Genomic DNA, 57,149 nt, shown 5'->3' with positions numbered 1-57,149 from the left:
TTAAATTATTTAAGGGCTTAGGGGATTTGCCCGACCACCCGCCTTTGCCCTTGGCCCATGTCGTGCGAGAATGCGCCCTCTTTAATTGTTTCCTTCTCGATGGTTAATCACGCGTCTATGACTGCACACCTAATCGATGGCAAGGCGATCGCCGCCAGCCTGCGCCAGCAGATCGCTCAACGTGTCGTGGAGCGTCGCCAGCAAGGCCTGCGTACGCCGGGCCTGGCGGTGATCCTGGTCGGCACCGACCCCGCCTCCCAAGTCTATGTCTCGCACAAGCGCAAGGACTGCGAAGAGGTCGGCTTCATTTCGCAGGCGTTCGACCTGCCCAGCGAAACCACGCAGCAGGCCCTGACCGAGCTGATCGACCGCCTCAATGACGATCCGGCCGTCGACGGTATCCTGCTGCAGTTGCCGCTGCCGGCGCACCTGGACGCCTCGCTGCTGCTCGAGCGCATCCGCCCGGACAAGGACGTGGATGGCTTCCACCCGTACAACATCGGTCGTCTGGCCCAGCGCATCCCGCTGCTGCGCCCGTGCACACCGAAGGGCATCATGACCCTGCTGGAAAGCACCGGCCAGGACCTGTACGGCATGAACGCGGTCATCGTCGGCGCGTCCAACATCGTTGGTCGCCCGATGGCCATGGAGCTGCTGCTGGCCGGCTGCACCGTGACCGTCTGCCACCGCTTCACCAAGGACCTCGCCGGCCATGTCGGCCGCGCCGACCTGGTGGTAGTGGCCGCCGGCAAGCCTGGCCTGGTCAAGGGTGAATGGATCAAGGAAGGTGCCATCGTTATCGACGTGGGCATCAACCGCCAGGAAGACGGCAAGCTGGTCGGCGACGTGGTCTACGAGACCGCCCTGCCGCGCGCCGGCTGGATCACGCCGGTGCCGGGCGGCGTCGGGCCGATGACCCGCGCATGCCTGCTGGAGAACACGCTGTATGCGGCGGAAGAGCTGCACAAGTAATACCGCGTGATATGAAAACGGCACCTCTGGCAGGTGCCGTTTTTTTTGCCCGTGATCAATGCATTGGCTTCACCGGCCTCTTCGCGGGTGAACCCGCTCCCACAGGTTGCGCGCCGTCCCAGAAGATGGCGATATCTCTGTGGGAGCGGGTTTACCCGCGAAGAAGCCGGCGCGTTACTCAGCCGATCACTTCCTGGCCGCCTCCCACGACTTCAGCAGTTCGTTGTAGCTGACTGTCTCGCCCTTGGGCTTTTCGTTGGCCAGTTTCGGTTTCGGCGCCCCAGGCTGGTCGAACCAGTATTGGGCATCCTTCTCCGGGTTCAGCTTCGGTGCACAGGTGGCCTGGGCGTTGGACCGCTGCAAGCGCTCCATCATCCGGTCCTGATCGCGGGCCAGGCCGTCCAGCGCTTCCTGCGGGGTCTTCTCGCCACTGGCCACTTCGGCGATGTGGCTCCACCACAGCTGCGCCAACCGCGGGTAGTCCGGCACGTTGGTGCCGGTCGGTGTCCACTGTACCCGTGCCGGGCTGCGGTAGAACTCCACCAGCCCGCCCAGCTTGGGCGCCAGCTCGGTCATGGCCTGGGAGTTGATGTCCGATTCGCGAATCGGCGTGAGGCCGACGATGGTCTTTTTCAGCGACACGGTCTTGGAGGTGACGAACTGGGCATACAGCCACGCAGCCAGGCGTTGCTTCTCGGGGGTGGACTTGAAGAAGGTCCACGAACCGGTGTCCTGGTAGCCCAGCTTCATCCCCTCCTCCCAGTACGGCCCCTTCGGTGAAGGCGCCATGCGCCACTTCGGCGTGCCGTCGGCATTCACCACCGGCAGACCGGGCTTGGTCATGTCGGCGGTAAACGCGGTGTACCAGAAGATCTGCTGGGCGATGTTGCCCTGGGCCGGCACCGGGCCGGCTTCGGAGAAGGTCATGCCCTGGGCTTCCTTGGGCGCATAGGCACGCATCCAGTCCACGTATTTCTGCGTGGCATACACGGCAGCCGGGCCGTTGGTGTCGCCGCCACGGGTCACGCTGGACCCCACCGGGTGGCAGTCCTCCACGCGAATGCCCCATTCGTCCACCGGCAGACCATTAGGCAAACCTTTGTCGCCGCCACCCGCCATGGAGAACCAGGCATCGGTGAAGCGCCAGCCCAGTGACGGGTCTTTCTTGCCGTAGTCCATGTGGCCATAGACGCGTTTACCGTCGATTTCCTTGACGTCTTCGGTAAAGAACCTGGCAATGTCCTCGTAGGCTGACCAGTTCACCGGCACACCAAGTTCGTAGCCGTATTTTTCCTTGAACCTGGCCTTCAGTTCGGGCCGCTCGAACCAGTCGGCACGGAACCAGTAGAGGTTGGCGAACTGCTGGTCCGGCAGTTGGTAGACCTTGCCATCCGGCGCGGTGGTGAAGGAAATGCCGATGAAGTCCTTCAGGTCCAGGGTCGGCGAGGTGTAGTCCTTGCCTTCGTTGGCCATCAGGTCGGTGATCGATTCCACCTTGCCGTAGCGAAAGTGCGTACCGATCAGGTCGGAGTCGTTGACCCAGCCGTCATAGATGTTCTTGTCCGACTGCATCTGTGTCTGCAGCTTTTCCACCACGTCGCCTTCCTGCAGCAGGTCGTGGGTCAGCTGTATACCGGTGATCTCGCTGAAGGCCTTGGCCAGCACCTTGGACTCGTATTCATGGGTGGTGATGGTTTCCGACACCACGTTGATCTTCATGCCACGGAACGGTTCGGCAGCCTTGATGAACCACTTCAACTCGGCCAACTGCTGTTCAGGGGTAAGGGTCGAAGGCTTGAACTCACTGCCGAGCCACTTTCTTGCCGCATCCTCGTACTGGTCGGCCCAGGCTGTGCCCTGCACGCTGGCCAGTACCAGCAACGCGGCCAGGGTCAAATGTCGCCTGTTGTACTTGTTGTCGAACATTGTGATCTCCCGTTTCAGTTATCCCACAGGGCCGCTCGCTCAGCCCCAGCGCAGCACCACCACCAGCCACGCCAGCGAAAGCAGCGAGGCCACCCACAATGGCCACTCGCTGACGCCAACCACCAGCAAATGCAGGTAGGCGCTGGCCAGCAGGCCGATGAACAAACGGTCGCCACGGCTGGTGACCAGCGGCAGGAAGCCGCGTCGCTCCACGCAGGGGCGGCGCAGTTCGAGCAGGGTCATGCCCAGCAGCAGCACGCCGACGGCGGCGAAGAACAGCGCCGTCGGCAAGGTCCAGGCCATCCACTCCATGCCTTGCCCTCCTCACACCCGGCCCAGGGCGAAGCCCTTGGCCACATGGTTGCGCACGAACCAGATCACCAGCATGCCCGGCAAGATGGTCAGTACCCCCGCCGCCGCCAGTACCCCCCAATCTATGCCCGAGGCAGACACGGTACGGGTCATCACCGCGGCGATCGGCTTGGCATTCACCGAGGTGAGGGTGCGCGCCAGCAGCAGCTCCACCCAGGAGAACATGAAACAGAAAAACGCCGTCACGCCGATGCCGGAGCCAATCAGCGGAATGAAGATCTTCACGAAGAAGCGTGGGAAGCTGTAGCCGTCGATATAGGCCGTTTCGTCGATCTCCTTCGGCACACCAGACATGAACCCCTCGAGGATCCACACTGCCAGCGGCACGTTGAACAGGCAGTGGGCCAGGGCCACGGCGATATGGGTATCGAACAGGCCGATCGACGAATACAGCTGGAAGAACGGCAGCAGGAACACCGCCGGTGGCGCCATGCGGTTGGTCAGCAGCCAAAAGAACAGGTGCCGGTCACCGAGGAAGCGGTAACGCGAGAAGGCATATGCCGCTGGCAGCGCCACCAGCAGCGAAATCAGCGTGTTCAGGCACACGTAGTACAGCGAATTGATGTAGCCGCTGTACCAGCTGGCATCGGTGAAGATCACCCGGTAGTTGTCGAGGGTGAACGCCTGTGGCCACAGGGTCAGGCCGCCGAGTATCTCGGTGTTGCTCTTGAACGACATGTTCAGCAGCCAGTAGATCGGCACCAGCAGGAAGAAGAAGTACAGCAGCAGGGCCAGCGATTTGCGCGTGCTCATGGCCTAGTCCTTGTCGGCATGGGTCATGGCTGTGTAGAACAGCCAGGAAACCAGCAGGATGATCAGGAAGTACACCAGCGAGAACGCCGCCGCCGGGCCCAGGTCGAACTGCCCCACGGCCATGCGCGTGAGGGTCTGGCTGAGGAAGGTGGTGGCATTGCCGGGCCCGCCACCGGTCAGCACGAAGGGCTCGGTGTAGATCATGAAGCTGTCCATGAAGCGCAGCATCACCGCGATCAGCAGCACGTTCTTCAGCTTGGGCAACTGGATATGGCGAAACACCGCCCAGCCCGAGGCACGGTCGATGCGAGCGGCCTGGTAGTACACGTCGGGGATGGCGCGCAGCCCCGAGTAACAGAGCAACGCCACCAGCGATGTCCAGTGCCACACGTCCATCACCAGCACGGTCAGCCAAGCGTCGAACGGGTCGCCAGCGTAGTTGTAGCTGACCCCGAGCTTGGCCAGGGTGGCGCCGAGCAGGCCGATGTCGGCCCGGCCGAAAATCTGCCAGATGGTGCCGACCACGTTCCAAGGGATCAGCAACGGGATGGCCATGACGATCAGGCACACCGAGGCCATGCGCCCCTTGGTCGGCATGGTCAGGGCAATGGCGATGCCCAGCGGGATCTCGATCAGTAGCACGCAGGCGGAATAGATGAACTGACGCAGCAGCGCATCGTGCAGCGCCGGGTCGCGCAGCACCTGACGGTACCAGTCGGCGCCGACGAAGTAGCGGTTGGACTGGTCGAAGATGTCCTGCACCGAGTAGTTGACCACCGTCATCATCGGCACCACCGCACTGAATGCCACCAGCAGGAACACCGGCAGCACCAGCCACCAGGCCTTGTTGTTCGGCACCTTGTTCATGGCCCGGCCTCCAGCAGCACATCGTCGAGGTACAGCATCAGCCACTGCGCCGGCAGGCTGACCCAGGCCTGGGCCACCGGCAGCGGACGGTCCTCGCCCAGGCGCGCCTTGAGCGCGACACCTCCCAGCTCGAGGGTGACGATGCGGTAGGTGCCCAGGTCCTCGACGTCCAGCACCCGTGCCGGGTAGGCATCATCGAACGGGCTCTCCCACAGCTGCACGAATTCCGGGCGGATGCCCAGCTGCAGGCGACCACCGCCTGTGACCGCCAGGCGCTCTCGCAGGTGCTCTCGCATTTGCCCGGGCAGCACCAGGTGAATATCGCCGAACGCCACCCCGTCCGCTTCGGCGCGCACCTCGATCAGGTTCATCCCCGGGCTGCCGATGAAGTAACCGACGAAGGTATGCCGCGGCCGCTCGAACAGTTCGCGCGGGGTGCCGAACTGGACGATGCGCCCGCCGTGCATCACCGCGATCTTGTCGGCGAACGTCGAGGCCTCCAACTGGTCGTGGGTGACGTAGATCATGGTGATGTTGAACTGCTCGTGGATCTGCTTGAGCTTGCGCCGCAGCTTCCACTTCAGGTGCGGGTCGATCACCGTCAGCGGCTCGTCGAACAGGATCGCCGACACGTCATCGCGCACCAGGCCACGGCCCATGGAGACCTTCTGCTTTTCGTCGGCACTGAGGTTGCGCGCCTTCTTGCGCAGCACGGCCGACAGGTCGAGCACCTCGGCAATCTCTTCCACCCGGGCCTGCACCCGGGCTTCGTCCAACCCTTGGTTGCGCAAGGGAAACGCCAGGTTGTCGAACACCGTCATGGTGTCGTAAACCACCGGGAACTGGAACACCTGGGCAATGTTGCGCGCCTGCGGTGACAGCTGGTTGACCGGCTTGCCGTCGAACAGCACCTCGCCGTGGGAAGGAGTCAGCAGCCCGGAGATGATGTTGAGCAAGGTCGACTTGCCGCAGCCCGACGGCCCGAGCAAGGCGTAGGCACCGCCCTGCTCCCACACATGCTCCAGCGCGTGCAGGGCATAGTCCGCCTCGCTGGCGGGCTGGCGGCTGTAGCTGTGCGCCAGTTGGCGCAGGCGGATCTCGGCCATCAACCTCTCCTTGCCTGGCGCAGCCCCGGGGCCTGCACTAGCGCCCCGGTACTGTCGAACACGAACAGCTTGTGGGTGGGGATGAACACGCGGATCGGCGTGTCCACCTGGTATTCGTGTACCCCTGGCAGGTGCAGGATCATGCGCCAGTGTTCGTTGCGTACATGCAGGAAGGTCTCTGAACCACTGATCTCGGCCAGTTCCACCAGCACCGACAATTCCAGGTCGTCGTCGTGCGCCGGCACCAGGCTGATGTGGCTGGGCCGCACGCCAAAGCGGTAGTCACCCTCGGCAAGCGGCTGCAAGTCGGCGTTGCGGGCGAAGTGCACGGCCTGGGCCAGGCACACGTCGTTGCCGCTGATACGGCCAGGCACCAGGTTGATCGGCGGCTCGGAAAACAGCTCGGCAGCCAGCACGCTGCCCGGGCGCTGGTAGACCTCGGCGGTAGGCCCGCTCTGGACGATACGGCCCTCATGCACCAGGGTGGTGGTGCCGCCCAGAGCCAGCGCCTCGTTGGGCTCGGTGGTGGCATACACGGCAATGCAGTGGCGCGCCGCGAACAGCTCGCGCAGCTCCTGACGCAGGCCCTCGCGCAGCTTGTAGTCGAGGTTGACCAGCGGCTCGTCGAACAGGATCAGCGAGGCATCCTTGACCAGCGCCCGGGCCATTGCCGTGCGTTGCTGCTGGCCACCGGACAGCTCCAGCGGCAGGCGCTGCAGGTAGGCTTCGATGCGCAGCATCTCGGCGGTTTCCTGCACCCGTCGGCGAATCTGGGGCTCGTCCATGCGTGCCTGGCGCAGCGGTGACGCAATGTTCTCGTACACGCTGAGGGTCGGGTAATTGATGAACTGCTGATACACCATCGACACATTGCGTTGGCGCACCGGCACGCCAGTCACGTCCTGGCCATCCATCAGCACCCGCCCCCGGTCCGGGCGATCGAGCCCGGCCATCAGCCGCATCAGGCTGGTCTTGCCGGCCAGGGTGCGGCCCAGCAGCACGTTGAACGAGCCGGGTTCGAAACGCAGTGAGGCATCGACGATCCAGGCCTGGTTGTCGACGCTGCGGCTGACCTGTTCCAGCACCAGGGACATGGCGTGGCCTTCTTGTGGTTTTTGTCTGCCGGGCACAGCCAGTTTCGTGCCAGATGCGCCGCAACCGTCTGGCCCGGGGCCTGGCCGGCAACACCGGTCAATCGCAGGTTCACAACTGAACACAAGCACTGAACAACTGAACACTTGCCGGTTTGACATTGAACAACCGTGCACGACACTGAACAGCGGTCGGCCCCATGACAACAATCACACAGGACAGGCCCATGGCCGCATCCGCTTCGCCCCATGCCCAACTGATCCAGGCCTCCTGGGCCCGCTGCCGCGACCACGGCCTGCAACCCCAGCACGCCCCGGACTTCGACTGCCTGACCCGCGCCGAGCTGAGCGCCCTGCTGGAGCGGCGCCAGGCCCTGCTGCGCCTGACCCGCGAAGCGGTGCTGCCGCAATATGCCCACCTGCTGGGCAATGCCAGCTACCTGGTGATGCTGGCCGATGCCAGCGGCTGCCTGCTCGACAGCTGGGGCTCGCGGCGGTTCATCGAGCCGCGCCAGCTGCATGGTTTCAGCGCCGGGGCCCACTGGCACGAGCGCGGTGTCGGCACCAATGCGCTGGGCACCGCGCTGGTCTGCGCCGAGGCGATCCACGTGGGCCAGGACGAGCACTTCCTGCGCCAGAACCGCTATATGTCCAGCGCCGCCGCGCCGCTGTTCGACGCCGAACGGCAGCTGGTCGGGGTGCTCGATGTGGCCAGCGACGGCTACCTGCCCGCCAGCCAGACCTTGGGCCTGGTACGCATGATGGGCCAGAGCCTGGAGAACCGCCTGATCCTCGCCGAGCATGCCGACCAGCATGCGCAATTGATCTTCAACAGCGCCTCCGACAACCTCGACAGCCCCTGGGCCGGCCTGCTGGTGTTCGATGAGCAGGGGCAGGTGCTGGCCGCCAATCACCGGGCCGACACCCTGCTCGGGGGCAACCCGCTGCAGCAGAACATCGAGCAACTGTTCCAGTTGCCCCTGCAACAACTGCTCAGCCATCCCCGGCAACAGCCCTTCGCCCTGCAAGCCACCGGGCGCAACCGCTTTCATTGCCAGTGGCAGCCGCCGCGCGAGGCCCCCGGCCGCCCCGCCGCCATCAGCGCCGAACCACGCCTGGAGAAGGCCCTGGCGCAGGCCGGCCTGCTGCTGGAAAAGGACATCCCCGTGCTGGTGCAGGGCGAAACCGGCGTAGGCAAGGAGGTATTCGTCGATACCCTGCACCGGGCCAGCAGCCGCGCCAGCCAGCCGCTCATAGCCGTCAACTGCGCGGCGATCCCCGCAGAGCTGGTTGAGTCGGAGCTGTTCGGCTACGACAAGGGCGCGTTCACCGGCGCCCATCAGAAGGGCAACCCGGGGCTAATTCGCAAGGCCCACCACGGCATCCTGTTCCTCGACGAAATTGGCGACATGCCGTTGCCCACCCAGGCCCGCCTGCTGCGCGTGCTGCAGACGCGCAGTATCCAGCCATTGGGCAGCGGCAAACCGGTGGCGGTGGATATTCGCGTGGTGTCGGCGAGCAACCGCGACCTGGCCGAAGAAGTGCGCGCCGGGCGCTTTCGCCAGGACCTGTATTACCGCATCGCCGGGCTGGCAGTGGTTTTGCCGCCGCTGCGCGAGCGCAATGACCGCCGGCAGCTGATCGAGCAGGTGCATGCGCGCTACCGTGACCCCGGGCAGCCTGCGCGGCTGCCTGCGGCCATTATCGAGCTGCTAGACCGGCACCCCTGGCCGGGGAATATGCGTGAACTGGTGAGTGTGCTGCAGGTGGCGCTGGCCTTGGCGGGTAATGAGCCGGTTGGCCTGGAACACCTGCCTGCGGGTTTTCTCGCCGAGGCGCAGGTACCTGTGCCTGAGCCTGTGCCGATTGCGACCGAAGAGGCGGACCTGCGCGAGCTGGTGGAACAAGCCAATGGCAACCTCTCGGCGGTGGCGCGCGGGCTCGGGATCAGCCGCACCACGCTGTACAAGCGGCTGCGTGAGCGATGATTGCCCTGGCCTGTACTGGCCCCATCGCCGGCAAGCCAGCTCTCATAGAACTGCACATAACTCATTGAATTAGCAGGGACCCTGTGGGAGCGGCTTTAGCCGCGAACACCGGCGCAGCCGGTGCCATGCACCGCGTTGGATGCTTCGCGGCTAAAGCCGCTCCCACAGGGTACGAGGATCGCTTGCGAATTCAGTTATCTGTGCGACAGTGCGGCCCAAAGGGCTGGGCTATCTCCTGCAGCGCCGCTCTCAAGGCCTGTGATATCCCTGTGGGAGCCGGCTTGCCGGCGATAGGGCCGGCCCAGCCACAGCCGATTCGGCTGCCAGCGCAGCGAAATCAGCCAAAGCCGCTGCCGCCACAGCCCATTACAGCCAGCTTTGCCTCCCCACCCGCCGCACAATGAAACCAGAGCCCACTCTGGAAGCGTCGACCGCAGGGAGACCCCTCATGACCCGTTATATCGATGTGCAAGACCTGGCCCGCCTGGTCAACCGCAAAGGCCTGCCCACGTGCCTGCTGGAAATGGCCGAGTACATCCGCCAGGACTACCTGCGCTGGCCCGCCTTCGAAAAATGCGCCCGGGTGGCCAACCATTCAGCGGACGGCGTGATCGAGCTGATGCCAATCTCGGACGCCTGCCGCTACGCCTTCAAGTACGTCAACGGCCATCCGAAGAATACTCGCCATGGCCTGCTCACGGTGATGGCCTTTGGCGCCCTGGCCAGCGTCGATACCGGTGCACCGTTGCTGCTCAGCGAAATGACCCTGACCACCGCCATTCGCACCGCCGCCACCTCGGCCCTGGCCGCCCGCTACCTGGCGCGCGAAGACAGCCGCAGCATGGCATTGATCGGCAATGGCTCGCAGAGCGAGTTCCAGGCCATCGCCTTCAATGCCCTGCTGGGCATCGATGAAATCCGCCTGTATGACATCGACCCGGCTGCCTCGGCCAAGCTGGTCGCCAACCTGGCCAACCGCCCCGGCCTCAAGCTGAGCATCGCCAGCTCCGTGGCCGAAGCGGTGCGCGGGGCCGATATCGTCACCACGGTAACCGCCGACAAGGCCTGCGCCACCATCCTCACCCCGGAGATGATCGAGCCGGGCATGCACCTGAATGCCGTGGGTGGTGACTGCCCGGGCAAGACCGAGCTGCATCGGGCGATTGTGGAGCGGGCCCGGGTGATCGTCGAGTACGAACCGCAAAGCCGGGTGGAAGGCGAGATCCAGCAGATGCCTGCAGACTCGCCAGTGACCGAGTTCTGGCGTGTGGTCGCCGGGGAAGCCAAGGGGCGTGAGCACGGCGAACAGGTGACGCTGTTCGACTCGGTGGGGTTTGCTCTGGAGGATTACTCGGCATTGCGCTATGTGCTGGACACGGCGCAGGCACTGGATATCGGCAAAGACATCGGGCTGGTGCCGGTGCTGGAGGATCCGAAGGATTTGTATGGGTTGTTGCAGCCGCGGGTGGTGGAGTTGCGGGCAGTAAACAAGGCTAACTCCGTCTGTGCCTGATAGACCTTGGGGCTGCTGCGCAGCCCTTTCGCGACACAAGGCCGCTCCCACAAAAGTCCGCCGCCATTTCGAACGGTTGCGCGATCCCTGTGGGAGCGGCCTTGTGTCGCGATGGGCCGCGCAGCGGGGACTGTCAGTTTTTTTGTGTTCGGGCCGGTAATGGCCTGCCGCCAGGCAGGCCCTGATTTTCACCAGGTTGGCCTGATGAACCGATCTCCGTACAGAATCGCAAATTGATTCATCGCGCTTTTCCAATCATGGGCCGGTTTTCCCCAATTGGCTGTTATGTTGCGCAATCCCAGCCAAATCAGTTTGGTCGCTGCGTCATCATTCGGGAAATGCCCGCGAGTCTTGATGACCTTGCGTAGTTGGGCGTTGATGCTCTCGATGGCGTTGGTAGTGTAAATCACCTTCCTGATGGCCGGAGGGAAGACGAAAAATGGAATCACTCGATCCCAGGCGCGTCTCCAGGCAGCCACCACCGTTGGATATTTCTCGCCCCACGGCCCGCTTTCAAATTCATCGAGTGCTTGCTCAGCCGCTTCAGCATTGATGGCTTGGTAAATCGGCTTCAGCTCCTTGGCCAGAGCCCGCCGCTTGTCCCAGGCCGCGAAGTCGAGGCTGTTGCGGATCAGGTGCACGATGCACGTCTGCAGCGTCGTCTCTGGAAACACGGCGCTGAGGGCCTCTGGCATGCCTTTGAGACCATCGGTCACAGCAATCAGCACATCTTCGACACCACGCGTCTTGAGATCGTTAAAGACCTTCATCCAGAACTTCGCACCCTCGGTGTTCTCGATCCAGATGCCCAAGATATCGCGCGTCCCGTCGGGTAGAACGCCCAGTGCCAGGTAAATGGCCTTGTTGCGCACCAGGCCTTCTTCGCGAATCTTCACCCGCAGCGCATCGAAGAAAATGACCGGGTACATCGGCTCCAGTGGTCGCTGTTGCCACGCGCCAATCTCCTCCATGACCTCATCTGTCACAGAGCTGATGAAATCGGGCGAAACGTCGGTTCCATACTGCTCGGACAGAAAGGCTCGGATCTCTCTGACCGTCATGCCTCGGGCGTACATGGCGATGATCTTGTCATCGAAGCCGGTGTACCGCCGCTCGTGCTTAGGGATCAGAATGGGTGCAAAGCTGCCGTCTCGATCTCGGGGAATTTCCAAACGAAGAGGGCCATCGCCGGTCAAAACCGTCTTGCCACTCTTACCGTTACGCTGGTTGGTTTCATCCTCTGGGCGCTGCGCGCCCGGCGGATAACCCAGGTGGTGGCCGAGCTCGGCATGCAGAGCTCGCTCAATCAGGGCCTTTTTGAACGCCGCAGAGGCATCCTCGATAGCTTCTGCGGTCATCAAACCCTCACCGAACTGCTCCAGCAGCTCTTTGGGGATTTTGGGCAGGTCACGCAGGGGTTTCTTTTTGGTTGGCATACATGCACCTCTTACTCATGTTATGCCCGAACACAAAATTTCTGACACCCTCCGCAGCGGCCCCCTTTACCGCCTAACCTGTCCCATGCCCTCTTCTGAAAGAAGCCCAAGCGCATGGACACCAAGGACGCCAACGCCCCCCCCCTCGACCGCATCGACGAAGCGATCATCGACATCCTGCGCCATGACGGCCGCATCACTTTCGAAAAACTCTCCAGCCTCGTCCACCTCACCCCGCGCCCCTGCCTGGAGCGTGTACGCAAGCTGGAGCGCCGTGGCGTGATCCGCGGCTACGGGGCGATCATCGACCTGCAGAAGGTCGCGCCCGGGGTGTCGCTGCTGGTGCTGGTCGCCCTGTCCAACCAAAGCGGGCGGGCCGCGCAGAAGGCCTTCGAAGCCACCCTGCGCAACTGCCCGGAAGTGCACGAGTGCCAGCTGATCAGCGGCCACTTCGACTACAGCCTGCGCCTGCGTTGCCACGACATGGAACACTACCGGCTGCTCAGCGAAAGCTGGATGAACGACGACGCCCTGCACATCGACAAGCTGGTGGCGCACCCGGTGCTGGCCGAGGTCAAGCCAATGGCCCGCTGACGCGGCATCAAGGGTCACGCCATTGTTCCGGCTGCCGGTAGGCCTGCGCCCAGGCTTGCACCGCACTGGCCGGCATCGGCCGGGCGATGCAGTAACCCTGTGCCAGTTCGCAGCCCAGGCCCATCAGCACGCGGCCGTGCTCGACGCTCTCCAGCCCTTCGGCAATCACCTCGCGGCCAAACGCCCGGGCCAGGCCGATCACCGCTTCGGTCAGCGCCAGGTCGTCCTGGTCATGCAGGATGTCGCGCACAAATGACTGATCGATCTTGATCGTCTGTGTCGGCAAGCGCTTCAGGTAGCTCAGCGACGAATAGCCAGTGCCAAAGTCGTCCAGGGAGAAGCGCACACCCAGTGCGCGGCAGGCATCGAGACAGCAGCTGACATGCTGCAGGTTATCGATGGCCACCGACTCGACGATTTCCAGGTCCAGCCGCGCCGGGTCCACCTCCGGGTGCGCCGCCAGCAACTGCTGCAGGCGCTCGACAAAGTCACCACGCTGCAAATGCCGCGCGGCGATGTTCACGCTCAGTGACCAGGGCTGCCCCTGACGTTGCCATGCCTGCAACTGGTTCAGCGCCTGGTCGAGCACCCATTCGCCGATTTCCACGATCAGGTCGGTCTGCTCCACCGCCGGCAGGAAATCACCAGGCGGCACCAGCCCGCGGCCTGGCCGCTGCCAGCGCAGCAAGCCCTCGAAGCCCAGCACCTGGCCGCTGCGCAGGTTGACCTTGGGCTGGTAATACAGGCACAGCTCGCCGTTGTGCAGGGCCCGGCGCACCCGCGCCACGGTCTGGTGGGTAGCCTTGAGTTCCTGTTCCTGTGTCACGTCGAACAGGTGATAGCGGTTGCGCCCACGCTGCTTGGCCACATACATGGCCTGGTCGGCATGGCGCACCAAGGTGTCGGCGTCTTCGTCGTCCTGCGGGTACAGGGTCACGCCGATACTGGCGCTGAGCGACAGGCGCTGCTCGCGTACCACATAAGGCGCCGCCAGTGCCCGCAGCACCCGGCGCAGCGCAGCATGCAACTGGCGGTCTTCGACGTTGCGCAGGATCAGCACGAATTCGTCCCCCGACAACCGGGCCACTGCGTCGCCATCGCGCAGGATGTGCTTCAGGCGCCGCGCCACCTCGACCAACAGCAGGTCGCCCATGGCATGCCCGTAGCCGTCGTTGACTGCCTTGAAGCCATCCAGGTCGAGCATGCACACAGCCAGCGGAATGTCTTCACGGCGCGAGTAGGCCAGGGCCTGGTTCAGCAGGTCGGACAGGTAAGCGCGGTTGGGCAGGCCGGTTAGCACGTCATGGCCCACACGCCATTGCAAGGTATGCAGCAGCTGGCGCTTCTCGGTGACGTCGAAACGGATCGACACGTACTTGCGCACCTCTCCGGTGAGCGGGTCGACCAGTGGCACCATGGTGCTGTCGACCCAGTACAGCGAGCCGTCCCTGGCGCGGTTGCAGATCTCGCCCTTCCACACCCGGCCGGCGGCCAGCGCCCGCCACATGCCGACGAAGAACTCCGGCTCGTGCAGGCCGGAGTTGAGGATGCGGTGGTTGGCGCCCAGCAGCTCCTCGCGGCTGTAGCCCGAGATGCTGCAGAACTGCTGGTTGACGTAAGTGATGGTTCCACGCAGGTCGGTTTCGGAAAAGATCGCAGCCGCGTCAACGGCTGCACGATAGTTGTCATCCATAAAGCATCCTGCCTTAACGGTTGAAGCGCTCCACAAGAGCACGCAATCCGGCGCACACCTCTTCCAGTTCGGCGCCGCGAGAGGCTGCGGCGTTGGCGCTGTGTGCGCTGTGCTGGGCTATGCCGGCCACACCATTGATCTGCCTCGAGACGTCTTCGGCGACGGCCGCCTGCTGCTGCGAAGCCGTAGCCATCTGCTGGCTCATGTCACTGATGCGCTGCACCGCATCACGAATGCCACGCAACGCCTGCCGCGCTTCCTGCACCTGGGCAACGCCCTGCTCGGCACCGTCGATGCCCTGGCTGGCAATCGCCACGGCCTCCTCTGCGCCACTGCGCAGAGCATCGATGATAGCCTGGATGTGCAGTGTCGACTGCCGGGTCTTGTCGGCCAGTGCCCGCACTTCATCGGCGACCACGGCGAAGCCACGGCCTTGCTCGCCGGCACGGGCCGCCTCGATGGCGGCATTTAGCGCCAGCAGGTTGGTCTGCTCGGCGATGCCGCGGATCATCCCGGTGGCTTCGGCGATTGCACCGGTCTGACCAGCCAGGTGGCTGACCGCCTGGTTGATCTGGGCCACGGTACCGGCCAAGGTGCGGATTGCAGCTCCGCTGGCGTCGGCCACCAGGCTGCCCTGCTCGGCCAGCAGGTGCGCAGTGTGGGCTTCGGCAGCAGTCAGTTGCACATGGTTGGCAACCTCACCGATGGAAGCGGCCATCTGGTTCATGGCAGTGGCGCTCAGGTCGGTTTCCGCACGCTGCTCCAGCAATGCCGCCTCGGTGCTGCGCGACAACGCCCCGGCATCATGTGCAGCCACGGCCATCTGGGCCGCCAAGTCACTTAACCGGGTCAGCGCGGTTTTCAGCCGCGCCTCCTCGCTGATCAGCATCAATTGCAGTTGTCCGCCAGCACCGGGCAGGTCGCTGTAGGTCAAGGCGGCGATCGGGTCGGCGAAGGTGCCGTCTGCGCCCTGCACTATGCGCTCCATCTGCCGCCCAACGGCATTGCGTGCCAACAGGCCATAGGCCAGGAACAGCCCCAGGGTCAGCCCCTGCGCGACCAGGCCGGGCCACAGATTGTTGGCCCCCAAAGCCAGCCCCCCGCCCACGAGCGGTACGGCCAGGTCACGCGCCAGCATGGTCGCGCGCCGTGACCAGGGCAACACAGCCTGACCGTTGCGCATGCGCGCATACAGGGCCTCGGCACGGGCCACCTGCTCACGCGTCGGGCACACCCGTACCGATTCATAGCCCACCACCCGCCCGGCTTCGAGAATAGGCGTGACGTAGGCGTTGACCCAATAGTAATCACCGTTGCGGCAGCGGTTCTTGACGATGCCCATCCAGCTCTTGCCGGCCTTCAGGTAATTCCACATCAACTGGTACACCGCCGGCGGCATGTCCGGGTGGCGTACCAGGTTGTGTGGGCTGCCGATCAGCTCTGCCTCGCTGTAACCGCTGATGGCGGCGAATTCGGGGTTGCAGTAGGTGATCAGGCTGCTGGTGTCGGTAGCAGAAATCAATCGCTGATCGGGGGGAAAACGTTGCTCTACCGGGGTGACCGGAAGGTTGAGACGCACTATGAGACTCCATTCATTCAAACGCCGGGAGCCTGCTTGCGAGGCGATTATCAGGATGAACCCCTGCAATCGACCCTTTGGTGACTTCCCGGTCGGGCGCGGATTCTACGAGGTCAGCCAAGGAATGCAAATAAACCTTACGAATCATAGCGTTATCGAAAATATCGAGGTCGGCATGGCGCTTGGCAAGCTGATTGCAATGTTGCACGAGGCACTGGCCAAAGCCTGATCTGATTCATGTGCGCACGCGGTTCCCCGCTGCGATTCACCTGTGAACGGCCGCACTGCGGCTCGACCCAACCAGATGCACCGAATTAGAGCCAGAGACGCTGGATTGCCCCACAACTGGTCAGACCGGTAAGGCCAAAAATCCTTGCAATGTCGGATTTTTCGCGCTTTCATGGCTTCGCGCTGAACAAACCGGTAAGACCACAATAATTAAGTCCTGCGCTCTTTCGCCCCGTGCGGCTACCGAAGCAAGGACACCGATCAGAGATCCCTCCCATGCTCAAATGGTGCTCGCGTTCGATCTTCCTTCAAGTCGTGCTCGGCCTTGCCCTCGGCATCGCCTGCGGTCTCAGCTTCCCCGACCTTTCCCTGCAACTCAAACCCCTTGGCGACGGCTTCATCAAGCTGATCAAGATGCTCATCGGCCTGATCGTGTTCTGCGTGGTGGTCAGCGGTATCTCGGGCGCCGGCGACCTGAAAAAAGTCGGGCGCATCGGCCTGAAGTCGGTGATCTACTTCGAGATACTGACCACCCTGGCGCTGGTGATCGGCCTGGTGTTCGCCTTCACCAGCGGCATCGGCAGCGGCGCCAACATCCACCTGGACCAACTGTCCAGCGCCGACGCCAGCAGCCTGGCCGAGCGCGGCCAGCACATCCACGGCGCCACGGCGTTCTTCATGGACCTGATCCCCACCTCGGTGATCGGCGCCTTTGCCGACAACAACATCCTCCAGGTGCTGCTGTTCTCGGTACTGTTCGGCAGCGCGCTGAACCTGGTGGGTGACTCGGCAGCCGGCATCTCGCGGCTGATCAACGAACTGAGCCACGTGATCTTCCGCATCATGGGCATGATCGTGCGCCTGGCACCGATCGGCGTGTTCGGTGCCATCGCCTTCACCACCAGCAAGTACGGCCTGGAATCGCTGCAGCACCTGGGCGGGCTGGTGGCGCTGTTCTACCTGACCTGTGCCGGCTTTGTACTGATCGTGCTGGGCACGGTCATGCGCCTGTCGGGGCTGAAGCTGCTGCCGCTGATCAAGTACCTGCGTGAAGAACTGACCATCGTGCTGGGCACCGCCTCGTCCGACGCCGTACTGCCACAGATCATGCGCAAGCTCGAGCACCTGGGCATCGGCAGCTCCACCGTCGGCCTGGTGATCCCCACCGGTTATTCGTTCAACCTCGATGGCTTCTCCATCTACCTGACCCTGGCCATCGTGTTCATCGCCAACGCCACCGGCACGCCACTGGCAATGACCGACCTGCTGACCATCCTGCTGGTATCGCTGGTGACTTCCAAGGGCGCTCACGGCATCCCAGGCTCGGCGCTGGTCATCCTCGCCGCTACCCTGACCGCCGTGCCGGCGATCCCGGTGGTCGGCCTGGTACTGGTACTGGCGGTGGACTGGTTCATGGGCATCGGCCGAGCGCTGACCAACCTGATCGGCAACTGCGTGGCCACCGTGGCCATCGCACGCTGGGAGAAGGACATCGACCTGGAACGTGCGCACAACGTGCTCGACGGCAAGCCCGGTTTCGCCCCCACCCCACGCAAGCAGCCCAACCCCCATCAACAGGAATTTTGAGCGAACGTGGCCGGCACTGACGCCGGCCCTTCCAGGAGCGAACCGTGATCAGCTCATCTACCGTCGTCAACTCAGTGGTGGAAAAACTGCGCCAGGCCCTGGCCCGAGGCCAATGGCGTACCGGCGACATGCTGCCAGGCCAGCGCGAACTGGCCGAACAACTGGGCATCAGCCGCCCCAGCCTGCGCGAAGCGGTGACCGTGCTGGAAACCCTGGGCCTGGTGCGTTCGCTGCCAGGCAAGGGTGTGCTGGTACTGGATGTCGACGCCGCCACCCAGGAACCGGGCCTGGACACCAGCGCCGCAGCCAGCCTGGCCGACGTGCTGGAGCTGCGCTACACCCTTGAGCCTTTCATCGTCGGCCTGGTGGCACAGTCGGCCAACAGTCAGGACATCGGCCAGCTGCGCCTTACCCTGATGGACATGCGTGAAGCGCTGGAGGCCGATGACAGCGAAGCCGGAGTCAGGGCCTACATCGCCTTCCATGAAGCGCTGTTCGCCCTGACCACCAACCCGATCTTCCAGAGCGTGGTGCAACAGACCGGCAATGCCCTCAAGCAGAGCGCCGACATGCTGCGCAATTCGCCAGAGCACCTGGCCGCGCGGCTGAAGGAAAACGAAGCGGTGGTGCGCGCCATACGTGAGCGCAGCAGCGCCCAGGCCAGTGCCCAGATGCGCCAGCACATCCTGGCCGAAGGGTTGCGCATGGGCATCCCGTTGAACATCCCGGACGAACACCCGCATCCATGACCCCAGGAGAGCGACCATGAACGCCGCCCCTCACTTGCCGGCCCTGCTCGCGGCCGGCGAAACCCGCCTGTCGGCCGAGCAGATCTACCCGCGGCTGTTCGATGCCATCCTCGAACAGCGCCTGCCACCTGGCAGCCTGTTGCCCGAACAGGCGCTGGGCCATGCCTTTGGTGTCAGCCGTACAGTGATCCGCCGTGTGCTCGGGCGCCTGTCCGACCAGCAGGTGGTGGTGCAGCGCCCCAGCCACACTGCGCATCTGGCCGTGCCCGACCCGGAGCAGGCACGCCAGGTGCTCAGCGCCCGGCGCCTGGCCGAAACCACGCTGATCACCCTGGCCGCGCAACGCGCCCGGCCGGTACAGGTTCGCCAGCTGCGGCAACTGGTGGAGCGCGAGCGCCAGCACCATGAAAACGGCGAGCGTTGTGCGGCGATCCGCCTGGGCGGCGAGTTTCACCTGAAACTGGCGCAGGTGGCCGCCAATGCGCCACTGGCACGGTTCCTCAACGGCCTGGTGCCGATGACCTCGCTGATCATCGCCCGCTACGAGTCGCCATGCTGCGACCACTGCGCGTGGGAGGAACATGCGGCGATCATCGATGCCGTGGAGCATGGCGATGCCGAGGCGGCGCTGGGCCTGATGCACAAGCACCTCGACCGCCTGGAAGAAAAGCTCGATCTGGAATGACCCACGCTCTTTCTGGTGAACGCGGTCCCTGTGGGAGCGGCCTTGTGTCGCGAAAGGGCCGCTCCCACAGGGACCGCGTTCACGCAGAAATCTGCGTTGATCCTGAACCGCCGATAGGCTGCACGGCAGCCCTTCACTCCCCACCCTATACTCCGAGAACCACCCCAGCCTCTATCAGGGAGGCGGTTGCGTGAGCACTCGAGCCCTCCTGCTACTGTGCCTGCTGCTGGCCTTGGCCGGTTGCGCAGGCAAGCCCCCACCTGTCCCGCCGCCACCGGTGGTGCTCACCACCGCCACCTGGCAACGCATCGACCAGGAACTGATCGAAGCCTCGGTCGGCGCCGGCAGCTCGGCCAACGACTATGCACGCCGTTCCATGCGGGTGTGGAAGGAACAGGTACAGCAGCGTACCGAAAGCGACTTCATCCCTTGGTTTACCGGCTACTGGACCCAGCAGTGGCTGACCCTCAAGGTGGCCTGGTACAAGATCGACAGCGGTGAAGGCCGGGAGCCGGCGGAAAAGCGCCTGGCGCTGTACCTGCAGGAGCAGTACCACAAGCGGGTGATCGAACCGGTGGCCGAGCAGATCAACCCCGAAGGCATTCGCGACCGCGCCAGCGAGCTGTACCTGCAACTGCTCGGCCAGCAGCTGCCGGCCATCATCAGCCGCTACAACGCTCCCCCCGAGCAGTTCAGCCAACGCCTCAACCGCATTCCCGCCATCGCCCTGGGGCCACCGGATGCGCGCAATGCCAGCCTTTACCAGCTGCTGCGGGCCAAGTCGCTGGCCCAGCAACCTGCCTGGCAAGCCATGCGCCAGCATCTGCACCAGCAGGCCAGCAAAGGCCCGGGCAAGACCGATGTCGGGCTGAACTCGGTGGCCAACCAGGCCAGCGAAAAGCTCGGCGCCACCCTGGCTCCGCGCGGCATCGCCAGTGCCGTGGCGTCGGCAGTGGGCAAAGTGGCGGGGGCGATGATTTCTATTGCGGCGGCCGGCTATGGGGTCATGACCCATGACCGCGAACACCCGCAGATGGTCGAGCAGTTGCGGGTGATCCTCAACGTGGCGCTGAACCAGGAATGGCAGGAGCTGATGGAGAACCGCCAGAGCGGGGCCATGTCGGGGGTGTACTACCTTTCGGGCCAGGTCGAGGACAGCTTGCTGGCCAGTGCACCGAGGACGGAGGAACAACCGGTTGAGCAGCAGGTGAAGCAGCAGCAGGAGCCTTTGATCATTCGCCTGCCGCCGTAGTGGTTGACTGTGTCGGCCTTTTCGCAGCACAAGGCTGCTCCTACAGGGACCGCTCCCGCCTGAAGGTTGTGCGGTCGCTGTAGGAGCAGCCTTGTGCTGCGAAAAGGCCGGAACAGGTTGAATCAGGCTGCTGCCAAGGCTGAGCTGGGCAAGCCAAAGATCCGGTCGAACGCCCAGTTGTAGGCAAAGGTGTAGCACGGCACCAGCACGATAAACGCCATGTCCACCAGCAACGCCTCCAGCAATGTCATGTCCAGCCACCAGGCAATCAGCGGGATCAGGTACACCACCAGGGTCAGCTGGAAGCCGATGGCATGCGCCACCCGCCGTGCCACACTGCGCCCGCGCTTGGCCTGGCGGCTTTCCCACCACTCGAACAGGGTGTTGTAGATCAGGTTCCAGAGCATGGCGATGGTAGTGATCATCACCGCCAGAGGCCCGGTATGCGATGCGTGGGTGTCCGACAGGTAGGCCAGCCCGAGGGTCGACATGCACAGCCCGATCAGTTCATAGAAAGTCACGTAGACGAGTTTGCGTTTGAGTCCCTGCACCCGGGATTACCTCCAATGACAAAGCGATGGGGCGCGATCATGCTTCATCGTGCTTGACAGTAAAAGTCAGCAGCTGTCAGATCTTCTGACAGGAGGCTGCCATGAACTTTTCCAGCGACAATATCCAGCTGTTTCTCGCCGTGCTCGACCGCGGTTCGTTTTCCGCCGCTGCGCGGGCCCTGCAGCGGGTGCCTTCGGCCGTGAGCATGGCCATCGGCAACCTCGAGGCCGAACTGGGCTACACCCTGTTCGAGCGCGGCCCACGGGAAGTCCGCCCCACCGCCGAGGCCAAGGCGCTGGAACCTCATGCCCGGTTGATCGCCGAACAACTGGGGCTGCTGCAGGTGCATGCCCTGGAACTGTCCCAGGGGCTGGAGAGCAGCCTGACCTTGGCCGTGGTGCCGGACATCGACCACCGCCCGCTGCTGGCGGCCATCGCTCGCCTGGGTGAGCGGCACCCGCTGCTGGACATCGCCCTGCTCAGCGCCCCGCAGGAAGAGGCAGTACACCTGCTGGACAGTGGCCGCGCCGACCTCTGCGTGGCTTTTGCCGGGCTGCAGGTCGATGCCCGTCGCGGCTTCCAGCACATCGGCATGGAGTCGCTGGTGGCCACGCTGTCCCCCGCACACCCGGCCTTGCGCGAGGGGCGTATCCACTACCTCGAAGACCTGACCCGGGTGCGCCAGATCCTGGTGCGTAGCCATGACCTTCCGGTGACAGACCCACGCCCGTTGATAGGCGCCACGCACTGGTCAACCGACAGCTTCGACCTCGCCCTGCAGATGGTCGAGGCCGGCCTGGGCTGGGGCGACTTGCCGCTGTCAAGGGTCGCGCCACTGCTGGCCAGCGGGCGTCTGGTGCGCCTGGATTTTCGCAACACCCGCAATGAATTGCAGTTGCCAGTACACATCCTCTGGCGCAAGCAACAACCGCTGCTGCAGGCCGCACGCCTGTTGATCGAGCAGTTGTGTAAGCAGTGAAGACCGTCCGTCGAATCGACCGTAAGAAATTTCTGCAAGCGCTTCAATCTTTTACCTCTTGAGCCGATATCCCGGTCGATAGGTTCCGCAATGCGTCATGAGCGCGCTGCGCCCTCCCCTCATTGGCCCAAGGTCTCGAAACATGAACCTGAAATTTCGCCACAAGATCCTGCTCAGCGCCTGCGGTGTCGTGGTCCTGGCATTTGCCCTGTTCACGCTCTACAACGACTACCTGCAACGCAATACCATCCGCCAGAACATCGAAGCTTCGGTGCAGCAGTCGGGCGCACTGACCGCCAGTAGTGTGCAGAACTGGATGAGCGGGCGCATCCTGGTGCTGGAAAACCTGGCCCAGGACATCGCCCAGCAAGGCGCTGGCGATACCCTGGAAGGACTGATCGAGCAGCCATCCTATACGCGTAATTTTCTGTTCACTTACCTGGGCCAGGCCACCGGTGCGTTCACCCAGCGCCCCAATGCGCAGATGCCCGCCGGTTACGACCCACGTCAGCGCCCGTGGTACGGCGCCGCGGCCAGCGCCGGGCAGACCGTGCTGACTGCCCCGTACCAGGGGGCTGTCGGCGGCCTGATGGTAACCATCGCCACGCCAGTGAAAAGCAAGAACAATGGCGAGCTGATCGGCGTGGTCGGCGGTGACGTCACCCTCGACACCCTGGTCGAGATCATCAACTCGGTCGATTTCGGCGGCATCGGCCACGCCTTCCTGGCCGACAGCAATGGCCAGGTGATCGTCAGCCCCGACAAAGACCAAGTGATGAAGAACCTCAAGGACATCTACCCTGGCAGCAACCTGCGAGTCGCCGCCGGCATGCAGGATGTCACCCTCAATGGCCAGGATCGCATCATTTCCTTCGCCCCGGTGGCCGGCCTGCCTTCGGCACAGTGGTACATCGGCCTGTCGATCGACAAGGACAAGGCCTACGCTGCGCTCAGCCAGTTCCGCACCTCGGCGATCATCGCGATGCTGATTGCGGTGGCTGCCATCGCCGGCCTGCTCGGCCTGCTGATCCCGATACTGATGAGCCCGCTGACCACCATGGGCCGCGCCATGCGCGACATCGCCGAGGGCGAAGGTGACCTTACCCGCCGCCTGACCGTGCAGAACAAGGACGAGTTCGGCGAACTGGCCACTTCGTTCAACCGCTTCGTCGAGCGCATTCATGCCTCGATCAGCGAAGTGTCCTCGGCAACCCGCCTGGTGCACGACCTGTCGGAGAAGGTGGTCAATGCCTCCAATGCGTCGATCATCGGTTCCGAAGAGCAAAGCATGCGCACCAACAGCGTGGCCGCAGCGATCAACGAGCTGGGTGCTGCCACCCAGGAGATCGCCCGCAACGCCGCCGATGCCTCGCAGCATGCCAGCGGTGCCAGCGAGCAGGCCCACGGTGGCCGTGAAGTGGTCGAAGAAGCGATCAGTGCCATGACCGCCCTGTCGCAGCGCATCAGCGAGTCCTGCGCGCAAATCGAAACGCTCAACGCCAGCACCGACGAAATCGGCAAGATCCTCGACGTGATCAAGGGCATCTCGCAGCAGACCAACCTGCTGGCGCTGAACGCCGCCATCGAAGCGGCGCGTGCCGGTGAGGCCGGCCGTGGCTTTGCCGTGGTGGCCGACGAGGTACGCAACCTGGCGCACCGCACCCAGGAATCGGCGGAAGAAATCCACCGCATGATCACCAGCCTGCAGGTAGGCTCGCGCGAAGCGGTGCACACCATGAACACCAGCCAGGTTTCCAGCGAGCAGACCGTGCAGGTGGCCAACCAGGCCGGCGAGCGCCTGGCCAGCGTGACCCAGCGTATTGGCGAGATCGATGGCATGAACCAGTCGGTGGCTACCGCTACCGAAGAACAGACCGCCGTGGTCGAGAGCCTCAACCTGGACATCACCCAGATCAACGCCCTGAACCAGCAAGGGGTGGAGAACCTCAACGAGACCCTGCGCCATTGTGACCAACTGGCCCAGCAGGCCGGGCGCCTGAAGCAGCTGGTAGGCAGCTTCAGGATCTGATGGCCCTGGGGGGCGCTCTGCGCCCCAATCGCGACGCAAGGCCGCTCCCACAGGTGCCATGCGATCCTTGTGGGAGCGGCCTTGTGTCGCGATCGGGCTGCGCAGCAGCCCCCTACGCCACCGCCGCTTTAACCACTTTGCTCCGCCGGACCCAGGCCAGCAGCACCGCCGCCATCAGCACGAAACCCAGGTAGCCGAACAGTGGGTACACCTCACCCACCAGGCTGATGAACCCCACCAGGCTGCATCCGAACGCCGCCACGCCGGTCACCACCGAGCCCAAGCGAAACCTCACCGTACCCGCCGGCATCAGCCGCGAGAGAAACGAGAACAACGTACCCACCGCAGTGTTGACGATCATGCCGAAGATAATCAGGCACATCACCAGCCCCAGCAGTGGCGATACTTCGTTGGCGATCGACAGCATCGGCATCGGCAGGTCAGCCACGCTGTCCAGGCGCGACAACAGCCCGGCACTCATTACCAGCATCAGCCCACCCAATGCGGCGCCACCAAGCAGCCCACCCCATACAGCGGTTCTCTCGCCCTTGGCCGACCCACCCAGGATGGCCAGGATCGGCGCGCCGGCAACGATGTTGTACGACACGTACAGGAACGCCCCCAGCAGCCAGTGACGGGCGCCCGCCTGTTGCTGGCTGGCCAGCTGGTCGAGCTGGGCGAAGCTCTGTTCCCGGCTGAACACGGCGTACAACGCAATCGCCGAGGCCACCAGGATCAGCAACGGCGTTATGGCACCAATAGCGAGGATCACCCTGCGCACATCCAGGCACACGATGCCCACCACAACCAGCGTCACCAGCACGCTGCCGGCCAGCGCGGGGATACCGAACTGCTGCTCCAGCAAGGCACCACCACCGGCCAGCATGACCACGGTGACGGCAAACATGAAAAAGGTGATCAGCCAGTCAACGAACAGGCCCAGGTGACGGCCGCAGATGGCCTGGATCACATCCTTGTGCGAAGTGGCCTGCTGGCGATTGCCCAGCCCCGCCAGGGCCATGCCGAGGAAGGTGAACAAGGCTGCGCTGACCAGCGCACCGGCCAGCCCCCACACACCGAAATCGACAAAGAACAACAACAGTTCCCGCCCCGAAGCGAACCCCGCCCCCACGATCACGCCGACAAACGCGCCGGCAATCTTCAGCTGCTCTTGCATGTGAACCTCTGGATTTATTGTTGTTTTGCTTTTTGGCGGGCAAGTCAGTCCGCCGCTCCTACAGGTAATCCACCGTCCTTGAATGCAGCGCTGGCCCTGTGGGAGCGGGTTCACCCGCGAAGAAGGCACCGCGCTGCATGGCACCGGCTACGCCGGTGTTCGCGGGTGAACCCGCTCCCACAGGGCCAGGCAATCTTCCAGGTTTTGCGCAAGACAGTTGTTCATGCGCAGATTTCTGCCCGCTCAGGCGTCGCCGACGAACACCTGCACTTCGATCTCCACATCCACCCCCAGCGCTAATGCCGAGGCCACGGTCGAGCGCACCGGTAGCGCTGCGCCGAAGAACTCCTTGTACACCTCGTTGAAGCCGGCGAAGTGGCTCATGTCCGAGAGCCACACCGTGGCCTTGACTACCTGGTCGAAACGCGCGCCGCAGGCAGCCAGGCTTTCGGAGATGCGCTCGCAGGCGGCGCGGGTCTGGGTCTGGATGTCGCCGCGCACCACTTCACCGCCAGCACTCATCGGCACCTGGCCGGAAAGGAACAGGAAGCCGCCGGCTTTCACCGCACGGGAGAACGGGAACGGCAGGCTGCTGGGAAAACGCTGGATATCATTGCTCATGGGATGCTCCTTTCAGGGTTGCTGGAAACGGGCCGGGGACAGGCGCTCGGGCACCACCCCCTGGCTGACAAGGCCGGGACACAGGGGCAGGCCCAGCAGCAGGTCGGCAGCCAGGCGCGAGGCGCCCGCAGCCGACTGGATGCCATAGCCACCTTGTGCCGCCAGCCAGAAGAACGCTGGCGCGTGCACATCGAAACCGATCACCAGGTCGCCGTCGGCGACGAACGAGCGCAGCCCGGCCCAGGTGTGGCTCGGCCGGCGGATCGACAGGGTGGTCATGGCTTCGATGTTGTAGATGCCCAAAGCCACGTCGAGCTCCTCGGGCGCGGCGTCCTGGGGTTCGACCGGGTCGGCATTGGCCGGCGACCCCAACAGCTGGCCGGCGTCGGGCTTGAAGTAGAAGCTTTCGTCTACGCCGATCACCGCCGGCCAGCGGGCGAAATCCTGGTCTGCCGGGCCTGGGAAAGTGAAGGCACTGCGCCGGCAGGGTTGCAGGCCGATGCGCGCCACCCCGCACTGCTCGGCCACTCGGTCGGCCCAAGCGCCAGCAGCATTTACCAGCTGGCGCGTCTGTACCCGGCTGCCATCGCCCAGCTGCACCTGCCACAGGTCATCCAGGTACCAGGCCTGGATCAGCTCGGCGTTACAGCGCAGTTCACCGCCAGCGGCGCGATAGCCGCGCAAGAAGCCCTGGTGCAGGGCATGTACGTCCAGATCCATTGCGCCCGCTTCAAGCACCGCGCCGGCCAGGTTCTCGGCACGCAGGCTCGGTACCAGGGCCAGGGCTGCGTCGCGGTCGAGCAGGCTGACTTCGGTGCCGTTGGCCAGGTTCTGTGCGTGGGTCTGCTCGAGCAGCGTGCGCTGTTCCAGGCTGGCGACGTACAGGCAGCCGCGCGGTTCCAGCAGCGGGTGCTCGCAGAACCCTTGCGGTGGTGCTTCGTAGAAGGCCCGGCTGGCACGGGTCAGCGCCTGTATCTGCGGAGTGCCGTAGGCCTCCATGAACATGGCTGCCGAACGCCCGGTGGAATGGTAGCCAGGCTGCGCCTCGCGCTCGAGCAGCAGCACCTTCTGCCGGCCGGCCAGGCGATAACCGAGGGATGCACCAGCGATGCCCGCGCCGATGATGAGGGTGTCGTAGATCGGGATCATGCACGCTCCTGCCAGGGAATTTTCATATATGAGAATTCTAATATATGAGAATTTACGAATACGCAAGGGTCCAAGGTAAGATGCCCGACCAACGCCGCATGCCGAGACCCCCGAATGCCCGCTGCCCTACCCTTGCTGGACCGTGCCGTAGTCGGCCAGCGCCTGCGCCAGGTGCGCAAGGCGCGCCAGATGACACTCAAGCAATTGTCCGAAGCCAGTGGCGTCCCGCTGTCCACCTTGTCGAAGATGGAGCTGGCGCAGGTCTCGGTCAGCTACGAAAAACTCGCCGCCGCCGCCCGGGCGCTGAACGTCGACATTGCCCAGCTGTTGCGCGCCAGCGGCACGGTAACCGCACCAGTGCCGGTGACGGTGGTGGTCGATTCACTGCCAGCGGCGGCGGGCTACTCGACCGGCACCTATGACTATCACCCGATTGCCGGCGACTTCCCTGAACGGCGCATGACGCCCGCCTATGCCCGCATCATTGCCCGTGAACGTGGCCAGTTCGACGATTTTATCCGCCACCCGGGCCAAGAGTTCGCGCTGGTACTGAGCGGGCGCGTTCGTATCGAGTTCGAAACCGGGGAAGCGGTGAGCATCGGGCCGCAGGAGACGGCGTATTTCGACAGCCAGGTGGGACATATCTACCTGTCGGAAAGTGACGATGGCGCAGATGCGCATGTGATGGTGGTGATGACTGATCGCTGACCCGGTGCTGCCTGCCAAGGCCTATCGCCGGCAAGCCAGCTCCCACAGGTACTGCACAGGCCTTGAGGTTGATGCGTCGGTGTGGGAGCCGGCTTGATAGGGCCCTGGCAGGCAGCACCTGGTTATAACCTAATAACGAACAAGTCTATTTGGCTATAAAAAAATCTATATGCTGGCTGCATCCGATAACGGGCAAAGTTGGGCGGTCGAGTAGCGTATGGATGTAGGTTCTTTCGGTTTCACCATTGCAGGCCTGGTCGTGGGTTTCATCGTCGGCATGACCGGCGTCGGTGGCGGCTCGCTGATGACCCCGATCCTGTTGTGGTTCGGCATCAGCCCGGCAACGGCCGTCGGTACCGACCTGCTCTATGCCGCCATCACCAAGGCCAGTGGCGTCTGGGTGCATGCGCGCAACAAGAACGTCGACTGGAAGATCACCGGCCTGCTCAGCCTGGGTAGCGTGCCCGCCGCGGCACTGACCCTGTGGTTCCTCAGCACCCTGCACACCGACACATCGGCGCTCAACGCCGTCATCAAGCAAGGCCTGGCGGTGGTCCTGATCCTGACCGCGCTGGCCATCCTGTTCAAATCGCGTCTGCAGGCCTTCGCCAGCCGCCATGCCGGTGACCACTATCACCTCAGCGACCGCAGCCTGAATACCCTTACCGTGCTTACCGGCGTGGTGCTGGGGGTGATGGTCACCCTTACTTCCATCGGCGCTGGCGCACTGGGTACCGTGGCGCTGTTCCTGCTGTACCCGTTCCTGGTCACCCGCCGCCTGGTCGGTACCGAAATCGCCCACGCCGTGCCGCTGACCCTGGTGGCAGGGCTGGGCCATGCGGGGATGGGCAACATGGACTGGTCGCTGCTGGGTTACCTGCTGCTGGGCTCGCTGCCAGGCATCTACCTGGGCAGCCACCTCACCGGGCGGATTTCCGACCGCGTGCTGCGCCCGTGCCTGGCGGCGATGCTGTTGCTGATTGGCTACAAGCTGGCGTTCTGACCTTCAGCCCAGGCGCAGACGCCATTGCCCGGTAAAGCTCAGCTCCAGGCGCGACAGGGGCAACACGTCGACTCGCTGGCTGGCGCTCATCGGGCAGCAAAGTACTTGTACAAGCACGGCGCGCATCACCATCGGGTGGGTAACTGCCAGCCATTCACCAGGCCTGTCGAAGGCCGCCAGCCAGGCGGCGATGCGCTGGCAAAGCACGGCGAACGACTCGCCGCCGTGAACATCACTGGCCGGGTCCTGAAGCCATTCGGTCAACGCCTGCGATTGCTCGGCCTGCAGTTGCTTCAGTGTCAGCCCTTGCCAACGCCCCAGGTCGCAATCGGCCAATGCCGGCTCGACCTGCACCGGCCCAGAAAACCACGCCGCTGTCTCGCAGGCTCGCCGCTCTGGTGCAGTCAGCACCGGCACACCGGATAGGTCGGCGAAAGGCTGTTGGCCCAGTGGAAGAATGCCGTCTTCGGCATGGTGCAGTCGCCCGGACTTCTGGGCTTGGGTCAGGGCATGGCAGATCAGCGTCAGGCGGACGGCTTTCACCGGTTTTTTCTCATGGCGGGTTGAGGCGCAAGGTTTAGCATGCTGCGGCACTTTTTGCCGCAACAAATATGGCACCGCCTGCGCCAGTGTTCCCCGGTTTATCGGTGAATGGGCCGTACAGCACCCCGATGTCAGAAGGTGATATTCAGCGCAGCGAACACCGCCCTGCCTGGCTGGTTATAGGTATTGGCGCCCGAAGTACTGGCGTTGCCACCACGCAGGATCTGCTTGTCGAACACGTTGTTCACCCCCACCCGCACGTCGTAGTTGGCGTTGAACTTGTACCCGGCGCTCACGTCCACCAGGCCGTAGGCTTCCACATCCTGTTGCGCGGCCTTGTCGTAGCTTTGCTGGGTGCGGTCGTTGAAGGTCGGCGACTTCTGCTTGCCGAAGTAGGTACCCGCCACCTGGAACGACAGCTTCTCGGTGGCGCGCCAGTCGAGGGTGGTGTTGACGGTGTATTCCGGGATCACCGACAGTGGCTCGCCGGTCTCGCGGTTGTCGTTGTCGAGCATCCAGGTCAGGTTGGTGTTCCAGTCCAGGGCCGGGGTCAACTCGATGAACAGGTTGCCTTCGATACCCTCCACCCGCGCCTTGCCAGCGTTGTCCCACTGGGTCACGCGGCTGCCGGTGCCGATGGTGTACAACACATCGGTATCACCGACGATCTTGTTCTTGTAGTCGTTGCGAAAGTACGTGGCACTGGTGCGCCAGGTACCCCGGTCGTACATCAGGCCGATTTCCTTGTTGACGCTGATCTCGGGCTTGAGGTCGGCGTTGCCCTGCAGGTAACAGCCACCGTTGTTGGTCTGCTGCACGCTGCAACCATTGCCGCGGCTGTACAACAAGTAGTTGGGGTTGGACTGGTACAGGTTCGGGGTCTTGTAGGCGCGCGCGATACCGCCTTTGACCGACAGTGCTTCGGTCAGCTTGTGCGACAGGTTCAGGCTGGGGCTGAAGTTGTCGCCGAAGGTTTCGTGGTGGTCGAAACGCAGGCCCGGGGTAATGGTGGTGTCGCCGACAATGATGTTGTCCTCGACGAACAGCGCATAGCTGCGGGCGGTCGTCTTCGAGCTGCTGCGGTCGAAACCGACGAGCCCGTCATTACCCGTGGGGTCCGAGCTTTGTGGGCGCAGCGAGCCCTGATCATTGAGCGTTTCGTACAGGTACTCGCCGCCCAGGGTCAGCACATGCTCGGTGCTGCCCATGGCGAATGGCAGGTTCACTTCGCTGCTCAGGCGCGTGTTGCGCAGGCGCGACATGGCGGCGCCTTCAGCATTGGGAGCACCTTCGGTACGGCCTGCCAGGCCCTCGTTCAGACGCCAGTTGCGCACGTACTCGTAGGCCAGCACGGTCTTGCTGGTACCCCAGGTGAAATCGCCCAGGTGGGTCAGGTCGTAGGTACTGCGCTGCATCACATTGGTTTCGTGGCCGTACAAGCTGGACACGAACTCGACGTCACCACCGCCGTTGCTGTTCATGGTGTCGCCGGCAAAGATATTGCCCTGGCGGCTGTAGCCGGCACTGGCCTCGAAGCGGTGCTCGTCGTTCAGCTTCCAGCTCAGCAGGCCATTGATGTCCTTGTTGCGTACGCCTTCGCGGCCCGCCACCAGCGCACTGGTGGCATGCCCGGCATTGATGTCCAGGTCGTCGGCATCGGTCTTGGCCAGGCCGCCGTACAGGCGGAAGCCGAGGTTGTCGGTCAGGCCGCCGCCCAGGTTGAAGTTGGCCCGGCGGCTGGCGCCCTCGGCGCTGTCTTCCGGCAGCTGGGTGTACAGGCTGACGCTGCCCTTGAGTTCATCGGTGGGCCGTTTGGTGATGATATTGACCACCCCGCCCATGGCGCCGGAGCCGTAACGTGCGGCCGCCGGCCCACGCAGGATCTCGATGCGCTCGACCGCTTCTGCCGGAACCCAGTTGGTTTCACCGCGGGTATCGCGGTCGCCGTTCCAGCCATAGCGCACGGCATTGCGTGCGCTGGATGGCTTGCCGTCTATGAGGATCAGGGTGTTTTCCGGGCCCATGCCGCGCAGGTCGATCTGCCGGTTGTTGCCACGCGCGCCGCTGGCGCTGTTGCCGGTCAGGTTGACCCCGGGCTCGCGGCGGATGATTTCGGACAGGTCATTGGCCGGCGGGTGGCGCTTGATGTCTTCGGCGGTGATGATCGACGTACCCAAGGCCTGGCGTGCCTCGCGCTCGGCGGTGACCAGGGTGTCCTGGATCACCAGCGCGTTGTCGGCGACCGGCATCTCCAGCACCTCACCCGTACGCTGTTCTTCGGCCTGGGCCATGGTGGCCACCATGGCCGGTGACGCCAGCGCGACAAACGCCAGGGCCAGGCTGTTGGGTGAAGTCTTGCACTGCATGGGTACATCTCCTGCGATTCATGAGCGAAACGGCACATCCCTGTCGGAGACCGGGAGCCCTCGCCCACCGGCCTCGCAAACACAGTTTGGTGGCCAACAGGGATAGCAAATATAGAGATTCGCAATTGTGTTTAAATCTTATTTACGAAGTTTACATGTTTGTACCGGAACTTTGCTGACACGACAGCGTTGCCGGCGCAGCCCGACTATTCGCGCTGTTGCTTGCATATACCTGTCCGATTTGCATCTTGCGTGACGGCTCCTACAGTTTCGAACGTAGCACCCTCTGCCGAGCCTCTTGATGCGCAGCCACGAAGAAAGCCACGCCATGAACGCCACCAGGTCCCTGTCGAAGATCCCTCGCAGCGTCTGGGCGCTGGGCTTCGTATCGATGTTCATGGACATTTCCTCGGAAATGATTCACGCCCTGCTGCCGCTGTACATGGTCACCGTGCTTGGCACCTCGGTAGTGGCGGTGGGCTTTATCGAAGGTGTTGCCGAAGCGACCGCTTCGATCACCAAGGTGTTTTCCGGCGCCCTCAGCGACCGGCTGGGCAAGCGCAAGCTGCTCACGGTGCTGGGCTATGGCCTGGGGGCGTTGACCAAGCCGGTGTTCCCCATGGCCTCCGGGCTGGAGTGGTTGACCGCAGCACGCTTCGTCGACCGGGTAGGCAAAGGCATTCGTGGGGCGCCGCGCGATGCACTGGTGGCCGACGTCACGCCCGCAGAACTGCGTGGTGCAGCCTTCGGCTTGCGCCAGGCGCTGGATACCGTGGGCGCCTTCCTTGGGCCGTTGCTGGCGATCGTGCTGATGTGGCTGACCGCGAGCCATTTCCAGACGGTGTTCTGGGTGGCGGTGCTCCCGGCGTTCGTGGCGGTGTACATCCTCATCGCCTTCGTGCGCGAACCTGAAACGCCGGCCACCACCCGGCCGGTGCGCTCACCGCTGGCCCTGCACGAATTGGCACGCCTGGGCCCGTCCTACTGGCGGCTAATCGGCCTGGCCACGCTGTTCACCCTCGCCCGCTTCAGCGAGGCGTTTCTGCTGCTGCGCGCCCAGGACATGGGCCTGGCGCCGCTGTGGGCGCCGGCAGTGCTGGTGCTCATGGCCCTGGCCTACTCGCTGTCGGCCTACCCCGCGGGGGTGCTGTCGGACCGCGTAGGCCGCCGCGGCGTGCTGATGACCGGGCTGGGGCTGCTGGTCGTCGCCGACCTGCTGCTGGCCCTGCTGCCGGGCTGGACCGGGCTGGCCATGGGGGTGGCTGCCTGGGGCCTGCACCTGGGCTTCAGCCAAGGCATCTTTGCCGCCATGATCGCCGACAGCGCCCCCGCGGAGCTGCGCGGTACAGCCTTCGGCCTGTTCAACCTGCTGACCGGCATGGCGCTGCTGGTGGCGAGCGTGGTGGCCGGGCTGCTGTGGGACGGGGTCGGCTTCAAGGCGACATTCCTGCTTGGCGCAGCATGTGCCGGCGGCACCTTGATCGGGGTCGTATTGCTCAGGCCGGCCCCGATCACCGGCAATCCGAACTAGGCCAGCGCTGGCTGCTGCTCCAGTAGCGACCAGCCGCCATGTCCATCCACCTCCAGCCGGTGGGTATGGAAACCTGCCAGTGTACTGCGGTGCCCGACACTGACCAGCAATGCCCCCGGCATTTCCGTACGCAGCAGAGAATACAGGGCATGCTCGAGCCCTTCGTCCATGGCCGAAGTGGACTCGTCAAGGAACACCACCTGCGGCCGGTTGAACAGCACCCGGGCAAATGCGAGGCGCTGCTGCTCACCAACCGAGAGAATGTGTGACCAGTCACAGCTGACTTCCAGTCGCTCGGCCAAGTGGGCCAGGTTGACCTGGCGCAAGGCCTGCTGCATCCGCGTTTCATCCTCAGGTCTGCTGGCCACCGGGTAGGCGATGACCGTGCGCAGATCGCCCAGCGGCAGGTACGGCCGCTGCGACAGGAACAGAGCCTGGTGGCCCAGCGGGCGCCTGACCTCACCCTCGGCGTACGGCCAGAGTCCCGCCAGCGCACGCAGCAGCGTGGTTTTACCGCTGCCCGACGGCCCCTTGATCAACAGCGCCTGGCCGGCATGCAGATCAAGGTCCAGGTCGGTGATAAGGGCATGCCCGTCCGGGCGCAGCACCTGCAGGCGGCTGATCGCCAAGGCATGCTCCTGGTCCTCGGTGATGACGCGTGGCAAAGCGCTCGCCTGCTCGTTGGCATCGAGGAAACCGGTCAGACGGTCGAGGGTGGCCCGGTACTGGGCAAACGCATCATACGACTCGCGGAAGAACGACAACGAATCCTGCACCTGGCCAAAGGCCTGGGAGGTCTGCATGACGTCGCCCAGCTTGATCGCCCCGCTGAAGAAGCGCGGTGCCTGCAGAATGAAGGGGAACACCACTGCGACCTGGCTCACGCCCAGGTTGAAACCGCTGAATTTCAGGTTCCGGAACACCAGCGCCCAGGCATTCACGATCAAGGCACCAAAGCGACCCAGCAACGTGCCCCGCTCGACCTGCGCGCCCTGGTAGAAAGCGATGTTCTCAGCATTTTCGCGCAGACGCATCAGCGCGTAACGGAAGTTGGCGGTGAGCTTTTCGTTGAGGAAGTTCAGGCGGATCAGCGGTCGTCCGAGGCGGAAGGCGATCCAGGTGGCAACGATGACGTAAAGGTACACGGCAAACACCATAGCCCGGGGAATCTCCACGCCGGCAACGGCCAGCGGCGCCGACAGCCCCCAGAGGATGCCGGTGAACGCCACCAGCGAAACCAGCGCACTGACTGCGCCCAGGGCGAGGGTCACCGAGTTGCTGACAAAGGCGTTGACGTCCAGTTCGATACGTTGGTCAGGGTTGTCCACGGGCTCGGCGAGGAACTGGCCACGGTAGTAGGCATCGCCGTGCATCCAGTCGTGGGTCAGGCGCTCGGTCAGCCATACTCGCCATTGGATGCTGAACGCCTGGCTTACATAGAAGGTGAACAGCGAACGCAGTACATGGATGGTGGCCAATACTGCAAAGACACCGAGCAGGTACCAGAAGGCCGCTTGGTCAAGGCCCTGCAAGGCGCTGTAGAAGCCGTTGTACCAGAATGAGAACAGCACGTTCAGACGCACCGAGAATAGCGTCAGAACCAGCAGCAGGGCGAACACCAGTAACGGCCGCCAACTGCGCCTGAAACTGAAATAAGGCCCGGCAAGCTGCCAGAACTGGCTACCCCAGCGCGTACAACGTACGGCCAGTGTGGCGGCTGCTGTGAAGCAGACAAGGGTGATGAACGAAGCGATTGCCAGCCAGCTCAGGCTCTCTTGCAGGGCCTGGTGCCAGTTCATTTCCATGATGGGTATCCGTGCTGAGTATTTCCGCGAGCGTAGCATTGACCTGTGATTCGTCAGGCATAAATGACGCACATTTCATGATTGCCTTCGGAGCTACGCGGGCCCCTGTTGGGCGGGCGAGTCGAGGTGTCGAACCGCCGTGAAGCGGGCGACGTGGTGGATGGCACCGGCTATGCCGGTGTTCGCGGGTGAACCCGCTCCCACAGGGGCGGCGTATGCTTGGGATTTTTTGCACCATAAAGACAAAACCCCTACCTGCATGCGCAGATAGGGGTTTTGCGAAATGAATCTTGACGATGACCTACTCTCACATGGGGAAACCCCACACTACCATCGGCGATGCATCGTTTCACTGCTGAGTTCGGGATGGGATCAGGTGGTTCCAATGCTCTATGGTCGTCAAGAAATTCTGTTGCCAGAATGTCCAGATGGACAGCCCAGCGAATTCGGATATGCGATATTTGTGATGTTGCGAACTTTCGGTTGTTTCGTCTTCACCACCGCAATCTGCGCTAGCAAATTGCTTGGGTGTTATATGGTCAAGCCTCACGGGCAATTAGTATTGGTTAGCTCAACGCCTCACAGCGCTTACACACCCAACCTATCAACGTCGTAGTCTTCGACGGCCCTTTAGGGGATTCAAGATCCCAGTGAGATCTCATCTTGAGGCAAGTTTCCCGCTTAGATGCTTTCAGCGGTTATCTCTTCCGAACATAGCTACCCGGCAATGCCACTGGCGTGACAACCGGAACACCAGAGGTTCGTCCACTCCGGTCCTCTCGTACTAGGAGCAGCCCCTCTCAAATCTCAAACGTCCACGGCAGATAGGGACCGAACTGTCTCACGACGTTCTAAACCCAGCTCGCGTACCACTTTAAATGGCGAACAGCCATACCCTTGGGACCGGCTTCAGCCCCAGGATGTGATGAGCCGACATCGAGGTGCCAAACACCGCCGTCGATATGAACTCTTGGGCGGTATCAGCCTGTTATCCCCGGAGTACCTTTTATCCGTTGAGCGATGGCCCTTCCATACAGAACCACCGGATCACTAAGACCTACTTTCGTACCTGCTCGACGTGTTTGTCTCGCAGTCAAGCGCGCTTTTGCCTTTATACTCTACGACCGATTTCCGACCGGTCTGAGCGCACCTTCGTACTCCTCCGTTACTCTTTGGGAGGAGACCGCCCCAGTCAAACTACCCACCATACACTGTCCTCGATCCGGATAACGGACCTGAGTTAGAACCTCAAAGTTGCCAGGGTGGTATTTCAAGGATGGCTCCATGAGAACTGGCGTCCCCACTTCAAAGCCTCCCACCTATCCTACACAAGCAAATTCAAAGTCCAGTGCAAAGCTATAGTAAAGGTTCACGGGGTCTTTCCGTCTAGCCGCGGATACACTGCATCTTCACAGCGATTTCAATTTCACTGAGTCTCGGGTGGAGACAGCGCCGCCATCGTTACGCCATTCGTGCAGGTCGGAACTTACCCGACAAGGAATTTCGCTACCTTAGGACCGTTATAGTTACGGCCGCCGTTTACCGGGGCTTCGATCAAGAGCTTCGCTTGCGCTAACCCCATCAATTAACCTTCCGGCACCGGGCAGGCGTCACACCCTATACGTCCACTTTCGTGTTTGCAGAGTGCTGTGTTTTTAATAAACAGTCGCAGCGGCCTGGTATCTTCGACCGGCATGGGCTTACGGAGCAAGTCCTTCACCCTCGCCGGCGCACCTTCTCCCGAAGTTACGGTGCCATTTTGCCTAGTTCCTTCACCCGAGTTCTCTCAAGCGCCTTGGTATTCTCTACCTAACCACCTGTGTCGGTTTGGGGTACGGTTCCCAGTTATCTGAAGCTTAGGAGCTTTTCTTGGAAGCATGGTATCAACCACTTCGTCGCCTAAAGGCAACTCGTCATCAGCTCTCGGCCTTGAAATCCCGGATTTGCCTAAGATTTCAGCCTACCACCTTAAACCTGGACAACCAACGCCAGGCTGGCCTAACCTTCTCCGTCCCTCCATCGCAATAACTGGAAGTACAGGAATATTAACCTGTTTTCCATCGACTACGCTTTTCAGCCTCGCCTTAGGGACCGACTAACCCTGCGTCGATTAACGTTGCGCAGGAAACCTTGGTCTTTCGGCGTGCGAGTTTTTCACTCGCATTGTCGTTACTCATGTCAGCATTCGCACTTCTGATACCTCCAGCAAGCTTCTCAACTCACCTTCACAGGCTTACAGAACGCTCCTCTACCGCGTCATCAAAGATGACACCCGTAGCTTCGGTGCATGGTTTGAGCCCCGTTACATCTTCCGCGCAGGCCGACTCGACTAGTGAGCTATTACGCTTTCTTTAAAGGGTGGCTGCTTCTAAGCCAACCTCCTAGCTGTCTAAGCCTTCCCACATCGTTTCCCACTTAACCATGACTTTGGGACCTTAGCTGACGGTCTGGGTTGTTTCCCTTTTCACGACGGACGTTAGCACCCGCCGTGTGTCTCCCATGCTCGGCACTTCCAGGTATTCGGAGTTTGCATCGGTTTGGTAAGTCGGGATGACCCCCTAGCCGAAACAGTGCTCTACCCCCTGGAGTGATACATGAGGCGCTACCTAAATAGCTTTCGAGGAGAACCAGCTATCTCCGAGCTTGATTAGCCTTTCACTCCGATCCACAGGTCATCCGCTAACTTTTCAACGGTAGTCGGTTCGGTCCTCCAGTCAGTGTTACCTAACCTTCAACCTGCCCATGGATAGATCGCCCGGTTTCGGGTCTATACCCAGCGACTAAACGCCCTATTAAGACTCGCTTTCGCTACGCCTCCCCTATTCGGTTAAGCTCGCCACTGAATATAAGTCGCTGACCCATTATACAAAAGGTACGCAGTCACCTAACAAAGTAGGCTCCCACTGCTTGTACGCATACGGTTTCAGGTTCTATTTCACTCCCCTCTCCGGGGTTCTTTTCGCCTTTCCCTCACGGTACTGGTTCACTATCGGTCAGTCAGTAGTATTTAGCCTTGGAGGATGGTCCCCCCATATTCAGACAAAGTTTCTCGTGCTCCGTCCTACTCGATTTCATTGACAAGAGATTTTCGTGTACGGGGCTATCACCCACTATGGCCGCACTTTCCAGAGCGTTCCACTAATCTCAAATCAACTTAAGGGCTGGTCCCCGTTCGCTCGCCACTACTAAGGGAATCTCGGTTGATTTCTTTTCCTCAGGGTACTTAGATGTTTCAGTTCCCCTGGTTCGCCTCTTGCACCTATGTATTCAGTACAAGATACTCAGCTTATGCTGAGTGGGTTCCCCCATTCAGAGATCTCTGGATCACAGTCTGTTTGCCGACTCCCCAAAGCTTATCGCAGGCTACCACGTCTTTCATCGCCTCTGACTGCCAAGGCATCCACCGTATGCGCTTCTTCACTTGACCATATAACCCCAAGCAATCTGATTATACTGTGAAGACGACATTCGCCGAAAATTCGCATGTTGCTCTTTCGAGCAGAACTCACAAATTTTACCTTAGCCTGATTAACCAGCAGTGAAACTGGCCATCAGTCTATATCTATCACATATCCGAATTTTTAAAGAACGATCTGACAAAAGTCAGAAATCAACATTCGAAACGAATGCTCATTTCCAAGTTCTGACCAGGAACAACACAAGATCCATACAGGATCTTGATCGTCTTCAACCATGAATCAAGCAATTCGTGTGGGAGCTCATCAGCAGGCTGATGTCGTCGATTAAGGAGGTGATCCAGCCGCAGGTTCCCCTACGGCTACCTTGTTACGACTTCACCCCAGTCATGAATCACACCGTGGTAACCGTCCTCCCGAAGGTTAGACTAGCTACTTCTGGTGCAACCCACTCCCATGGTGTGACGGGCGGTGTGTACAAGGCCCGGGAACGTATTCACCGCGACATTCTGATTCGCGATTACTAGCGATTCCGACTTCACGCAGTCGAGTTGCAGACTGCGATCCGGACTACGATCGGTTTTGTGAGATTAGCTCCACCTCGCGGCTTGGCAACCCTCTGTACCGACCATTGTAGCACGTGTGTAGCCCAGGCCGTAAGGGCCATGATGACTTGACGTCATCCCCACCTTCCTCCGGTTTGTCACCGGCAGTCTCCTTAGAGTGCCCACCATAACGTGCTGGTAACTAAGGACAAGGGTTGCGCTCGTTACGGGACTTAACCCAACATCTCACGACACGAGCTGACGACAGCCATGCAGCACCTGTGTCAGAGCTCCCGAAGGCACCAATCCATCTCTGGAAAGTTCTCTGCATGTCAAGGCCTGGTAAGGTTCTTCGCGTTGCTTCGAATTAAACCACATGCTCCACCGCTTGTGCGGGCCCCCGTCAATTCATTTGAGTTTTAACCTTGCGGCCGTACTCCCCAGGCGGTCAACTTAATGCGTTAGCTGCGCCACTAAAATCTCAAGGATTCCAACGGCTAGTTGACATCGTTTACGGCGTGGACTACCAGGGTATCTAATCCTGTTTGCTCCCCACGCTTTCGCACCTCAGTGTCAGTATCAGTCCAGGTGGTCGCCTTCGCCACTGGTGTTCCTTCCTATATCTACGCATTTCACCGCTACACAGGAAATTCCACCACCCTCTACCGTACTCTAGCTCGCCAGTTTTGGATGCAGTTCCCAGGTTGAGCCCGGGGCTTTCACATCCAACTTAACGAACCACCTACGCGCGCTTTACGCCCAGTAATTCCGATTAACGCTTGCACCCTCTGTATTACCGCGGCTGCTGGCACAGAGTTAGCCGGTGCTTATTCTGTCGGTAACGTCAAAACAGCAAGGTATTAACTTACTGCCCTTCCTCCCAACTTAAAGTGCTTTACAATCCGAAGACCTTCTTCACACACGCGGCATGGCTGGATCAGGCTTTCGCCCATTGTCCAATATTCCCCACTGCTGCCTCCCGTAGGAGTCTGGACCGTGTCTCAGTTCCAGTGTGACTGATCATCCTCTCAGACCAGTTACGGATCGTCGCCTTGGTGAGCCATTACCTCACCAACTAGCTAATCCGACCTAGGCTCATCTGATAGCGCAAGGCCCGAAGGTCCCCTGCTTTCTCCCGTAGGACGTATGCGGTATTAGCGTTCCTTTCGAAACGTTGTCCCCCACTACCAGGCAGATTCCTAGGCATTACTCACCCGTCCGCCGCTGAATCAAGGAGCAAGCTCCCGTCATCCGCTCGACTTGCATGTGTTAGGCCTGCCGCCAGCGTTCAATCTGAGCCATGATCAAACTCTTCAGTTCAATACTGCTTGGGTTTTTAAGAAACCCTAAACTTGGCTCAGCAATCTCAAATGACTATGTGATTTCTCGCATGGCCACTTGTGATGCTGATAATCTTTGTGACTATCAGTCCGTACTCACAAGCACCCACACGAATTGCTTGATTCGATTTGTTAAAGAGCGTTTGGTTAAGAGCGTTTCGTCTCAACCGAGGCGCGCATTTTACGCTTTCCTCATTTGCTGTCAAGCGTTTATTTTGAAGTTTTTTGCGAGAAACTCGTTTAGCTTCAAACACTTGACTCAACAGGGTGGCTGGCTTTGCTTCGCTACCGCGTTGGAGTGGTGCGCATTATAGGGCGGTGTTTCAGGAGGTCAACCTTTAATTTCAATAATTTAGAATCTTTTTGAAAAAGACTGCATCAGGGCCCCAAGCGCTCGCCGCGAGCCTTGCAGCGCCTGTGAGATCGAGCGCCCGCGCAGCGCAAGGCTCCTACATCTGTTTCGGGCAAGTAATGTCAGTACCAGCGCACGCGACCGCCTTGTATGTCCGGCGGTCGATCGCACAGGCGCTGAAATAACAACGCCAGGCACCTTGCCCCCTTCCCTCGTATTTGCGCACTATATTGCTCACCCCACCCCGCTCAAGGATCGTCGCGCAGAAATGAACACCCAACCCCGCAGCCTGGCCGCTACCCTCTTCCCGATCGGCCTGCTGCTCATCGCCATGGCATCGATACAGTCCGGCGCCTCACTGGCCAAAAGCATGTTCCCCCTCATCGGCGCGCAAGGCACCACCACCCTGCGCCTGATCTTCGCCAGCATCATCATGCTGCTTATCCTGCGCCCTTGGCGTGTGCGCATGACCCGCAATACCCTGCGCAACGTCATCATCTACGGCATGGCGCTGGGCGGCATGAACTTCCTCTTCTATATGGCCCTGCAAACGGTACCGATCGGCATTGCCGTGGCACTGGAATTCACCGGCCCGCTGGCCGTGGCAATCTTCTCCTCGCGCCGGCCGATCGACTTCCTGTGGATTGCCCTGGCCATCGTCGGCCTGCTGCTGTTGCTGCCGGCCGGCCATGGCGGGCAGGCTCTCGACCCGGTCGGCGCTGCCTATGCCCTGGGCGCGGGCGTATGCTGGGCGCTGTACATCCTGTTCGGGCAGCGTGCCGGGGCCGAGCATGGTATCCAGAGTGCCGCACTAGGCGTAGTGGTGGCCGCGCTGTTCGTTGCCCCCATCGGTATCGCCCACGCCGGCAGCGCATTGCTCACACCCGCCCTGATCCCCATGGCGCTGGGCGTCGCGGTGCTGTCAACCGCCCTGCCCTACAGCCTGGAAATGGTTGCCCTCACGCGCATCCCGGCACGCACTTTCGGCACCCTCATGAGTATCGAGCCAGCATTCGGCGCATTGTCCGGCCTGCTGTTCCTGGGCGAGGTACTGACGATTACCCAGTGGCTGGCTATTCTCGCGATCATCACCGCGTCGGTCGGCACCACCCTGTCCATGCGCAAGGAACCCAGCCCGGTCGTCGCTACCGACTGATATGAGAAATATTTTCATTTGAGACAGGATTAGTGATTGTAGCGACCTGTCTCGCTGATTAAGCTGTCACAGAATCATCATCTTCACGCTATCTACTGGACCGAACACGGACGCTGGGGATATTTCAGGAAGAACCAAAGCGATAACGACGGGACCAGACAGCTGATCCGCCCCGCATCATAAGGACAGGAATGAAACGTATTTTGCTGATCCTGGCCATCTTGGCTATTGCTGGATGTGCCGCCACGGCCAAGACTGAGGTCAAAAGGGGCAAGAAGGGCCTGCATATCAATTGCTCCGGCCTGTCTTCCTCGTGGGACAACTGCTACAGCAAGGCCGCGAGCTCCTGCAGCACGCGCGGCTACCGGATCATAGCCCGCTCGGGCGATAGCGATGAAGAACCAGGTGACTACCTGTTTGGCATCAACCCGGCGGGTTATACCAGCCGCAGCATGATCGTCATCTGCAAGTAAAACAAAGGGCAGCTCGCAAGCTGCCCTTTTCGTTTGCCTCACAAGGGCGCGGTACGCGCCTCCAGCCAGGCCAGCGCGTCCCCCTTGAGCAACGGCGCCAGACGCTCGCGTACCCTGGCGTGATAGCCATTCAACCAGTCCAGTTCTTCCCTGGTCAGCAACTCGGGCACCAGACAGCGGGTATCGATCGGGCATAGCGTCAGGGTCTCGAAGTTCAGGAAGTCGCCGAAGGCGCTCTTGCCGACCTCGCGGTTGACCACCAGGTTCTCGATGCGCACACCCCACTGTCCTGGACGGTACGTACCCGGCTCGATCGAGCTGATCATGCCCACCTGCATCGCGGTCTGCGGCGTGGGCGCCGCCTGGTAGGCAATTACCTGCGGCCCCTCGTGCACATTCATGAAGTAGCCCACGCCATGCCCGGTGCCATGTCCGTAATCCACCTGGTCAGCCCAGATCGGTGCCCGGGCAATGGCGTCGAGCAACGGCGATAGCACGCCTCGCGGGAAGGTGGCCCGCGACAAGGCGATCATGCCTTTGAGCACGCGTGTGCAATCCTGCCTCTGTGCAAGGCTCGGGTTGCCCACGGGCACCATGCGCGTGATGTCGGTGGTGCCCCCCAGGTACTGCCCGCCCGAATCGATCAGCAGCAGACCATCGCCCTCGATGACCGCGTGCGACTGTTCCGTGGCGCTGTAATGCGGCATCGCGCCATTGCCGTTGAAGGCGGCAATGGTCGAGAAGCTCAACGACACGAATCCCGGGCGGCGGGCACGGGCGGCACTCAACTGCTCGTCGACCGTCAGCTCGGTAACCAGCTCACGACCAAGGTTGGCCTCTAACCAGGCGAAGAATTCGCACAGGGCCGCGCCATCCTGCTCCATCACCTGCCGGATGTGCACCAGGTCCTCATCACCCTTGCACGACTTGCTCAAGGTGCTGGGGTTGAGCCCCTCGACCAGCTCCACCTCGGCCGGCAGGTTATCCAGCAGGCCGCAGGTCACCCGGGCCGGGTCGACCAGCAATCGGCTCCCGGCCGGCATGGCGGCGAGGGCCTTGCCTGCTTCGGCGTAGTCACGCACTTCGATACCGTCGGCCGCCAGCACCTGGCGTAGATGTTCGTCGAGCTTGTCCTGGCCGACGAACAGGATGGCCTGCTGCTGGCTGATCAGGGCAAAGGCCACGAACACCGGATTGTAGGAAACATCGCTACCGCGCAGGTTGAACAGCCAGGCGATGTCATCCAGGGTGGCGATGAAATGCCAGTCGGCCCCCTTGGCCTGCACGCTCTGGCGCAACTGCGCCAGTTTTTCCGCACGGCTCACCGTGGCGTGCGGCGGCAAATGCTGATACACCGGGTTGCCTGGCAGCGCCGGGCGCCCTTCCCAGACCTGGCCCAGCAGATCCTTGTCAGTCACCAGTCGCGCCCCGCGCGCCTTCAGCCGATCGCTCAGTTGGCGCGCCGAAGCCAGCGCCATGACCGCACCATCTACTGCCACGCTGCCGTTGGGCTCGACGTGATCGCCCAGCCACTCCAGCGCACCAGGCTTGCCCGGCAGCAGTTTCATCAGCTCGATGCCACTACCCGCCAGCTCGTGTTCCGCCTGTTCCCAGTAGCGGCTATCGACCCACAACCCGGCAAAGCCAGCCGTGACCACCAGCGTGCCGACCGAGCCATGGAAACCAGAAAGCCACTGGCGCCCTTGCCAGTAACCAGGCAGATATTCGGAAAGATGGGGGTCGGCCGAAGGTACCAGCAAGGCATCGATGCCTCCTGCGGCCATGGCCTGGCGAACCAGCGCCAAACGCTGCGGCACGCTTTGCCCAAGGGTGGTCTGAACGTTCATGCGCTCTCCTGCGGCTACATCACGGTTTATCCAGTGTGCCGATAATGGAACAGCCGCCGAAGCCCTGCAATCTTGGCGACCGACACACGGCATGCATTGCCCGTGACGCCCTGCGCATACCGGACATTTCCTACAGACGGACCAGAACCACCGATCAAGTTCCGCTGAACTTCCACAAAGCACCGGCTTCACACTGAGTACATTCATTGCACACAGGCAAATGACCATGCCCAACGCCTGCGCCCCTAAAAGCGGCGTGGTGCTGCTCGACACCCGCGCGCACACCCCCGACCACGAGCATGCCGTGCACCTGAAGCTTGCCGACGGCCTGGCCCGCCTTCTGGGCTGCCCGCACGTGCAACCCAGCCAGCCACCAAGCGCCACCGACGGCTACTACTACCTGCCCACCGAAACCCTGGTCGATCCCGAACGCCATGCCGCCCTCGGCATCTGCAGCGAACAGGACCTTTTCGGTGGCCTGGTCGCACACCCCTACATGGCGACCAAGGCGATTTCCCACCCGCTGCCGGCCGGGGCCAGTTTCCCGCCGGGCTGGACCGATGCCTTCGCACGGCAAGCCTGCGATGCCCTGCTGCGCGGCTACACCGTATTCAGCAAGGCCGATGCACGGACCGCCGCACAGCTGTTACTGACGGACGGCCCGTTGCGAATCAAGCCGGTACTGGCCTGCGCAGGCCGTGGGCAACAGGTCATAACCACGGCGGATGAGCTGGAACCGCTGCTGGCCGGCATGGATGACCAGGACCTTGCGCTATGGGGGTTGGTGCTCGAGGAAGACCTGAGCGAAGTGCAAACATTCAGCGTTGGCCAGGTACGTGTCGCCGGCCTGACCTGCAGCTATCACGGCACCCAGCAACTTACCCGCGACCATCAGGGCACGGAAGTGTATGGCGGCTCCGACCTGGTAGTGGTACGCGGTGACTACCAGGCACTGCTGCAACTGCCGCTGGACGAGCCGCTGCGCCTGGCCATCAACCAGGCGATGGCCTACGAACAAGCCGCCGAGCAGCACTTCCCCGGCTTCATCGCCTCGCGGCGCAACTACGACATTGCCCGCGGCGTGAACCCACAGGGCCACCTGCGCAGCGGCGTACTCGAGCAATCCTGGCGCCTGGGCGGTGCCAGCAGTGCCGAACTGCTGGCCTTGCAGGCGTTCGCCGACGACCCGGCATTGCAACGGGTACGTGCCTCCACCCATGAAGTGTTCGGCACCCCCGAACTCCCCACTGACGCCACCCTCTTTTACCAAGGAAACGACAGTGAACTCGGACAACTCAGCAAATTTGCGCGGATTCGCGAACATGACCATTCAGAGTGAAACCGTTGAACTGCAGGTCGAGGATGACAGCATCGTCGGCACCCTGGTCAGCCCCGGCAGCAAGATGCCGGGCATCCTCTTCGTCCACGGCTGGGGTGGCAGCCAGCAACGCGACCTGGCCCGCGCCCGACATATCACCGGGCTGGGCTGCGTGTGCATGACCTTCGACCTGCGCGGCCACGAAAAAACCGAAAGCCAACGGCTGACGGTCACCCGCGAACAGAACCTGACCGACCTGCTGGTGGCCTACGACCGGCTGGTAAGCCACCCGGCCGTCGACACCAGTGCCATCGCCATCATCGGCAGCAGCTATGGCGGCTACCTGGCCACCTTGCTGACCCGTGAGCGGCCGGTCAAATGGCTGGCCCTCAGGGTACCCGCAATGTACTGGGACGACGAATGGAACCTCCCCAAGCAAACCCTCGACCGGCAACGGCTGAACGCCTATCGCCAGCGCCTGCTCGGCCCGGCAGACAACCGCGCACTGGCAGCCTGTGCCGAGTTCGGAGGCGATGTACTGCTGGTCGAGTCCGAGCAGGACGACTACGTGCCGCACAGCACCTTGATGAGCTACCGCTCGGCATTCGTCAGCGCCCATTCGCTCACCCACCGCATCGTCGACGGCGCCGACCACGCGTTGTCCAGCGAAGAGAGCCAGAAAGCCTACAGTTCGATCCTGGCGGCATGGGTCAGCGAAATGGTCATTGGCGCCCGCCTGGATCGCTACCCGCACTACGCGCCCTGGTATGCCTGAGGCTCGCCCACCTGGCAATGCAGGCCGCCATCGGCACCGCGCACCAGGCTGCGCAGGGTCTGGTAGGCAGCAAAGTTGACCCCACGCGCCTGGTACTGGCCAAGCAGGTCGAGAAAAGGTTCCCCGACGAAATATACGGCCGCCGCTGCCCACGCCTGGCGGGACTGCCATTGCAGGTACTGCAGCACCCGGCTGCCATCGTCGCTGGCCTGAATACTGACGCCCTGCAGCCCTTCGCAACGCGCGGCCAGCTCTTCGCTGCGCGCCACCAGCGCTTGGGCCAACGCCTGCTGGAACTTGCCAGGCACTTCATATTCGATCATCTGGGTAAACCACAGGGCATGGGATGTTGCCGTCATGAACGGTCTCCTGGTGACGGACGCCTACAGCGCGATGCCGAGCAGGGTAAAACCTCAAGTTATGTCAAGGTCAAGCGGTTTTCCGCACCGGGAACGCCCCGCGTCCTAACCCGATACCGCGAAGCGCCGCCGGTAATCACTCGGGGTCAGGCCGGTTATGCGCTGAAACACCTTGCGAAACGCACCCGGGTCCTGGTAACCGACGCCCCAGGCGATCTGCTCGACATTGCGCCGGGTGAACTCCAGCAAGCGGCACGCGCGCCCCACCCTCACCTGCTGGCAGTACTCGGTTGGCCGTAGCCCCGTGGCAGCACGGAAACGCCGCAGGAAGGTGCGTTCCTCCAGCCCCGCGCACGCAGCCATGCTGGCCAGATCGGCATCCTGCCCACCGTTGCCCTGCAACCAGTGCTGCACTTTCAGTACCGCCTCATCGCCATGGTCCAGGCGTGGATTGAACACTGCACCAGGCAGCGGCGCCGCGACCGGGTCGACCGCCAGGTAGCGGGCAGTTTCCCGCGCCACCGTCGCGCCCATGAAGCGCTCCAGCAAGCGCAAGCCCAGGTCGGTCCAGGCCATCAGCCCCGCCGAGGTGACGATGTCGCCATCGTCCAGCAACGGCTGCTGGGCCTCGACCCGCACCTTGGGAAAACGCTGGGCAAGCGAATGCACGTAGTTCCAGTGGGTACAGGCCGGGCGCCCGTCGAGCAGACCACTGGCGGCGATGAAGAACACCCCGATGCACACCGATGCCAGCACCGTGCCGTGCCCGTGCAACTGGCACAACGACGCGCGATGGTGCTCAAGCAGCTCACCCTGTGGTGCCGACTCCAGGCTTGGCGGAATGATCAGCACCCGCAGATCGGCCGCGGCGGCAGGTGGGCTCTCAGGGGCAAGCTGCAACCGCCCTGCCTCGTCTGCCTGCCAAAAGCTGATACGCACCGATGGCAACTCGACAGCACCCAGTTCGGCAACCACCCGGTTGGCTACCAGAAAAAGGTCGGCCAGCCCATGCACGGCAGCACGCTGCGCGCCGGGGTACAGCAGCAGGCCGATGTCCAGGCTGGCGGGGTTGTCAGTTTTTGCCTGCATAGTGTCGTTCGCGCCAATCCTCAGGTCAGTGCACACAGCCTATAACTTACGTCATCCAACGACTACTGCCACAGGGAGGCAGCATGAGCAAGCAGGCGCTGATCATCATCGACATCCAGAACGACTACTTCCCCGGCGGCAAATGGACCCTCGATGGTGCCGAGCAGGCGGCCGACAATGCTGCCCGCCTGTTGGTGGCGGCGCGTCAACGGGGCGACCTGGTGGTGCATGTGCGGCATGAGTTCGACAGCGCCGATGCGCCGTTCTTCGCGCCAGGTTCGCAGGGCGCGGCGATCCATGCCAAGGTAGAGCCTCGGGCCGATGAGCCGGTGGTGCTCAAGCACAAGGTCAACGCCTTCCTCGGTACCGACCTTGAGCACACGCTGGACCGGCATGGCGTCGAGGCCCTGACCATCGTCGGCAGCATGAGCCACATGTGCATCGACGCCGCCACCCGGGCCGCGGCCGACCTGGGTTATGACGTGACCGTGGCGCACGACGCCTGTGCCACGCTGCCACTAGAGTTCGATGGCAAGCGGGTGCCGGCGGCGCAGGTGCATGATTCGGTGATGGCGGCGTTGGCGTTTGCCTATGCCAAGGTGGTCAGGACCGATGAGTTGCTGAATAGCTGATCAGGCTTGCTCAGCACCTGTGGGAGCGGGCGTGCCCGCGAATCAGGCGACGCGGAGGATGGCACCGCCTCCGCTGGTGTTCGCGGGCATGCCCGCTCCCACAGGTGATGCAGCCCTGCGCGCTCTTAGATCACCACATTGCGCACAAACCGCACCGCAACCGCCCCATCGTTGCGGTAGGCATACCGGCAGTTGCTGGGAAACACATGGAACTGCCCGACCTGCAGGCGATGCTCGACCCCTTCGATGATCAGCGTCAGTTGCCCTTGCGCCACATAGATCTGCTCGCTCCAGCCTTCGGCATCAGCCTCGCTGGAATAGCACTCGCCCGGTGCCAGGGTCCATTCCCATAGTTCCACCTCGCGCCGCGCCACGCTGCTGCCCAACAGCACCGCCCGACTCTGCGGGTGCTCGCCGGCCCAGGCCAACTCTTCGATGCGCCCGGGGTCGCGCTGGTCAGGTGCCTGGATCAGGGTACTGAAAGCCACGCCCAAGGCCTCGGCAATCAGGTCGAGAGTAGTCAGGCTGACATTCTTCTCGCCCGCCTCGATCGCCACCAGCATGCGCCGGCTGACCCCGGAACGCTCCGCCAACGCCGTCTGGCTCATACCCGCGGCGTTGCGCAGGCTGCGTACATTGAGGCTGACATGTTGCAGCACCGATGCCCGGTGCGAGGAATCTTTGTGCACTATATTGCTCACTGGTCGGTATTGCGCAGTATACTGCCCACTTTGCGGCGATTGTGCGCCGCCCCCTCCGAGTGCGCAAGACCATGAGCCAGCCCAGCAGCAAACCGACCCCCGCCATTACCTTTCGCCTGAGCAAGGCCGAACTAGTGCTGGTATTCATCACCATGCTGTGGGGCGGCACCTTCCTGCTGGTACACAACGTGATGAGCGTCAGCGGCCCGATGTTCTTCGTCGGTCTGCGCTTCGCTGCAGCCGCGCTGTTCGTCGGGGTGGTCTCGGCGCGGGCGCTGCCAGGGCTGACCTTCACCGAACTGAAGGCCGGCATGCTAATCGGGGTGTCGATCATGCTCGGCTACGGCCTGCAGACCATGGGCCTGCAAACCATCAGCAGCAGCCAGTCGGCGTTCATCACCGCGCTGTACGTGCCGTTCGTGCCGCTGCTGCAATGGCTGGTGCTGGGCCGGCGCCCCGGCCTGATGCCCAGCATCGGTATCGGCCTGGCGTTCATCGGCCTGATGCTGCTGGCCGGTCCGGAGGGTGGCAGCCTGCACTTCAGCGAAGGCGAGCTGGTAACCCTGGTCAGCGCCGTGGCCATTGCCGGCGAAATCATCCTGATCAGCCGCTACGCCGGGCAGGTCGATGTGCGCCGGGTCACCGTGGTGCAGCTGGCGACCGCCTCGCTGCTGGCGTTCCTGATGATTGTGCCGACCCAGGAGCGCATTCCCGATTTTTCCTGGCTGCTGCTGACCAGTGCCGTGGGCCTGGGCGCCATGAGCGCGGTGATCCAGGTGGCAATGAACTGGGCGCAGAAGTCGGTCTCGCCCACCCGCGCCACCCTCATCTATGCCGGCGAACCAGTATGGGCCGGGATCGTCGGGCGCATCGCCGGTGAGCGCCTGCCGGGCGTGGCACTGCTCGGCGGCCTGCTGATCGTGATCGCGGTGGTGGTAAGCGAACTCAAGGTGCGCCGCCCGCGCGAGGTGGCCGAAGCACAGGAAGTGCAGGATGAAGGCGAACGCCAGGCTGGCCTGTAAAGCCGCCAACTGCGTCTATGCTTTGTAAGAATCTGTTATAAAAAAACAGCTTGTCACAGCCTGTTTGTAGGATTCTGCGACAGCTTGCGTGTTGGTGATCAACCCCTCGGCACGTATGATTCTTTGCAAACTTCTCCAGAATAGAACGCTATGTCATTGATAGTGCTATTGCTTCTGCCGTTCGTGGGCAGTTGCCTGGCAGCCGTGCTGCCGCACAACGCACGTAACGCGGAGTCCATTCTCGCCGGGCTCGTGGCCCTGGTCGGCACTGTCCAGGTAGCACTGCTGTACCCTCAGGTTGCCCACGGTGGCGTGATTCGCGAAGAGTTCCTCTGGCTGCCCAGCCTTGGGTTGAACCTTGTGCTGCGCATGGACGGCTTCGCCTGGCTGTTCTCGCTGCTGGTGCTGGGCATCGGTACGCTGGTGTCGCTGTACGCCCGCTATTACATGTCACCACAAGACCCGGTGCCGCGCTTCTTCGCTTTCTTCCTCGCCTTCATGGGCGCCATGCTCGGCCTGGTGATCTCCGGCAACCTGATCCAGCTGGTGTTCTTCTGGGAACTCACCAGCCTGTTCTCGTTCCTGCTGATCGGCTACTGGCACCACCGTGCCGACGCCCGCCGCGGCGCCTACATGGCGCTGATGGTCACGGGCGCGGGCGGCTTGTGCCTGCTGGTGGGTGCCCTGCTGCTCGGCCATGTGGTCGGCAGCTACGATCTGGACAAGGTCCTGGCTGCCGGCAACACCATTCGCCAGCATGCGCTGTACCCGGTGCTGCTGCCGCTGATCCTCATCGGCGCCCTGAGCAAGAGCGCACAGTTCCCCTTCCAGTTCTGGCTGCCCCATGCCATGGCAGCGCCCACCCCGGTATCGGCTTATCTGCACTCGGCGACCATGGTCAAGGCCGGGGTGTTCCTGCTGGCGCGCCTGTGGCCGGTGCTGTCGGGCAGCGAAGAGTGGTTCTGGATCGTCGGCGGTGCCGGCGCCCTCACCCTGCTGCTCGGCGCCTTCGCCGCCATGTTCCAGAACGACCTCAAGGGCCTGCTGGCGTACTCGACCATCAGCCACCTGGGCCTGATTACCCTGCTGCTGGGCCTGAACAGCCCGCTGGCCGCGGTCGCGGCGGTGTTCCACATTCTCAACCACGCCACCTTCAAGGCCTCGTTGTTCATGGCCGCCGGCATCATCGACCACGAAAGCGGTACCCGTGACATCCGCCGCCTCAGCGGGTTGATACGCCTGGTGCCATATACCGCCACCCTGGCCATGGTGGCCAGCGCCTCGATGGCCGGCGTGCCGTTGATGAACGGTTTCCTGTCCAAGGAAATGTTCTTCGCCGAAACGGTGTTCATCAGCTCCACTGCCTGGGTCGAGGCCACGTTGCCGGTGGTCGCCACCCTGGCCGGCACCTTCAGCGTGGCTTATGCCCTGCGCTTCACCGTCGATGTGTTCTTCGGCCCCACTGCACAGGACCTCCCGCACATCCCGCACGAACCGCCACGCTGGATGCGTGCGCCGGTCGAATTGCTGGTGCTTACCTGCCTGGTGGTAGGCATCTTCCCTGCCCAGTCGGTCGGCCCGCTGCTGGCCGCCGCCGCCCTGCCTGTGGTGGGCGGCACCCTGCCGGAATACAGCCTGGCCATCTGGCATGGCTGGAACGCGCCGCTGGTCATGAGCCTGGTGGCCATGAGCGGCGGTATCGTGCTTTACCTGCTGCTGCGCAAGCAGCTGCGCCTTGGCCGCTTCCCCTACCCACCGGTGATCGAACGCTTCAATGGCAAGCGCCTGTTCGAACACGGCCAGGTGCAGCTAATGCTGCTGGCGCGGCGCATCGAGCGCCTGCTCACCAGCCGCCGCCTGCAATCGCAGCTGTTCATGCTGGTGCTCGCCGCCTTCCTCGCCGGCCTCACCCCCATGCTCTACAGTGGTCTCAGCTGGGGCGACCGGCCGAAGATTCCAGGTTCGGGCGTGTTTGTCGCGCTTTGGCTGATCGCCATCGCCTGCGCCATCGGCGCTGCCTACCAGGCCAAGTATCACCGTTTGGCGGCGTTGATCATGGTCAGCGTCTGCGGCCTGATGACCTGCATCACCTTCGTCTGGTTCTCCGCGCCCGATCTGGCCTTGACACAGCTGGTAGTGGAAGTGGTCACCACCGTGCTGATCCTGCTCGGCCTGCGCTGGCTGCCGCGGCGAATCGAAGGCGTATCGCCGCTGCCGGGCAGCCTCGAGCGTGCGCGCATGCGTCGCCTGCGCGACCTGCTGCTGGCGGTGCTGGTAGGTGGCGGTATGGCCGTGCTGTCCTACGCCATGCTGACCCGGCCGACGCCGAACGACATTTCCTCGTTCTACCTGAGCCGGGCACTCCCCCAGGGCGGTGGCACCAACGTCGTCAATGTCATGCTGGTCGACTTCCGTGGCTTCGATACCCTCGGTGAAATCACCGTACTGGTGGCTGTGGCGCTGACCGTGTTCGCCCTGCTGCGGCGCTTCCGCCCGCCCAAGGAGAGCATGCAACTGCCGGCGCAACAGCGTCAGCTGGCACCCGACGTGGTCACCGACCTGATCAACCCACGGCATGCCACCGACACCGCCCTGGGCTTCATGATGGTGCCCGCGGTGCTGGTGCGCTTGCTGCTGCCGATCGCCCTGCTGGTGTCGATGTACCTGTTCATGCGTGGCCACAACCAGCCCGGTGGCGGCTTTGTTGCGGGCCTGGTGATGTCGGTGGCGTTCATTCTGCAGTACATGGTGGCCGGCACCCAGTGGGTCGAGGCGCAGATGAGCCTGCGCCCGCTGCGCTGGATGGGCACCGGGCTGCTGTGCGCAACCCTGACCGGCGCGGGCGCCATGCTGCTAGGCTACCCGTTCCTCACCACCCATACCGCCCACCTGCACCTGCCATTGCTCGGCGATGTGCACGTGGCCAGCGCGCTGTTCTTCGATGTCGGGGTGTTCACCGTGGTGGTCGGCTCGACCCTGCTGATCCTTACCGCCCTGGCGCACCAGTCGGTGCGCGCCTACCGCCCGGGTAACCCGGCGAAAACCAGCCAAGCAGGAGCCGCCTGATGGAAGAAGTGATTGCAGTTGCCATCGGCGTGCTGGCCGCTTCGGGAGTGTGGCTTATCCTGCGCCCGCGAACCTACCAGGTGATCATGGGCCTCTGCCTGCTGTCGTACGGGGTCAACCTGTTCATCTTCAGCATGGGCAGCCTGTTCATCGGCAAGGAACCGATCATCAAGGACGGCGTGCCCCAGGACCTGCTGCACTACACCGACCCGCTGCCTCAGGCCCTGGTGCTCACCGCCATCGTCATCAGCTTCGCCATGACCGCGCTGTTCCTGGTGGTGTTGCTGGCCTCGCGCGGCCTGACCGGTACCGACCACGTGGATGGCCGGGAGCGTGACGAATGAGTGGCATGAGCCAATTGATCATCGCGCCCATCCTGCTGCCCTTGGTTACAGCGGCATTGATGTTGTTGCTGGGCGAGAAACACCGGCGGACAAAGGCCCGGCTGAACCTGCTTTCGACCTTCGCCGGCCTGGCCATCGCAGTCAGCCTGCTGCTGTGGGTGCGCAGCCAGGGCCAGGCGGAATCGATCGGTGTCTACCTGCCCGGCAACTGGCCGGCACCGTTCGGCATCGTGCTGGTGGTAGACCACCTGTCGGCCCTGCTGCTGACCCTCACCGGCATCATCGGTTTCAGTGCCCTGCTGTTTGCCCGCGCTCGCTGGGACGGTGCCGGGGCCAGCTTCCACGCACTGTTCCAGATCCAGCTGATGGGCCTGTACGGCGCCTTCCTCACCGCCGACCTGTTCAACCTGTTCGTGTTCTTCGAGGTGCTGCTGGCCGCTTCCTATGGCCTGCTGCTGCATGGCTCGGGCCGCGCCCGGGTGCGTGCCGGCCTGCACTACATTGCCATCAACCTGTTCGCCTCGTCGCTGTTCCTGATCGGCGCCGCGATGCTGTATGGCGTGACCGGCACCCTGAACATGGCCGACCTGGCGTTGAAGATTCCGTTGGTGCCGGAGGCCGACCGTGGCCTGCTGCACGCTGGCGCGGCGATCCTGGCCATGGCCTTCCTGGTCAAGGCCGGCATCTGGCCGCTGAACTTCTGGCTGGTACCGGCCTATGCCTCGGCCAGCGCGCCGGTGGCGGCGCTGTTCGCCATCATGACCAAGGTCGGCCTGTATGCCGTGCTGCGCCTGTGGACTCTGCTGTTCTCAGGGCAGGCCGGGGCCTCGGCGCACTTCGGTGGTGAATGGCTGGTGTACGGTGGCCTGGTCACCCTGGCGGTGGCGGCAGTGTCGATCATGGCCGCGCAGCGCCTGGAGCGCATGGCCGCCCTCAGCATCCTGGTTTCAGCCGGCACCCTGCTCGGCGCCGTCGGTTTTGCGCAATCGGCGCTGACCGGCGCGGCGTTGTTCTATCTGGTCAATTCGACCCTGGCGCTGTGCGCGCTATTCCTGCTCGCCGAACTGGTCGAACGTTCGCGCTCGGCCAACGAAGCACCGCTGGACGACGAAGAAGACGCCATGCCGCCACCACTGGAATCACTGCACCCGCCCAAGGGCATCAACCTCGACGATGAACAGAAGGTGGTGATCGGCCAGATCATCCCGTGGACCATGGCCTTCCTCGGCCTCAGCTTCATCGCCTGCGCCCTGTTGATCATCGGCATGCCGCCGCTGTCGGGCTTTGTCGGAAAGCTCAACCTGATCAGCGCGCTGTTCAACCCGCAAGGGCTGGGCGTGCCTGCCGAGCAGCCGCTGGGCATGGCGGGTTGGGGCCTGGTGGCATTGCTGGTCCTGTCTGGCATGGCCTCGCTGATCGCCTTCGGCCGCGTCGGCATCCAACGCTTCTGGAAGCCTGAAGAGCGCCCGTCGCCGGTGCTGCGCCGCTATGAATGCCTGCCCATCGTCATCCTGCTCGGCCTGTGCTTCATCCTCAGCTTCAGGGCCGAGCCGCTGCTGCGCTACACCCAGGACACCGCCGCCAGCCTGCAGGCCCCCGACACCTATATCGAAGCCGTGATGGCCGCCCGGCCGATTCCTGGCCCCACCTCGCTCGACGTACAGGTGCAGCCATGAATCGACTGTTCCCGGCACCGCTGTTATCGGTTTCGCTGTTCGCACTGTGGCTGTTGCTGAACCTCTCGGTCAGCCCCGGCAACCTGCTGCTGGCAGCCGCGCTCGGCGTGCTGGCGCCGCTGCTGATGGCACCGCTGCGCCCGCAGCATGCCCATGTGCGGCGCCCACTGGCCATCGCCCGGCTGATTGGCCGGGTCGGCATCGATGTGATCATGTCCAATCTGCTGGTTGCCCGTGGCGTGCTGCGCGCCGGCAAGCAGCCGCCGCGCTCGGCCTTCGTGCACATCCCGCTGGCCCTGCACGACCCACATGGCCTGGCGGCGTTGTCGATGATTACCACGGTAGTGCCCGGCACGGTCTGGTCCGAGCTGGCGCTGGACCGCACCGTGTTGCTGCTGCATGTGTTCGACCTGGACGATGAGGCGGCTTTCATCCAGCACTTCAAGGACACCTACGAACGCCCGCTGATGGAGATTTTCCAATGACAGGCCTGCTCGCCAATGCTGTCCTCGCCAGCCTGTTCATCTTCGCCCTGGCCATGGCCCTGGCACTAATCCGGCTGTTCCGCGGCCCGTCCGCCCAGGACCGGGTGCTGGCGCTGGACTACCTGTACATCCTGGCCATGCTGACCATGCTGGTACTTGGAATCCGTTATGCCAGTGACACCTACTTCGAAGGTGCCCTGCTGATTGCGCTATTCGGTTTCGTTGGCTCGTTTGCCCTGGCCAAGTTCCTGCTACGCGGTGAGGTTATCGAATGACTGAAACCCTGCAACTCCCGTTCTGGCTGGAGCTGGTCACCGCCGCGCTGCTGCTGACCGGCAGCCTTTTCGCCCTTATCGGTGCCGTGGGCCTGTTGCGGCTGAAGGACTACTTCCAGCGGATGCACCCGCCGGCACTGGCTTCGACCATTGGTGCCTGGTGCGTGGCACTGGCTTCGATCATCTATTTTTCCTGGCTCAAGGAAGCCCCGGTGCTGCACGCCTGGCTGATTCCGATCCTGCTGTCGATCACCGTGCCGGTGACCACACTGTTGCTGGCCCGGGCGGCGCTGTTCCGCAAGCGCATGGCGAAAGAGCCGGTCCCTGAAGAAGTCAGCAGCGGCCGTGATCGAGGCAACTGACAGGTCGCCGCCTCACCCTTGGGCAAGGCGCTGCAACTCGCGCCGGACCATGGCCGCATAAGGCGGCCGGCCGAGGCGGTATAATTCCCCTGCCACCCAGTTCAACCAGGCGCCTTGCAGTTCTTCGCGCCTGGCCAGCAAACGCTCGGCCTCGGCCACGGCATCCGCCTGGTGCTGCCGATGGAACTCGGCACGCGTGGCAGGCGCGTCGTCACTGTGGGTCATTCACTGGCCTTGAAGGTGGTCAGCTCACCCTTGCGCCATTTGGCAACCTTACCGGTCACCGCCTTGAGCAACTTGCCCAGGCCTTCCTGCACTTGTTGCTGTGCGGCGAATACCAGCATCACACCGTGGCCTTCACGGAACACGATGCCCTCGCCTTCAGGCACCGACACGAAGGCATAGTCGCCCACGCCATATACGTTCAACTTGATTTCGCGAAAGCGCATTTCCAGTTTGCCGCCTTCCCGGCTGGGCAGCACGGCGGCGCGAAAGTGGTCGCCGACCTTCAGTTCCAAACGCTGCTTGTCATCGACGACCAATGCGCTTTCGGTGTCGATTTCGGCCATGTACAGGCCTTCGGGACTCTGTTCCGTAACATAGACAAAGCGGCCCTGGAACAGCTGGGCCAATTTACCGCGCAAGTCGCCCAAGGCGAACAACGCATGGGTATCAAGAGTGCTGACTGCCAATGAAGTAATCCTCAACCGGTTACAACCCGCCCTCACCCAAAGCTCGGTGAGGCACGGCCATTTCTTATCGATAGGCGAAAAGAGTAATAAAGCGATATGCGAAATGTCTGCGCCCGCTGGCGATGCAGCGTGCGGGAATCTTTACCCTGGCTTGCCAGATCTGGCCTCAAATACAGGCTTTCGGCATATTCCCGATTCGGGAAGCGCAATGTCTGACAGCAAAACCGCCAGAAAAAATGCGACAGGCAATGCCAGAGCGCACGTAAGAACGGGCCCTGCAATCCATCAGCGCATTACTGGGGAAAGAATATGCACGAAAACACCGAAATTCGTCGAGAGGCAAAGTACATTTCTTACAAGCGAACGCCCT

The 57,149-nt window shown here is 62.7% G+C and carries 48 protein-coding genes, 3 rRNA genes and 2 pseudogenes; 27 read left to right on the top strand and 26 right to left on the bottom strand.

Annotated features, from left to right (window positions below; all coding sequences use genetic code 11):
* Window positions 1–117: 117 nt before the first annotated feature.
* Window positions 118–972 (top strand): bifunctional methylenetetrahydrofolate dehydrogenase/methenyltetrahydrofolate cyclohydrolase FolD, encoded by an 855-nt coding sequence (gene folD / locus NY023_RS09815; RefSeq protein WP_013971879.1) that lies wholly within the window; start codon window positions 118–120, stop codon window positions 970–972.
* A 186-nt stretch (window positions 973–1,158) separates the two neighbouring features.
* Here folD and NY023_RS09810 read toward each other — a convergent pair whose 3' ends face one another.
* Genes NY023_RS09810 through NY023_RS09785 form a run of 6 tightly spaced genes read right to left on the bottom strand, consistent with a single transcriptional unit; the run spans window position 1,159 to window position 7,090 of the window.
* Window positions 1,159–2,898 (bottom strand): ABC transporter substrate-binding protein, encoded by a 1,740-nt coding sequence (locus tag NY023_RS09810; RefSeq protein ID WP_013971878.1) that lies wholly within the window; start codon window positions 2,896–2,898, stop codon window positions 1,159–1,161.
* 39 nt (window positions 2,899–2,937) lie between these two features.
* Complete coding sequence (locus tag NY023_RS09805; RefSeq protein ID WP_013971877.1) at window positions 2,938–3,210, bottom strand: DUF2160 domain-containing protein; 273 nt, start codon at window positions 3,208–3,210, stop codon at window positions 2,938–2,940.
* Between the two features lie 12 nt (window positions 3,211–3,222).
* Window positions 3,223–4,023, bottom strand: coding sequence for a carbohydrate ABC transporter permease (locus tag NY023_RS09800; protein WP_013971876.1), 801 nt, complete (start codon window positions 4,021–4,023; stop codon window positions 3,223–3,225).
* A 3-nt stretch (window positions 4,024–4,026) separates the two neighbouring features.
* Window positions 4,027–4,890 (bottom strand): carbohydrate ABC transporter permease, encoded by an 864-nt coding sequence (locus NY023_RS09795; protein WP_013971875.1) that lies wholly within the window; start codon window positions 4,888–4,890, stop codon window positions 4,027–4,029.
* On the bottom strand, window positions 4,887–5,996 hold the full coding sequence (locus NY023_RS09790) for an ABC transporter ATP-binding protein (RefSeq protein WP_013971874.1): 1,110 nt from the start codon (window positions 5,994–5,996) through the stop codon (window positions 4,887–4,889). Before NY023_RS09790 ends, NY023_RS09795 begins: the two co-directional genes overlap by 4 nt.
* Entirely contained in the window at window positions 5,996–7,090 is a 1,095-nt protein-coding gene (locus tag NY023_RS09785) for an ABC transporter ATP-binding protein (RefSeq protein WP_024086619.1), read from the bottom strand. Before NY023_RS09785 ends, NY023_RS09790 begins: the two co-directional genes overlap by 1 nt.
* A gap of 224 nt (window positions 7,091–7,314) precedes the next feature.
* Between NY023_RS09785 and NY023_RS09780 the strand changes: the two genes are divergently transcribed.
* Together NY023_RS09780 and NY023_RS09775 are read left to right on the top strand one after the other, a co-directional pair.
* Complete coding sequence (locus NY023_RS09780) at window positions 7,315–9,075, top strand: sigma-54-dependent Fis family transcriptional regulator (RefSeq protein WP_013971872.1); 1,761 nt, start codon at window positions 7,315–7,317, stop codon at window positions 9,073–9,075.
* A 448-nt stretch (window positions 9,076–9,523) separates the two neighbouring features.
* Window positions 9,524–10,588, top strand: a complete 1,065-nt coding sequence (locus NY023_RS09775; protein WP_280044778.1) for an ornithine cyclodeaminase — start codon at window positions 9,524–9,526, stop codon at window positions 10,586–10,588.
* 188 nt (window positions 10,589–10,776) lie between these two features.
* Here NY023_RS09775 and NY023_RS09770 read toward each other — a convergent pair whose 3' ends face one another.
* Window positions 10,777–12,024, bottom strand: coding sequence for an IS256 family transposase (locus tag NY023_RS09770; protein ID WP_013970710.1), 1,248 nt, complete (start codon window positions 12,022–12,024; stop codon window positions 10,777–10,779).
* Between the two features lie 114 nt (window positions 12,025–12,138).
* On the opposite strand from NY023_RS09770, the gene NY023_RS09765 reads away from it, so the two are divergent.
* Complete coding sequence (locus NY023_RS09765) at window positions 12,139–12,618, top strand: Lrp/AsnC family transcriptional regulator (protein WP_013971869.1); 480 nt, start codon at window positions 12,139–12,141, stop codon at window positions 12,616–12,618.
* A 7-nt stretch (window positions 12,619–12,625) separates the two neighbouring features.
* Here NY023_RS09765 and NY023_RS09760 read toward each other — a convergent pair whose 3' ends face one another.
* The 3 genes and pseudogenes from NY023_RS09760 to NY023_RS27720 form a co-directional block, all read right to left on the bottom strand.
* Complete coding sequence (locus NY023_RS09760; RefSeq protein ID WP_013971868.1) at window positions 12,626–14,311, bottom strand: putative bifunctional diguanylate cyclase/phosphodiesterase; 1,686 nt, start codon at window positions 14,309–14,311, stop codon at window positions 12,626–12,628.
* 13 nt (window positions 14,312–14,324) lie between these two features.
* Entirely contained in the window at window positions 14,325–15,449 is a 1,125-nt protein-coding gene (locus tag NY023_RS09755) for a methyl-accepting chemotaxis protein (RefSeq protein WP_372241169.1), read from the bottom strand.
* A gap of 159 nt (window positions 15,450–15,608) precedes the next feature.
* A pseudogene (locus tag NY023_RS27720) lies at window positions 15,609–15,890 on the bottom strand (PAS domain-containing protein); the annotation flags it as partial.
* A gap of 55 nt (window positions 15,891–15,945) precedes the next feature.
* Here NY023_RS27720 and NY023_RS09750 point away from each other — a divergent pair.
* From NY023_RS09750 to NY023_RS09730, 5 genes are all read left to right on the top strand, one after another.
* The gene (locus NY023_RS09750) at window positions 15,946–16,119 is read left to right on the top strand and encodes a hypothetical protein (RefSeq protein WP_155252246.1); all 174 of its coding nucleotides are present in this window, start codon (window positions 15,946–15,948) and stop codon (window positions 16,117–16,119) included.
* Window positions 16,120–16,394: 275 nt separating this feature from the next.
* A complete protein-coding gene (locus NY023_RS09745) occupies window positions 16,395–17,705 on the top strand; it encodes a C4-dicarboxylate transporter DctA (protein ID WP_013971866.1) in 1,311 nt (436 codons plus the stop codon).
* A 44-nt stretch (window positions 17,706–17,749) separates the two neighbouring features.
* Window positions 17,750–18,454 (top strand): FadR/GntR family transcriptional regulator, encoded by a 705-nt coding sequence (locus NY023_RS09740; protein WP_015269682.1) that lies wholly within the window; start codon window positions 17,750–17,752, stop codon window positions 18,452–18,454.
* Window positions 18,455–18,470: 16 nt separating this feature from the next.
* Window positions 18,471–19,139 carry a GntR family transcriptional regulator gene (locus NY023_RS09735; RefSeq protein WP_013971864.1) on the top strand — a complete coding sequence of 223 codons (669 nt, stop codon included), beginning with the start codon at window positions 18,471–18,473 and terminating at the stop codon, window positions 19,137–19,139.
* Window positions 19,140–19,329: 190 nt separating this feature from the next.
* On the top strand, window positions 19,330–20,391 hold the full coding sequence (locus NY023_RS09730) for a hypothetical protein (protein WP_013971863.1): 1,062 nt from the start codon (window positions 19,330–19,332) through the stop codon (window positions 20,389–20,391).
* Between the two features lie 122 nt (window positions 20,392–20,513).
* Here the strand turns inward: NY023_RS09730 and NY023_RS09725 are convergent, their stop codons facing one another.
* Window positions 20,514–20,942 carry a PACE efflux transporter gene (locus NY023_RS09725; RefSeq protein WP_013971862.1) on the bottom strand — a complete coding sequence of 143 codons (429 nt, stop codon included), beginning with the start codon at window positions 20,940–20,942 and terminating at the stop codon, window positions 20,514–20,516.
* A gap of 101 nt (window positions 20,943–21,043) precedes the next feature.
* On the opposite strand from NY023_RS09725, the gene NY023_RS09720 reads away from it, so the two are divergent.
* The 3 genes and pseudogenes from NY023_RS09720 (at window position 21,044) to NY023_RS27710 (ending at window position 23,951) form a co-directional block, all read left to right on the top strand.
* Window positions 21,044–21,922, top strand: coding sequence for a LysR family transcriptional regulator (locus NY023_RS09720; protein ID WP_013971861.1), 879 nt, complete (start codon window positions 21,044–21,046; stop codon window positions 21,920–21,922).
* 97 nt (window positions 21,923–22,019) lie between these two features.
* Window positions 22,020–23,048 (top strand): annotated as a pseudogene (mcpA, locus tag NY023_RS27715) (methyl-accepting chemotaxis protein McpA); the annotation flags it as partial.
* A gap of 162 nt (window positions 23,049–23,210) precedes the next feature.
* Window positions 23,211–23,951, top strand: a complete 741-nt coding sequence (locus NY023_RS27710) for a methyl-accepting chemotaxis protein (protein WP_370290711.1) — start codon at window positions 23,211–23,213, stop codon at window positions 23,949–23,951.
* 112 nt (window positions 23,952–24,063) lie between these two features.
* Here NY023_RS27710 and NY023_RS09710 read toward each other — a convergent pair whose 3' ends face one another.
* The 3 genes from NY023_RS09710 to NY023_RS09700 all read right to left on the bottom strand — a co-directional run bounded on the left by NY023_RS09710 (window position 24,064) and on the right by NY023_RS09700 (window position 26,898).
* Window positions 24,064–25,128, bottom strand: a complete 1,065-nt coding sequence (locus NY023_RS09710) for a membrane protein (protein ID WP_013971859.1) — start codon at window positions 25,126–25,128, stop codon at window positions 24,064–24,066.
* 243 nt (window positions 25,129–25,371) lie between these two features.
* The gene (locus NY023_RS09705; RefSeq protein ID WP_013971857.1) at window positions 25,372–25,749 is read right to left on the bottom strand and encodes a RidA family protein; all 378 of its coding nucleotides are present in this window, start codon (window positions 25,747–25,749) and stop codon (window positions 25,372–25,374) included.
* A 12-nt stretch (window positions 25,750–25,761) separates the two neighbouring features.
* On the bottom strand, window positions 25,762–26,898 hold the full coding sequence (locus NY023_RS09700; RefSeq protein ID WP_004375949.1) for an NAD(P)/FAD-dependent oxidoreductase: 1,137 nt from the start codon (window positions 26,896–26,898) through the stop codon (window positions 25,762–25,764).
* 114 nt (window positions 26,899–27,012) lie between these two features.
* On the opposite strand from NY023_RS09700, the gene NY023_RS09695 reads away from it, so the two are divergent.
* The gene (locus NY023_RS09695) at window positions 27,013–27,606 is read left to right on the top strand and encodes a helix-turn-helix domain-containing protein (protein ID WP_015269673.1); all 594 of its coding nucleotides are present in this window, start codon (window positions 27,013–27,015) and stop codon (window positions 27,604–27,606) included.
* Between the two features lie 217 nt (window positions 27,607–27,823).
* On the top strand, window positions 27,824–28,609 hold the full coding sequence (locus NY023_RS09690) for a sulfite exporter TauE/SafE family protein (RefSeq protein ID WP_013971855.1): 786 nt from the start codon (window positions 27,824–27,826) through the stop codon (window positions 28,607–28,609).
* Window positions 28,610–28,612: 3 nt separating this feature from the next.
* On the opposite strand, the gene NY023_RS09685 is transcribed toward NY023_RS09690, so the two are convergent.
* Entirely contained in the window at window positions 28,613–29,152 is a 540-nt protein-coding gene (locus NY023_RS09685) for a histidine phosphatase family protein (RefSeq protein ID WP_013971854.1), read from the bottom strand.
* 131 nt (window positions 29,153–29,283) lie between these two features.
* Entirely contained in the window at window positions 29,284–31,518 is a 2,235-nt protein-coding gene (locus tag NY023_RS09680) for a TonB-dependent siderophore receptor (protein ID WP_013971853.1), read from the bottom strand.
* A 301-nt stretch (window positions 31,519–31,819) separates the two neighbouring features.
* Here NY023_RS09680 and NY023_RS09675 point away from each other — a divergent pair, with 301 nt between their 5' ends.
* The gene (locus NY023_RS09675; RefSeq protein WP_013971852.1) at window positions 31,820–33,049 is read left to right on the top strand and encodes an MFS transporter; all 1,230 of its coding nucleotides are present in this window, start codon (window positions 31,820–31,822) and stop codon (window positions 33,047–33,049) included.
* On the opposite strand, the gene NY023_RS09670 is transcribed toward NY023_RS09675, so the two are convergent.
* The 4 genes from NY023_RS09670 to NY023_RS09655 all read right to left on the bottom strand — a co-directional run bounded on the left by NY023_RS09670 (window position 33,046) and on the right by NY023_RS09655 (window position 40,135).
* Window positions 33,046–34,854, bottom strand: a complete 1,809-nt coding sequence (locus NY023_RS09670) for an ABC transporter ATP-binding protein/permease (protein ID WP_013971851.1) — start codon at window positions 34,852–34,854, stop codon at window positions 33,046–33,048. The two genes, NY023_RS09675 and NY023_RS09670, sit on opposite strands and share 4 nt — an antisense overlap.
* A gap of 288 nt (window positions 34,855–35,142) precedes the next feature.
* Window positions 35,143–35,258: ribosomal RNA gene (rrf, locus tag NY023_RS09665) — 5S ribosomal RNA — on the bottom strand.
* Between the two features lie 131 nt (window positions 35,259–35,389).
* A 23S ribosomal RNA gene (locus NY023_RS09660) occupies window positions 35,390–38,281 on the bottom strand.
* 317 nt (window positions 38,282–38,598) lie between these two features.
* A 16S ribosomal RNA gene (locus NY023_RS09655) occupies window positions 38,599–40,135 on the bottom strand.
* Together the 16S, 23S and 5S rRNA genes form the textbook arrangement of a ribosomal RNA operon.
* 640 nt (window positions 40,136–40,775) lie before the next feature.
* Here NY023_RS09655 and rhtA point away from each other — a divergent pair.
* Together rhtA and NY023_RS09645 are read left to right on the top strand one after the other, a co-directional pair.
* Entirely contained in the window at window positions 40,776–41,663 is an 888-nt protein-coding gene (gene rhtA, locus NY023_RS09650; RefSeq protein WP_013971850.1) for a threonine/homoserine exporter RhtA, read from the top strand.
* 191 nt (window positions 41,664–41,854) lie between these two features.
* Window positions 41,855–42,136: a hypothetical protein gene (locus NY023_RS09645; protein WP_013971849.1), complete on the top strand. Its 282-nt coding sequence runs from the start codon at window positions 41,855–41,857 to the stop codon at window positions 42,134–42,136.
* Between the two features lie 38 nt (window positions 42,137–42,174).
* Here NY023_RS09645 and NY023_RS09640 read toward each other — a convergent pair whose 3' ends face one another.
* Window positions 42,175–43,983, bottom strand: a complete 1,809-nt coding sequence (locus NY023_RS09640) for an aminopeptidase P family protein (RefSeq protein WP_013971848.1) — start codon at window positions 43,981–43,983, stop codon at window positions 42,175–42,177.
* A 220-nt stretch (window positions 43,984–44,203) separates the two neighbouring features.
* Between NY023_RS09640 and NY023_RS09635 the strand changes: the two genes are divergently transcribed.
* Both NY023_RS09635 and NY023_RS09630 read left to right on the top strand, forming a co-directional pair.
* Window positions 44,204–45,322, top strand: coding sequence for a DUF3182 family protein (locus NY023_RS09635; RefSeq protein ID WP_013971847.1), 1,119 nt, complete (start codon window positions 44,204–44,206; stop codon window positions 45,320–45,322).
* Window positions 45,306–46,076, top strand: coding sequence for an alpha/beta hydrolase family protein (locus NY023_RS09630; RefSeq protein WP_013971846.1), 771 nt, complete (start codon window positions 45,306–45,308; stop codon window positions 46,074–46,076). Before NY023_RS09635 ends, NY023_RS09630 begins: the two co-directional genes overlap by 17 nt.
* Here NY023_RS09630 and NY023_RS09625 read toward each other — a convergent pair.
* Window positions 46,055–46,435 carry an antibiotic biosynthesis monooxygenase gene (locus NY023_RS09625; protein WP_013971845.1) on the bottom strand — a complete coding sequence of 127 codons (381 nt, stop codon included), beginning with the start codon at window positions 46,433–46,435 and terminating at the stop codon, window positions 46,055–46,057. The genes NY023_RS09630 and NY023_RS09625 overlap by 22 nt on opposite strands.
* 105 nt (window positions 46,436–46,540) lie before the next feature.
* On the bottom strand, window positions 46,541–47,524 hold the full coding sequence (locus NY023_RS09620) for a GlxA family transcriptional regulator (protein WP_013971844.1): 984 nt from the start codon (window positions 47,522–47,524) through the stop codon (window positions 46,541–46,543).
* A gap of 83 nt (window positions 47,525–47,607) precedes the next feature.
* On the opposite strand from NY023_RS09620, the gene NY023_RS09615 reads away from it, so the two are divergent.
* On the top strand, window positions 47,608–48,156 hold the full coding sequence (locus NY023_RS09615; RefSeq protein WP_013971843.1) for a cysteine hydrolase family protein: 549 nt from the start codon (window positions 47,608–47,610) through the stop codon (window positions 48,154–48,156).
* A gap of 125 nt (window positions 48,157–48,281) precedes the next feature.
* Here NY023_RS09615 and NY023_RS09610 read toward each other — a convergent pair whose 3' ends face one another.
* On the bottom strand, window positions 48,282–48,845 hold the full coding sequence (locus tag NY023_RS09610; RefSeq protein ID WP_015269662.1) for a helix-turn-helix domain-containing protein: 564 nt from the start codon (window positions 48,843–48,845) through the stop codon (window positions 48,282–48,284).
* Window positions 48,846–48,928: 83 nt separating this feature from the next.
* On the opposite strand from NY023_RS09610, the gene NY023_RS09605 reads away from it, so the two are divergent.
* The 7 genes from NY023_RS09605 (at window position 48,929) to NY023_RS09575 (ending at window position 56,087) form a co-directional block, all read left to right on the top strand.
* Window positions 48,929–49,879, top strand: a complete 951-nt coding sequence (locus tag NY023_RS09605) for a DMT family transporter (protein WP_023662797.1) — start codon at window positions 48,929–48,931, stop codon at window positions 49,877–49,879.
* 150 nt (window positions 49,880–50,029) lie between these two features.
* Window positions 50,030–52,945: a monovalent cation/H+ antiporter subunit A gene (locus NY023_RS09600; RefSeq protein ID WP_044046952.1), complete on the top strand. Its 2,916-nt coding sequence runs from the start codon at window positions 50,030–50,032 to the stop codon at window positions 52,943–52,945.
* Window positions 52,945–53,289 carry a Na+/H+ antiporter subunit C gene (locus tag NY023_RS09595; protein ID WP_013971840.1) on the top strand — a complete coding sequence of 115 codons (345 nt, stop codon included), beginning with the start codon at window positions 52,945–52,947 and terminating at the stop codon, window positions 53,287–53,289. Before NY023_RS09600 ends, NY023_RS09595 begins: the two co-directional genes overlap by 1 nt.
* Window positions 53,286–54,965 carry a monovalent cation/H+ antiporter subunit D gene (locus NY023_RS09590; RefSeq protein WP_013971839.1) on the top strand — a complete coding sequence of 560 codons (1,680 nt, stop codon included), beginning with the start codon at window positions 53,286–53,288 and terminating at the stop codon, window positions 54,963–54,965. The genes NY023_RS09595 and NY023_RS09590 overlap by 4 nt, the downstream gene beginning before the upstream one ends.
* Window positions 54,962–55,450 carry a Na+/H+ antiporter subunit E gene (locus tag NY023_RS09585; RefSeq protein ID WP_013971838.1) on the top strand — a complete coding sequence of 163 codons (489 nt, stop codon included), beginning with the start codon at window positions 54,962–54,964 and terminating at the stop codon, window positions 55,448–55,450. The genes NY023_RS09590 and NY023_RS09585 overlap by 4 nt, the downstream gene beginning before the upstream one ends.
* Entirely contained in the window at window positions 55,447–55,725 is a 279-nt protein-coding gene (locus tag NY023_RS09580) for a K+/H+ antiporter subunit F (RefSeq protein WP_003259015.1), read from the top strand. The genes NY023_RS09585 and NY023_RS09580 overlap by 4 nt, the downstream gene beginning before the upstream one ends.
* Window positions 55,722–56,087, top strand: a complete 366-nt coding sequence (locus NY023_RS09575; RefSeq protein ID WP_003259017.1) for a Na+/H+ antiporter subunit G — start codon at window positions 55,722–55,724, stop codon at window positions 56,085–56,087. Before NY023_RS09580 ends, NY023_RS09575 begins: the two co-directional genes overlap by 4 nt.
* Before the next feature lie 12 nt (window positions 56,088–56,099).
* On the opposite strand, the gene NY023_RS09570 is transcribed toward NY023_RS09575, so the two are convergent.
* Both NY023_RS09570 and NY023_RS09565 read right to left on the bottom strand, forming a co-directional pair.
* A complete protein-coding gene (locus NY023_RS09570) occupies window positions 56,100–56,312 on the bottom strand; it encodes a hypothetical protein (protein WP_013971837.1) in 213 nt (70 codons plus the stop codon).
* The gene (locus tag NY023_RS09565; RefSeq protein ID WP_003259020.1) at window positions 56,309–56,779 is read right to left on the bottom strand and encodes a hypothetical protein; all 471 of its coding nucleotides are present in this window, start codon (window positions 56,777–56,779) and stop codon (window positions 56,309–56,311) included. The genes NY023_RS09570 and NY023_RS09565 overlap by 4 nt, the downstream gene beginning before the upstream one ends.
* Between the last annotated feature and the right edge of the window lie 370 nt (window positions 56,780–57,149).

The organism is Pseudomonas sp. NBB (genome assembly GCF_032701105.1).
GTDB lineage: Bacteria > Pseudomonadota > Gammaproteobacteria > Pseudomonadales > Pseudomonadaceae > Aquipseudomonas > Aquipseudomonas asiatica.
The sequence above is the reverse complement of the archived record's forward strand: the minus strand, read 5'-3'. Positions and strand labels throughout refer to the sequence as shown.

Coding starts and splice junctions, on each gene's coding strand:
- NY023_RS09600 (WP_044046952.1), top strand. CDS start 50,030: ATGTCATTGATAGTGCTATTGCTTCTGCCGTTCGTGGGCAGTTGCCTG.
- NY023_RS09620 (WP_013971844.1), bottom strand. CDS start 47,524: ATGCAGGCAAAAACTGACAACCCCGCCAGCCTGGACATCGGCCTGCTG.
- NY023_RS09790 (WP_013971874.1), bottom strand. CDS start 5,996: ATGGCCGAGATCCGCCTGCGCCAACTGGCGCACAGCTACAGCCGCCAG.
- NY023_RS09580 (WP_003259015.1), top strand. CDS start 55,447: ATGACAGGCCTGCTCGCCAATGCTGTCCTCGCCAGCCTGTTCATCTTC.
- NY023_RS09795 (WP_013971875.1), bottom strand. CDS start 4,890: ATGAACAAGGTGCCGAACAACAAGGCCTGGTGGCTGGTGCTGCCGGTG.
- NY023_RS09735 (WP_013971864.1), top strand. CDS start 18,471: ATGAACGCCGCCCCTCACTTGCCGGCCCTGCTCGCGGCCGGCGAAACC.
- NY023_RS09630 (WP_013971846.1), top strand. CDS start 45,306: ATGACCATTCAGAGTGAAACCGTTGAACTGCAGGTCGAGGATGACAGC.
- NY023_RS09780 (WP_013971872.1), top strand. CDS start 7,315: ATGGCCGCATCCGCTTCGCCCCATGCCCAACTGATCCAGGCCTCCTGG.
- NY023_RS09625 (WP_013971845.1), bottom strand. CDS start 46,435: ATGACGGCAACATCCCATGCCCTGTGGTTTACCCAGATGATCGAATAT.
- NY023_RS09720 (WP_013971861.1), top strand. CDS start 21,044: ATGAACTTTTCCAGCGACAATATCCAGCTGTTTCTCGCCGTGCTCGAC.
- folD (WP_013971879.1), top strand. CDS start 118: ATGACTGCACACCTAATCGATGGCAAGGCGATCGCCGCCAGCCTGCGC.
- NY023_RS09695 (WP_015269673.1), top strand. CDS start 27,013: ATGCCCGCTGCCCTACCCTTGCTGGACCGTGCCGTAGTCGGCCAGCGC.
- NY023_RS09640 (WP_013971848.1), bottom strand. CDS start 43,983: ATGAACGTTCAGACCACCCTTGGGCAAAGCGTGCCGCAGCGTTTGGCG.
- NY023_RS09750 (WP_155252246.1), top strand. CDS start 15,946: ATGAACCCCTGCAATCGACCCTTTGGTGACTTCCCGGTCGGGCGCGGA.
- NY023_RS09705 (WP_013971857.1), bottom strand. CDS start 25,749: ATGAGCAATGATATCCAGCGTTTTCCCAGCAGCCTGCCGTTCCCGTTC.
- NY023_RS09745 (WP_013971866.1), top strand. CDS start 16,395: ATGCTCAAATGGTGCTCGCGTTCGATCTTCCTTCAAGTCGTGCTCGGC.
- NY023_RS09595 (WP_013971840.1), top strand. CDS start 52,945: ATGGAAGAAGTGATTGCAGTTGCCATCGGCGTGCTGGCCGCTTCGGGA.
- NY023_RS09785 (WP_024086619.1), bottom strand. CDS start 7,090: ATGTCCCTGGTGCTGGAACAGGTCAGCCGCAGCGTCGACAACCAGGCC.
- NY023_RS09800 (WP_013971876.1), bottom strand. CDS start 4,023: ATGAGCACGCGCAAATCGCTGGCCCTGCTGCTGTACTTCTTCTTCCTG.
- NY023_RS27710 (WP_370290711.1), top strand. CDS start 23,211: ATGCGCACCAACAGCGTGGCCGCAGCGATCAACGAGCTGGGTGCTGCC.
- NY023_RS09700 (WP_004375949.1), bottom strand. CDS start 26,898: ATGATCCCGATCTACGACACCCTCATCATCGGCGCGGGCATCGCTGGT.
- NY023_RS09680 (WP_013971853.1), bottom strand. CDS start 31,518: ATGCAGTGCAAGACTTCACCCAACAGCCTGGCCCTGGCGTTTGTCGCG.
- NY023_RS09635 (WP_013971847.1), top strand. CDS start 44,204: ATGACCATGCCCAACGCCTGCGCCCCTAAAAGCGGCGTGGTGCTGCTC.
- NY023_RS09775 (WP_280044778.1), top strand. CDS start 9,524: ATGACCCGTTATATCGATGTGCAAGACCTGGCCCGCCTGGTCAACCGC.
- NY023_RS09675 (WP_013971852.1), top strand. CDS start 31,820: ATGCGCAGCCACGAAGAAAGCCACGCCATGAACGCCACCAGGTCCCTG.
- NY023_RS09590 (WP_013971839.1), top strand. CDS start 53,286: ATGAGTGGCATGAGCCAATTGATCATCGCGCCCATCCTGCTGCCCTTG.
- NY023_RS09765 (WP_013971869.1), top strand. CDS start 12,139: ATGGACACCAAGGACGCCAACGCCCCCCCCCTCGACCGCATCGACGAA.
- NY023_RS09605 (WP_023662797.1), top strand. CDS start 48,929: ATGAGCCAGCCCAGCAGCAAACCGACCCCCGCCATTACCTTTCGCCTG.
- NY023_RS09760 (WP_013971868.1), bottom strand. CDS start 14,311: ATGGATGACAACTATCGTGCAGCCGTTGACGCGGCTGCGATCTTTTCC.
- NY023_RS09570 (WP_013971837.1), bottom strand. CDS start 56,312: ATGACCCACAGTGACGACGCGCCTGCCACGCGTGCCGAGTTCCATCGG.
- NY023_RS09805 (WP_013971877.1), bottom strand. CDS start 3,210: ATGGAGTGGATGGCCTGGACCTTGCCGACGGCGCTGTTCTTCGCCGCC.
- NY023_RS09575 (WP_003259017.1), top strand. CDS start 55,722: ATGACTGAAACCCTGCAACTCCCGTTCTGGCTGGAGCTGGTCACCGCC.
- NY023_RS09585 (WP_013971838.1), top strand. CDS start 54,962: ATGAATCGACTGTTCCCGGCACCGCTGTTATCGGTTTCGCTGTTCGCA.
- NY023_RS09710 (WP_013971859.1), bottom strand. CDS start 25,128: ATGCAAGAGCAGCTGAAGATTGCCGGCGCGTTTGTCGGCGTGATCGTG.
- NY023_RS09810 (WP_013971878.1), bottom strand. CDS start 2,898: ATGTTCGACAACAAGTACAACAGGCGACATTTGACCCTGGCCGCGTTG.
- NY023_RS09770 (WP_013970710.1), bottom strand. CDS start 12,024: ATGCCAACCAAAAAGAAACCCCTGCGTGACCTGCCCAAAATCCCCAAA.
- NY023_RS09690 (WP_013971855.1), top strand. CDS start 27,824: ATGGATGTAGGTTCTTTCGGTTTCACCATTGCAGGCCTGGTCGTGGGT.
- NY023_RS09645 (WP_013971849.1), top strand. CDS start 41,855: ATGAAACGTATTTTGCTGATCCTGGCCATCTTGGCTATTGCTGGATGT.
- NY023_RS09615 (WP_013971843.1), top strand. CDS start 47,608: ATGAGCAAGCAGGCGCTGATCATCATCGACATCCAGAACGACTACTTC.
- NY023_RS09755 (WP_372241169.1), bottom strand. CDS start 15,449: ATGCTGGCGCGTGACCTGGCCGTACCGCTCGTGGGCGGGGGGCTGGCT.
- rhtA (WP_013971850.1), top strand. CDS start 40,776: ATGAACACCCAACCCCGCAGCCTGGCCGCTACCCTCTTCCCGATCGGC.
- NY023_RS09670 (WP_013971851.1), bottom strand. CDS start 34,854: ATGGAAATGAACTGGCACCAGGCCCTGCAAGAGAGCCTGAGCTGGCTG.